The sequence below is a fragment of the Nitrospira sp. genome (assembly GCA_016873435.1).
GTDB lineage: Bacteria > Nitrospirota > Nitrospiria > Nitrospirales > Nitrospiraceae > VGXF01.
In genome coordinates, this window is record VGXF01000010.1 from 1 (window position 1) to 56,702 (window position 56,702).

Annotated in this window: 59 protein-coding genes and 2 tRNA genes (1 of these 61 running past the window's edge); 41 read left to right on the plus strand and 20 right to left on the minus strand. The window is 60.7% G+C overall.

Features of this window, described 5'->3' with window-relative positions; all coding sequences use genetic code 11:
- Positions 1-46: 46 nt before the first annotated feature.
- Positions 47-499 (minus strand): GatB/YqeY domain-containing protein, encoded by a 453-nt coding sequence (locus tag FJ248_06785; protein ID MBM4120587.1) that lies wholly within the window; start codon positions 497-499, stop codon positions 47-49.
- A 116-nt stretch (positions 500-615) separates the two neighbouring features.
- On the opposite strand from FJ248_06785, the gene FJ248_06790 reads away from it, so the two are divergent.
- Positions 616-852 (plus strand): hypothetical protein, encoded by a 237-nt coding sequence (locus FJ248_06790; protein ID MBM4120588.1) that lies wholly within the window; start codon positions 616-618, stop codon positions 850-852.
- On the opposite strand, the gene FJ248_06795 is transcribed toward FJ248_06790, so the two are convergent.
- Positions 817-2,349, minus strand: a complete 1,533-nt coding sequence (locus FJ248_06795; protein MBM4120589.1) for an MFS transporter — start codon at positions 2,347-2,349, stop codon at positions 817-819. The genes FJ248_06790 and FJ248_06795 overlap by 36 nt on opposite strands.
- Here FJ248_06795 and FJ248_06800 point away from each other — a divergent pair.
- The gene (locus FJ248_06800; GenBank protein MBM4120590.1) at positions 2,348-2,914 is read left to right on the plus strand and encodes a hypothetical protein; all 567 of its coding nucleotides are present in this window, start codon (positions 2,348-2,350) and stop codon (positions 2,912-2,914) included. The genes FJ248_06795 and FJ248_06800 overlap by 2 nt on opposite strands.
- A gap of 372 nt (positions 2,915-3,286) precedes the next feature.
- Entirely contained in the window at positions 3,287-3,562 is a 276-nt protein-coding gene (locus tag FJ248_06805; GenBank protein MBM4120591.1) for a hypothetical protein, read from the plus strand.
- Between the two features lie 68 nt (positions 3,563-3,630).
- Here FJ248_06805 and FJ248_06810 read toward each other — a convergent pair whose 3' ends face one another.
- Positions 3,631-4,125 carry a glutathione peroxidase gene (locus FJ248_06810; GenBank protein ID MBM4120592.1) on the minus strand — a complete coding sequence of 165 codons (495 nt, stop codon included), beginning with the start codon at positions 4,123-4,125 and terminating at the stop codon, positions 3,631-3,633.
- A gap of 98 nt (positions 4,126-4,223) precedes the next feature.
- A complete protein-coding gene (htpX, locus tag FJ248_06815; protein ID MBM4120593.1) occupies positions 4,224-5,111 on the minus strand; it encodes a protease HtpX in 888 nt (295 codons plus the stop codon).
- A 160-nt stretch (positions 5,112-5,271) separates the two neighbouring features.
- Between htpX and FJ248_06820 the strand changes: the two genes are divergently transcribed.
- Positions 5,272-5,697 (plus strand): quinol oxidase, encoded by a 426-nt coding sequence (locus tag FJ248_06820; protein ID MBM4120594.1) that lies wholly within the window; start codon positions 5,272-5,274, stop codon positions 5,695-5,697.
- Between the two features lie 16 nt (positions 5,698-5,713).
- Positions 5,714-6,739 (plus strand): squalene/phytoene synthase family protein, encoded by a 1,026-nt coding sequence (locus FJ248_06825; GenBank protein ID MBM4120595.1) that lies wholly within the window; start codon positions 5,714-5,716, stop codon positions 6,737-6,739.
- 264 nt (positions 6,740-7,003) lie between these two features.
- On the opposite strand, the gene FJ248_06830 is transcribed toward FJ248_06825, so the two are convergent.
- From FJ248_06830 to FJ248_06840, 3 genes are all read right to left on the minus strand, one after another.
- On the minus strand, positions 7,004-7,252 hold the full coding sequence (locus FJ248_06830) for a hypothetical protein (GenBank protein ID MBM4120596.1): 249 nt from the start codon (positions 7,250-7,252) through the stop codon (positions 7,004-7,006).
- A gap of 146 nt (positions 7,253-7,398) precedes the next feature.
- Positions 7,399-7,752: a (2Fe-2S) ferredoxin domain-containing protein gene (locus FJ248_06835; protein ID MBM4120597.1), complete on the minus strand. Its 354-nt coding sequence runs from the start codon at positions 7,750-7,752 to the stop codon at positions 7,399-7,401.
- Between the two features lie 11 nt (positions 7,753-7,763).
- Complete coding sequence (locus FJ248_06840) at positions 7,764-8,159, minus strand: hypothetical protein (protein ID MBM4120598.1); 396 nt, start codon at positions 8,157-8,159, stop codon at positions 7,764-7,766.
- Between the two features lie 99 nt (positions 8,160-8,258).
- On the opposite strand from FJ248_06840, the gene ald reads away from it, so the two are divergent.
- The 8 genes from ald to FJ248_06880 all read left to right on the plus strand — a co-directional run bounded on the left by ald (position 8,259) and on the right by FJ248_06880 (position 13,830).
- On the plus strand, positions 8,259-9,362 hold the full coding sequence (gene ald, locus FJ248_06845) for an alanine dehydrogenase (GenBank protein ID MBM4120599.1): 1,104 nt from the start codon (positions 8,259-8,261) through the stop codon (positions 9,360-9,362).
- Between the two features lie 40 nt (positions 9,363-9,402).
- Positions 9,403-9,479: transfer RNA gene (locus FJ248_06850), tRNA-Pro, on the plus strand.
- A 224-nt stretch (positions 9,480-9,703) separates the two neighbouring features.
- Positions 9,704-9,988: an acylphosphatase gene (locus FJ248_06855; protein MBM4120600.1), complete on the plus strand. Its 285-nt coding sequence runs from the start codon at positions 9,704-9,706 to the stop codon at positions 9,986-9,988.
- Between the two features lie 307 nt (positions 9,989-10,295).
- Complete coding sequence (locus FJ248_06860) at positions 10,296-10,874, plus strand: adenine phosphoribosyltransferase (protein MBM4120601.1); 579 nt, start codon at positions 10,296-10,298, stop codon at positions 10,872-10,874.
- Between the two features lie 51 nt (positions 10,875-10,925).
- Positions 10,926-11,525 (plus strand): TraR/DksA family transcriptional regulator, encoded by a 600-nt coding sequence (locus FJ248_06865; GenBank protein ID MBM4120602.1) that lies wholly within the window; start codon positions 10,926-10,928, stop codon positions 11,523-11,525.
- A gap of 39 nt (positions 11,526-11,564) precedes the next feature.
- Positions 11,565-12,263, plus strand: a complete 699-nt coding sequence (gene queC, locus FJ248_06870; GenBank protein MBM4120603.1) for a 7-cyano-7-deazaguanine synthase QueC — start codon at positions 11,565-11,567, stop codon at positions 12,261-12,263.
- A gap of 168 nt (positions 12,264-12,431) precedes the next feature.
- Positions 12,432-12,806, plus strand: a complete 375-nt coding sequence (locus FJ248_06875; protein ID MBM4120604.1) for a cytochrome c — start codon at positions 12,432-12,434, stop codon at positions 12,804-12,806.
- Between the two features lie 181 nt (positions 12,807-12,987).
- On the plus strand, positions 12,988-13,830 hold the full coding sequence (locus FJ248_06880; protein MBM4120605.1) for a hypothetical protein: 843 nt from the start codon (positions 12,988-12,990) through the stop codon (positions 13,828-13,830).
- A gap of 43 nt (positions 13,831-13,873) precedes the next feature.
- Here FJ248_06880 and FJ248_06885 read toward each other — a convergent pair whose 3' ends face one another.
- Positions 13,874-14,770: a DUF72 domain-containing protein gene (locus FJ248_06885; protein MBM4120606.1), complete on the minus strand. Its 897-nt coding sequence runs from the start codon at positions 14,768-14,770 to the stop codon at positions 13,874-13,876.
- Positions 14,771-14,972: 202 nt separating this feature from the next.
- Here FJ248_06885 and malQ point away from each other — a divergent pair, with 202 nt between their 5' ends.
- Genes malQ through FJ248_06900 form a run of 3 tightly spaced genes read left to right on the plus strand, consistent with a single transcriptional unit; the run spans position 14,973 to position 20,074 of the window.
- A complete protein-coding gene (gene malQ, locus FJ248_06890; GenBank protein MBM4120607.1) occupies positions 14,973-17,474 on the plus strand; it encodes a 4-alpha-glucanotransferase in 2,502 nt (833 codons plus the stop codon).
- A gap of 52 nt (positions 17,475-17,526) precedes the next feature.
- Positions 17,527-18,711, plus strand: a complete 1,185-nt coding sequence (locus FJ248_06895; GenBank protein ID MBM4120608.1) for a hypothetical protein — start codon at positions 17,527-17,529, stop codon at positions 18,709-18,711.
- Positions 18,698-20,074, plus strand: a complete 1,377-nt coding sequence (locus tag FJ248_06900) for a sigma-54-dependent Fis family transcriptional regulator (protein ID MBM4120609.1) — start codon at positions 18,698-18,700, stop codon at positions 20,072-20,074. The genes FJ248_06895 and FJ248_06900 overlap by 14 nt, the downstream gene beginning before the upstream one ends.
- A gap of 91 nt (positions 20,075-20,165) precedes the next feature.
- Here FJ248_06900 and FJ248_06905 read toward each other — a convergent pair whose 3' ends face one another.
- The 7 genes from FJ248_06905 to FJ248_06935 all read right to left on the minus strand — a co-directional run bounded on the left by FJ248_06905 (position 20,166) and on the right by FJ248_06935 (position 26,739).
- Entirely contained in the window at positions 20,166-20,627 is a 462-nt protein-coding gene (locus tag FJ248_06905; GenBank protein MBM4120610.1) for a hypothetical protein, read from the minus strand.
- 193 nt (positions 20,628-20,820) lie between these two features.
- Positions 20,821-21,435 carry a hypothetical protein gene (locus FJ248_06910; protein ID MBM4120611.1) on the minus strand — a complete coding sequence of 205 codons (615 nt, stop codon included), beginning with the start codon at positions 21,433-21,435 and terminating at the stop codon, positions 20,821-20,823.
- Between the two features lie 491 nt (positions 21,436-21,926).
- Positions 21,927-22,003: transfer RNA gene (locus FJ248_06915), tRNA-Arg, on the minus strand.
- Positions 22,004-22,038: 35 nt separating this feature from the next.
- Positions 22,039-23,457 carry a DUF4340 domain-containing protein gene (locus FJ248_06920; protein ID MBM4120612.1) on the minus strand — a complete coding sequence of 473 codons (1,419 nt, stop codon included), beginning with the start codon at positions 23,455-23,457 and terminating at the stop codon, positions 22,039-22,041.
- A gap of 62 nt (positions 23,458-23,519) precedes the next feature.
- Positions 23,520-25,040, minus strand: a complete 1,521-nt coding sequence (locus tag FJ248_06925; GenBank protein ID MBM4120613.1) for a hypothetical protein — start codon at positions 25,038-25,040, stop codon at positions 23,520-23,522.
- Positions 25,031-25,801 carry a hypothetical protein gene (locus FJ248_06930; GenBank protein MBM4120614.1) on the minus strand — a complete coding sequence of 257 codons (771 nt, stop codon included), beginning with the start codon at positions 25,799-25,801 and terminating at the stop codon, positions 25,031-25,033. Before FJ248_06930 ends, FJ248_06925 begins: the two co-directional genes overlap by 10 nt.
- Positions 25,798-26,739, minus strand: a complete 942-nt coding sequence (locus FJ248_06935) for an ATP-binding cassette domain-containing protein (GenBank protein MBM4120615.1) — start codon at positions 26,737-26,739, stop codon at positions 25,798-25,800. Before FJ248_06935 ends, FJ248_06930 begins: the two co-directional genes overlap by 4 nt.
- A 168-nt stretch (positions 26,740-26,907) precedes the next feature.
- Between FJ248_06935 and FJ248_06940 the strand changes: the two genes are divergently transcribed.
- The 5 genes from FJ248_06940 (at position 26,908) to FJ248_06960 (ending at position 32,245) form a co-directional block, all read left to right on the plus strand.
- Positions 26,908-27,546, plus strand: coding sequence for a hypothetical protein (locus FJ248_06940; protein MBM4120616.1), 639 nt, complete (start codon positions 26,908-26,910; stop codon positions 27,544-27,546).
- A 482-nt stretch (positions 27,547-28,028) separates the two neighbouring features.
- Positions 28,029-30,218, plus strand: coding sequence for a 1,4-alpha-glucan branching protein GlgB (gene glgB / locus FJ248_06945; protein ID MBM4120617.1), 2,190 nt, complete (start codon positions 28,029-28,031; stop codon positions 30,216-30,218).
- A 175-nt stretch (positions 30,219-30,393) separates the two neighbouring features.
- The gene (locus FJ248_06950) at positions 30,394-31,032 is read left to right on the plus strand and encodes a septal ring lytic transglycosylase RlpA family protein (GenBank protein ID MBM4120618.1); all 639 of its coding nucleotides are present in this window, start codon (positions 30,394-30,396) and stop codon (positions 31,030-31,032) included.
- Between the two features lie 132 nt (positions 31,033-31,164).
- On the plus strand, positions 31,165-31,401 hold the full coding sequence (locus FJ248_06955; GenBank protein MBM4120619.1) for a hypothetical protein: 237 nt from the start codon (positions 31,165-31,167) through the stop codon (positions 31,399-31,401).
- Complete coding sequence (locus FJ248_06960) at positions 31,340-32,245, plus strand: HEAT repeat domain-containing protein (protein ID MBM4120620.1); 906 nt, start codon at positions 31,340-31,342, stop codon at positions 32,243-32,245. Before FJ248_06955 ends, FJ248_06960 begins: the two co-directional genes overlap by 62 nt.
- Before the next feature lie 6 nt (positions 32,246-32,251).
- Here the strand turns inward: FJ248_06960 and FJ248_06965 are convergent, their stop codons facing one another.
- Genes FJ248_06965 through FJ248_06980 form a run of 4 tightly spaced genes read right to left on the minus strand, consistent with a single transcriptional unit; the run spans position 32,252 to position 37,041 of the window.
- The gene (locus FJ248_06965) at positions 32,252-32,713 is read right to left on the minus strand and encodes a hypothetical protein (protein ID MBM4120621.1); all 462 of its coding nucleotides are present in this window, start codon (positions 32,711-32,713) and stop codon (positions 32,252-32,254) included.
- Positions 32,714-32,747: 34 nt separating this feature from the next.
- A complete protein-coding gene (locus FJ248_06970) occupies positions 32,748-34,058 on the minus strand; it encodes a HEAT repeat domain-containing protein (protein ID MBM4120622.1) in 1,311 nt (436 codons plus the stop codon).
- The gene (locus FJ248_06975) at positions 34,058-36,211 is read right to left on the minus strand and encodes a glycosyltransferase family 1 protein (GenBank protein MBM4120623.1); all 2,154 of its coding nucleotides are present in this window, start codon (positions 36,209-36,211) and stop codon (positions 34,058-34,060) included. Before FJ248_06975 ends, FJ248_06970 begins: the two co-directional genes overlap by 1 nt.
- Positions 36,208-37,041 carry a hypothetical protein gene (locus tag FJ248_06980; protein ID MBM4120624.1) on the minus strand — a complete coding sequence of 278 codons (834 nt, stop codon included), beginning with the start codon at positions 37,039-37,041 and terminating at the stop codon, positions 36,208-36,210. Before FJ248_06980 ends, FJ248_06975 begins: the two co-directional genes overlap by 4 nt.
- Before the next feature lie 100 nt (positions 37,042-37,141).
- On the opposite strand from FJ248_06980, the gene FJ248_06985 reads away from it, so the two are divergent.
- The 12 genes from FJ248_06985 to FJ248_07040 all read left to right on the plus strand — a co-directional run bounded on the left by FJ248_06985 (position 37,142) and on the right by FJ248_07040 (position 48,753).
- On the plus strand, positions 37,142-39,211 hold the full coding sequence (locus tag FJ248_06985; protein MBM4120625.1) for an ATP-dependent helicase: 2,070 nt from the start codon (positions 37,142-37,144) through the stop codon (positions 39,209-39,211).
- A gap of 54 nt (positions 39,212-39,265) precedes the next feature.
- Positions 39,266-40,174, plus strand: coding sequence for a hypothetical protein (locus FJ248_06990; GenBank protein ID MBM4120626.1), 909 nt, complete (start codon positions 39,266-39,268; stop codon positions 40,172-40,174).
- Between the two features lie 109 nt (positions 40,175-40,283).
- Positions 40,284-41,633: a signal recognition particle protein gene (locus tag FJ248_06995; protein MBM4120627.1), complete on the plus strand. Its 1,350-nt coding sequence runs from the start codon at positions 40,284-40,286 to the stop codon at positions 41,631-41,633.
- 92 nt (positions 41,634-41,725) lie between these two features.
- Positions 41,726-41,995, plus strand: coding sequence for a 30S ribosomal protein S16 (rpsP, locus tag FJ248_07000; GenBank protein MBM4120628.1), 270 nt, complete (start codon positions 41,726-41,728; stop codon positions 41,993-41,995).
- A gap of 28 nt (positions 41,996-42,023) precedes the next feature.
- Complete coding sequence (rimM, locus tag FJ248_07005) at positions 42,024-42,557, plus strand: 16S rRNA processing protein RimM (protein MBM4120629.1); 534 nt, start codon at positions 42,024-42,026, stop codon at positions 42,555-42,557.
- The gene (gene trmD / locus FJ248_07010; GenBank protein ID MBM4120630.1) at positions 42,547-43,332 is read left to right on the plus strand and encodes a tRNA (guanosine(37)-N1)-methyltransferase TrmD; all 786 of its coding nucleotides are present in this window, start codon (positions 42,547-42,549) and stop codon (positions 43,330-43,332) included. The genes rimM and trmD overlap by 11 nt, the downstream gene beginning before the upstream one ends.
- 65 nt (positions 43,333-43,397) lie before the next feature.
- On the plus strand, positions 43,398-43,898 hold the full coding sequence (locus FJ248_07015) for a 50S ribosomal protein L19 (GenBank protein MBM4120631.1): 501 nt from the start codon (positions 43,398-43,400) through the stop codon (positions 43,896-43,898).
- A gap of 53 nt (positions 43,899-43,951) precedes the next feature.
- A complete protein-coding gene (locus FJ248_07020) occupies positions 43,952-44,617 on the plus strand; it encodes a ribonuclease HII (protein ID MBM4120632.1) in 666 nt (221 codons plus the stop codon).
- Positions 44,618-44,624: 7 nt separating this feature from the next.
- Entirely contained in the window at positions 44,625-45,293 is a 669-nt protein-coding gene (gene ftsE, locus FJ248_07025) for a cell division ATP-binding protein FtsE (protein MBM4120633.1), read from the plus strand.
- The gene (locus FJ248_07030; protein MBM4120634.1) at positions 45,290-46,186 is read left to right on the plus strand and encodes an ABC transporter permease; all 897 of its coding nucleotides are present in this window, start codon (positions 45,290-45,292) and stop codon (positions 46,184-46,186) included. Before ftsE ends, FJ248_07030 begins: the two co-directional genes overlap by 4 nt.
- Positions 46,183-47,373 (plus strand): hypothetical protein, encoded by a 1,191-nt coding sequence (locus FJ248_07035; protein ID MBM4120635.1) that lies wholly within the window; start codon positions 46,183-46,185, stop codon positions 47,371-47,373. The genes FJ248_07030 and FJ248_07035 overlap by 4 nt, the downstream gene beginning before the upstream one ends.
- Before the next feature lie 24 nt (positions 47,374-47,397).
- Complete coding sequence (locus FJ248_07040; GenBank protein ID MBM4120636.1) at positions 47,398-48,753, plus strand: S41 family peptidase; 1,356 nt, start codon at positions 47,398-47,400, stop codon at positions 48,751-48,753.
- Between the two features lie 184 nt (positions 48,754-48,937).
- On the opposite strand, the gene FJ248_07045 is transcribed toward FJ248_07040, so the two are convergent.
- Positions 48,938-49,408, minus strand: coding sequence for a histidinol-phosphatase (locus tag FJ248_07045; GenBank protein ID MBM4120637.1), 471 nt, complete (start codon positions 49,406-49,408; stop codon positions 48,938-48,940).
- 117 nt (positions 49,409-49,525) lie between these two features.
- Here FJ248_07045 and thiS point away from each other — a divergent pair, with 117 nt between their 5' ends.
- The 8 genes from thiS to pafA all read left to right on the plus strand — a co-directional run.
- Positions 49,526-49,732, plus strand: coding sequence for a sulfur carrier protein ThiS (gene thiS, locus FJ248_07050; GenBank protein ID MBM4120638.1), 207 nt, complete (start codon positions 49,526-49,528; stop codon positions 49,730-49,732).
- 1 nt (position 49,733) lies between these two features.
- On the plus strand, positions 49,734-50,507 hold the full coding sequence (locus tag FJ248_07055; GenBank protein MBM4120639.1) for a thiazole synthase: 774 nt from the start codon (positions 49,734-49,736) through the stop codon (positions 50,505-50,507).
- Positions 50,508-50,587: 80 nt separating this feature from the next.
- The gene (thiE, locus tag FJ248_07060; GenBank protein ID MBM4120640.1) at positions 50,588-51,217 is read left to right on the plus strand and encodes a thiamine phosphate synthase; all 630 of its coding nucleotides are present in this window, start codon (positions 50,588-50,590) and stop codon (positions 51,215-51,217) included.
- A gap of 196 nt (positions 51,218-51,413) precedes the next feature.
- Positions 51,414-53,090 carry a proteasome ATPase gene (gene arc / locus FJ248_07065; protein ID MBM4120641.1) on the plus strand — a complete coding sequence of 559 codons (1,677 nt, stop codon included), beginning with the start codon at positions 51,414-51,416 and terminating at the stop codon, positions 53,088-53,090.
- Positions 53,091-53,268: 178 nt separating this feature from the next.
- Positions 53,269-54,747 carry a proteasome accessory factor PafA2 gene (locus FJ248_07070; protein ID MBM4120642.1) on the plus strand — a complete coding sequence of 493 codons (1,479 nt, stop codon included), beginning with the start codon at positions 53,269-53,271 and terminating at the stop codon, positions 54,745-54,747.
- 18 nt (positions 54,748-54,765) lie between these two features.
- Positions 54,766-55,584 carry a proteasome subunit beta gene (prcB, locus tag FJ248_07075; protein MBM4120643.1) on the plus strand — a complete coding sequence of 273 codons (819 nt, stop codon included), beginning with the start codon at positions 54,766-54,768 and terminating at the stop codon, positions 55,582-55,584.
- A 100-nt stretch (positions 55,585-55,684) separates the two neighbouring features.
- Entirely contained in the window at positions 55,685-56,365 is a 681-nt protein-coding gene (gene prcA / locus FJ248_07080) for a proteasome subunit alpha (GenBank protein MBM4120644.1), read from the plus strand.
- 78 nt (positions 56,366-56,443) lie between these two features.
- Positions 56,444-56,702: the start of a Pup--protein ligase gene (gene pafA, locus FJ248_07085; protein MBM4120645.1), read on the plus strand. Its footprint extends 1,118 nt past the window's final position; 259 of the gene's 1,377 nt are visible here — the first part of the coding sequence; the start codon lies at positions 56,444-56,446; its stop codon lies off the right edge, out of view.

Below are 56,702 nucleotides of genomic sequence, written 5' to 3' on the forward strand. Positions count from 1 at the left end.
AATTCACGCAAGTTATACCCCAGAAGAGACCAATCAGTTTTTTAGTTCATCCCTTGCTCAGCTTCGATCTGACTAAGTCGCTGACCTGTTTACCGTCCACAGTTTTTCCCACCAGTTTGGCCATCGCGGCCTTCATCGCAGTACCCATGTCTTTCGTCCCTGTGGCACCGGTTTCCTTAATGGCGGCGTCCACAGCCTGGGCGACTTCATCCGCGGAGGCGGCTTGGGGCAGATAGCTCTCGATGATGGCAATCTCCTTGGTCTCCTTGGCGGCCAGGTCGTCGCGGTTGGCTTTCTGAAACTGTTCGATGGATTCACGCCGTTGTTTGACAAGGTTGGCCATGAGCTTGCTCATCTCCGCGTCATCAAGCGTCTTCTTCAGTTCGATTTCCTTGTTGAGCACGGCCGCTTTGATCATGCGGATGACGTCCATCCGAAGCTGATCCTTAGCCTTCATGGCGGTTTTGAGGTCGTCTGAGAGGCGGTCCTGAAGCGACATGGAATCCCTTTCCTTGTGCGTATGCGATTGCGATGTAGGCGAGAATAGTCCGCGGGGAGGACGGAGTCAAGAACGTCGGGGCCGCATGATGCTCAGTTGCTGGGAAGAAGGCCTGTATGAAAACCCTGTTGGCGTTTCTGGTATCGGTGGTCTGGCTAATAACGATTGGCTGTGCTGAGGAGAAGGCCACCCCGGCCCCATCGCAGCGAGCGATGCCGTCTCACTCCGGTCGGTTCTTCGACAAGATGAACCAGGACGAACACCATTACACGAAGGACGAGAACAAATCTCTCGACGGCGGGCACTTACCGTTGTTACTAGCGGCTTTCCCGCCCGGACAGGACGTCGGTTAGCGGCTTCACGAACGGTAATTCAGCCACGAGCCGACGGTGCGAGATCGGCTCCACCAGACGCGGTTCCCTGAATGTCCGCAGCAGGCTGAGCGAGACCATCAGCCGCAGGATGCCGGAAATAAAGAAGACCGCCTGTAAATTGGACGCGAGGCGCCAGTCGTGGCCAGCCAGCGAGAATTCAGCCGGCACCACCGTGGCCAGCCAACCGCCCAGCATCGCGCCTGCGAACCAGCCCATCGCATTAATCGTGTTCCACACAGCGACCCCCTTAGCCCGGTCTTCTGGACGCACGGCGTCAAAGACATAATTCTGCAGACCGAGTGCCAGCCCTGCCCAGATCGATCCACCGAAAAAATTCACGCCTAGTAGATAAACAAAATCCGTGCTGATGAGATAGAGCATCGGCAGAAACGGCACGGTCAGTCCGGTCGCCACGAGTAGTTTCTTGTTTCCAAAGCGGTCGCCGAGCCGTCCCCACGGCTTCAGCGTCAGAAACTGTCCCACCACGCCAGCGGCCAACCATGAGGCATACATCCAATAGGACCAATGCAGGTCCCGCAGCAGATAGATCACGAAGTAGGGGCCGGAAATCAGGACGCAGACGTGCATCAGGCCGGAAAACCAGAGAAAGCGCTGGTAATTCCTGCTCCGCTCGTGGCGGAGAAATTCGAACAGCCGGAATTTGGCCTCGCGCGTAGCGGGCGCGGCGGACTCGTCCATGCGGTTTAAATAGCGCACAGAGAGCAGCCGTGCGGTAGAGGCGGCTAGGAAGATCAGCGCGAAGCCCCCCCAGGCTCGTGTGCGCGTCTCCGCCCAGTGCAGCACAAGACCGGCGGCGCAGAGCGCGGAGAAGCTTAGGACCGTCATGACCTTCAGGCGACGTGCAAAATAGGCGCCCCGTTCATGGGGTTGGACGAGATCGGTGATCAGGCTGTTCCAGGCCGGTACGGCGAAGTGGCCAAGTCCGAAATAGGCTACCGTGCAGGCGATGAGAATCCAGGGGCCGTCGGCTGGAGCCAGTAGCGGCAGCGCGAGCAACGGCAGCCAGGAGAGTGCCTGACCGCTGGCGCCCACGAGCATAATCGTTTTGCGGTGCTGAAACCGGTTCAGGGCCTTGACGGAGAGCAGTTGCGTCCAGGTACCGACCAGTTGCGGGAGGGCGGAGAGCAGTCCGATCTGAAACGGCGACGCTTGGAGAAGAAGCGCAAAAGCGGACAGATACTGCTCGCCACTACCCTGCATGAGGGCCTGGCAGGCGCCGTCGCGGATGCCGGCGCGTCGGCTCTGTTCGCTGGCGGTTTCGTAAGAATCGGTGGAGGTGGACACGAGTGCATTATAGCCCACATTATACCTGAATGTGGGCAGGCAGAGTTCGGGGCGGGCTTCGGCGATTTGGTTGCATTCCTGAAAACCCATGCAGTAGGCTGAATCTATGCAGCACATCGGCCGCGACGGGGTAGGATTTCCGGCAGTTGTCCTCCTCGGCGCCCTTACCATGGCAAGCCTCGCGTATGCCAGCGATCCGCGGGCGCCAAAAGAACAGCGCAACACCGGTGATATCGATCCGTCCAAGCTGCCGTCCTTCGATCAACAGAAGCTGGGCATTCCGCAGTCGCTCTTCGTGTCCATCCACATGGCGCGCGGGTTTCAGGAGGAATGGGACAGTTTCGGACGCAAAGGCTGGTACACGCAGGATCCGCGGCTGAAACCAATCGACCCCGGCGCGACGCAGTTTGCACTGGACGCGCCGGCGGTTTATATCGTATTTGAGGTAGCGCCGCTGGAAGACCCCGCCCAGTTCAGCGCACAGTGGTTCTTGCTCGATAAGAATGGCCGGCCCTCAGCCGAGGCGGCTGGCAAGGACGTGCTTGAAGTCCCGGGTCACGAGCGCTACGGCTACCTGGAGTTGAAAAAGCCGGCCTCTGGCAACTGGTCACAGGGGGAGTATCTGGTCAAGCTGTTCATCACGCCGCTCGGCCAACAGCCGTTTCACGCAGCCAATCAGGTAGGGACGATGAAATTCACCATCACGGACCAGCCGTCGTCTACGCCAAAGAAATGATCCATCGCATCCGACAGCTCATCCGGCATCGTTTCTACTTCATTTAATTAATATGCCCATCTACGAATATCTCGCTGTGGAATGCCTCCGGAAGCCGGCCTGCTCCGGGCGCAAGGAGTATATTCAGAGTCTCTCGGAGCAGCCACTGACAAAGTGCCGGGAGTGCGAGGCGCCGATCCAGCGTGTATTCTCGTTGTTTGCTGCACGGTCAGGCGCAGTCGGGGTCTCAACGCCCGATCCGACAGGCTTGAACATGACCAATATCCCAGCGCCACCCAAGATGCCGTCTGACGGGGAAGGCTGCGGGCATGACCACTGAATTTATAAAGCGCGCAGGGCAACAGGTAGCAGGGTAAGGGGTAGGCCGACACGATGAAGGTAACAGATCCGGAAAAACTGGCGCTGCTTTATGAGCGATTTCGCGATGTGTGTCTCGTGGAAAAGGAAGTCTGGAAAGAAATTTTTCTCCAGCGGGACGCGGCACCGGGCGGGCCGGTGCTTACGAATCGGCAGGATCGCTATGAAGTAGTGATTGACGATACGGAGGTCGAGAACACGCTGGAGGCCAATATCCCGCGAGGCTCAAGCGCATTGGGGGCGGCAATTCAGGAGTACCGCCCCCACATTATTTTCATTAAGAAAGGCTAGGCATCAGTTAACAGTGTCAAATGGGCAGTTAGCCCAGAAACTGAGCACTGATCACCGAGAACTGACAACTATTTACCCAGCGCCGTTTCGATCCCCTGTACAATTTCACGCGACAGCGGTTTTGTCCGGTGATGGAAGCGGGCGATCACATTGCCAGACCGGTCCACCAGATATTTCTGAAAGTTCCATTCGACTTCGCCGGGGAAGGAGCTTCGCTCGGTGAGGTACTGATACAGCGGATGCTTGTCGGAGCCCGTGACGCTGATCTTGCTGAAGAGAGGAAAGCTGACGCTGTACTTGGTGAGACAGAAACCCTTGATATCCTGATTGGTGCCTGGCTCCTGCTGGCCAAAATTATTGGCTGGGAAGGCCAGTACCTCGAGCCCGCGCGCCTGATACTTCTCGTAGATCGTCTCCAGGTCCGTATACTGCGGGGTGTTCCCGCAGAAACTAGCCGTGTTCACCACCAGCAGCACCTTCCCCTTGAATTTGCTCAGCGGGGTCGGCTTACCGTCGATGTCGTCCATCGTAAAGTCGTAAATACTTCCGGTCTGTGCGGCCATCACCAGTGGTCCTTTCTCAGAGGCCTGCGCGCCCCCGGTGAGTACTGCCAGTACGATCAGGCCGACCAGTGCAAGTGTCTTCATAAGGCCCCCTCAGGTTAGAGTCTCTGCAGTGCTGCGATGCGGGCTTCGATCGGCGGATGCGTGGCGAAGAGGCTCATCAGCCCCCCCGACTTGCCGGCAATCTTCATCGTCGCCAGCGCATCCTGCGGTGCGTATTCCATCTGCGCGCGATTCATCCAGCGGTCAATGCCCTGCAATGCCGCGATCATCGAATCCTTGCCATAGACTTTAGCCGAGAAAGCGTCGGCCTGGAATTCCCGCTTCCGCGAGTACCAGTTGATCACGAGCATCGCCAGAATGCCCAACGCGATCTCTAGCACGATGGAGACCACAAAGCCCAGCATGGCCTGGTCACGTTCGGCGAAAAGCCGGCGGACCCACATGGCGATGAAGTACACGAAGGTATTCATCAGGCCGGCCAACACGGTGGTGGTGAACATGTCGCCGTTGAACACGTGGCCCATCTCGTGGGCCAGCACGGCGCGGACTTCTTTTTCGTTCAGATTGTTCAGAAGGCCAGTCGAGACGGCAACCATGGCATTGTTTTTCGAAGGGCCGGTTGCGAAGGCGTTGGGGTCAGGCGAATCGTAGACCCAAATTTCTGGCATCTTAATCTCAAGCCGGCGGGCAATTTCCTGGATAGAGCCATAGATGACCTGTTCAGCGTGGGTGCGCGGCTGGGTGATCTGTGTGCAGTGCAGCATGGCGCGGGCCATCTGCTTTGAAAACGCCAGGCTGAGGAAGGCGCCCCCCATGCCGAGCACGAAGGCATAGAGCAGCATCATGTCGTTAATCGAGCCGCGGATATCGATCCCAAAGGCCGGTAGCACGACGTAAGCGAGCACGTTGAAGACGACGAACAAGGCGACGCCGATCAACAGATTCGAAATCAGCAGCAACCCAATTCCTTTCATCCACTTCATGGAATCCTCCTTAGCCCTTGCTGGATGCCAGCCTGTCGACTGCGTACGTATTATACAAGACCAATAACGAAAAATCAGCAGGCAGAGTAGAGATAAAGCCTCACCGTGTGCCGTCAAGCCCTTTATTGACGGGTTTTTCAGCTTCTGTTAGAAGGAAAACATGCACTTGGCAGTTCTGCGAATGCTGATGGCCGTATGCCTGCTGTGGCCGGCCAGCTCCATGATTCATGCCGACACGACGACTTCCGCCGCGCCCGTGACGGCCGAACTTGGCGTAGATGGTATCCAGCGCGCCACCATCACGCTCGACAGCTATTCCTATGCGCCGAGCCACCTCATTGTCCACTCGGGTATACCTGTTGAATTAATGTTGATCCGAGCCACTGTGTTTGTCCCGCACAATTTCCTGTTGAAAGAGCCGGATGCCGATATCGTCATCGAAGAGGATGTCGGTCATAGCGAGCCGACCCGGGTGAAATTTACGCCGACCAAGCCCGGTCTATACCGCTACTACTGCGACCGAAAGTTTCCCTTTCGCCCCAGTCACAAAGAACAGGGGATGGAAGGTAAGCTAGAAGTCAAATAATGGAGTGGTTACGGATATCAATTCCGCTAAACGCGCGCCGCTGCGCGACCTCCTCAAGCAAGTCTCGCGGCTGTTCTATACGACGCTGACCGTGGTGCCTGGTTCGGTGCGGGACCAGGTCGGCCTGGCCTATCTGTTTGCCCGCGCTGCGGACACAATCGCCGATACAGAGGTCATTGAGCGCGCACGCCGAACGCAGTTCCTCACCAAGTTCCGAGGTCAGTTCGCCGGCCCGCAGATCAACTGGGACGCGATTCGCAGCATTCAATCCGCGCTGGCTCCGCACCAGGCCGATTCCGCCGAGCGCGTGCTGATCCAGCGGCTCGAGGACTGTTTCCATCTCTATCAGAACTGTACGGACGACGACCGTCTGAGGATTCGTCGCCTAATGACTACGCTGACCAACGGCATGGACATGGACCTCTGGCTCTTCCCGGGCGACAAGCTGGTCGCGCTGAAGACGCCGGAGGAGTTGGATCAGTACGCGTATTTCGTGGCCGGCTGCGTTGGCGAGTTCTGGACTGATCTCATGTGTGGGCATCTGCCGCCGCTGGCGGCGTGGAACGTGAGAGAAATGTCCGCGCTTGGCGTCCAGTTCGGCAAGGGCCTGCAGTTGACGAACATCGTGAAGGATCTGTCGAGGGACCTGCGGCGCGGGCGGTGCTATGTGCCGGAACCGTGGCTCACGGAGGTAGGGCTCACACCGGCCGATCTGCTCAATTCCGAATCGCTTCCGAAGTTTCGTCCGATTCTCAGACGGCTTGCTGAAATGGCGCGGGCCCATCTGGACCAGGGCTGGATCTACACGATGGCGCTTCCGCGGCAGGAGATCCGGTTGCGGCTCTCCTGCATGTGGCCGATCCTGTCGGCAGGCGAAACGCTGCGGCTGGTGCTGGCGTCGCCCGAGCTGCTGAATCCGGCGGTCACCGTGAAGATTTCGCGTGGAACCGTCTATCGGATGATGGCGTTGACGATCCTCACCGGCGCCTGCGGCTACGTCGGCACGGCCTACTGGGGCTGGCTAAGGAAACAGATCGGCTGACAAAGGGCGAACTCTCCGGCGCCGGCATGATGCGGTAAACTCTCCTGGCTATTGACGTCGTTCATTTGGCCGCTCGCCTCATCGGTCTACCGGAGCCAGCTTACGGCTGAAGGCATGCCCGAACGGTTCTCCGAGCAAAAGCCTGGAATGGTGCGCGGTGCGGCGAATAAGAAGGGCCACGTGTGTGCGCGCCGCCAAGTCGGTGCAGCGGCCGGGACTGTTCCAGGCGGTGGGTAAGCGAGCGGCATCGCGGCCCGTCCTGCGCTACTTGTGTCCCCCAGCCGGGGGGGCCTTTGTCGGCTCCAGCAGCTTCTCGCCCTTGCGATACACCGCGTAGATTGCCTGCGACGGGCAGGCATCCAGGCACAGGCGGCAGGTTTCCATGCACCGCGAGGCGTCAAACTTGAGCGGCGGCGTCGAGAGCCAGGCGCCGGTCGGGCAGACGGGAATGCAAACGCCGTTGTGCGTACAGCGGTCGGGATGGCGAACGAGGTGATCGCGAACGAGCATCATGGGTTCAACTCCTTCGAAAAGGCCTTGCGAGAAAATCTCCAGCATGTTCTTTTTCGGCACAGGGTCCTCACTGTCACGGTGTTCTTAGCTCGTATTTCGTAACGCGCCGGAATTTCCAAAACCAGATACGCTGCACGAGGCACGCGTCACACGTTTCCAAGCGGCTCCAGTTTCTTCGGTACGGGATGATCCGGCATCAGCAGCCGCTCGACGATCTCGCCCTTGACGACGTGGCGCTCGACGATTTCCGTCACGTCCGCCTCGGTGCCCACCCAGTACCACACACCTTCCGGATAAATTACGGCGCTGGGGCCGAGGTCACAGTGGTCCAGGCAGCCGGCCTTGTTGGCCCGCACCACGCCCTTGAGATTAAGCCGCTTTACTTCTTTTTTGAAGCATTCCTGAAGATGTTCGGAGCCGCGCGCCGCACAGCACCCGCGCGGATCGTCCGCAGGGCGTTTGTTGGTACAGACGAAGATGTGACGTTTGAAGGCCGGCATGGCCGTGCGGGTCAGGCGGAGGCCGGAGCCTTGTGGTTCTGCACCCGCTGCAGGAGCGAGGAGACATCGGCCGGTTCAACCAGGCGCGCTCCTGATTGGGCCCCGAGCAGAGCCTGGATTTCCCGCAGCCGTAACTGTGCGCGTTGAAAGGGCTCAGCTGTGCTCATCACGGAGGATTGGCCGACATTGAGTTTGTCGAACTCTGCTTTGATGTCGCGAAAATCGCGCTGGAGATTTTTTTGCATCGAGCACCCTTCGCAATACCATTTGGGGCTGGCATCTGACGACGGCGAGAGGCGGTCGTAGGTCCGTCCGAAGAAATCCTTACCAAGCGAGAGTTTCATCAACGGGTTACGGTCGGCGCCGCAAGCATCGCAGCGTCCAGCGGAGGGGTTTGTCTCGGCCATGGCGCGTCTCCAAAATCAACGGGCGCATCTTACATGAGCGGTCTTGAACCTGTCCAGCGAGAGGATTCTGCAGGGAACGTGCGGTATAATGGGGCCATGCTGATTGTCGGTGTGCCCAAAGAGATCAAGGATCACGAGTTTCGCGTTGGCCTGACACCGGATGGAGCTGCGGCACTGTGTCAGGCTGGGCACACGGTGTGGGTCGAGCCGTCAGCCGGTGAGGGCAGCGGGTTTTCAGACGATGAGTACCGAAAAGCTGGCGCGCACCTCGCCTCATCGAAGGCGCAGGTGTTTCGCGAGGCGGAGCTCATCGTGAAGGTGAAGGAGCCGCTGCTCTCCGAGGTGGCGCTGTTCCGTCAGGGACAGACGCTCTTCACCTATTTGCATCTGGCGGCGCTGCCCGAACTGACGAAGGCGCTCGTGGAGGCAAAGATCACGGCCATTGCCCGTGAAACGGTGGAGGCGCCCGATGGGAGCCTGCCGCTACTGACGCCTATGAGCGAGATTGCCGGGCGCATGTCCGTGCAGGTCGGCGCGCACTACCTGGAACGGACACGCGGCGGGCGGGGCGTGCTGCTGAGCGGCGTACCCGGCGTGGCGCCGGGCCGGGTCGTGGTATTGGGCTCCGGCGTGGTCGGCAGCGCGGCGACACGGATTGCCGTAGGATTGGGCGCGCAGGTAACGGTGATCGGAGCCGACCTGGGCCAATTGCGTCGGCTGGACGATCTGTACCAGGGGCGGATCGTGACGCTGGCGGCGAGTCAGGCGTCGATCGCCCGGGAAGTCGAACGGGCCGATCTCGTGATCGGCGCGGTGCTGGTGCGCGGTGCGAAGACGCCGACGCTGGTGTCGCGGGCTGTGGTCGGCCGTATGCAGAAAGGTGCCGTGATCGTGGACGTATCAGTGGATCAGGCTGGCTGCGTCGAAACCATGAGGCCGACGACCCATTCCGATCCGGTGTTCGAAGTGGACGGCGTCCTGCACTATGGTGTGACGAACATGCCCGGCATCGTGCCGCACACGTCGACTTTAGCCTTGACCAATGCGACGCTACCCTTTATAGTCCGGCTTGCTTCTGCTGGCGTGGAACGAGCGATCCGATACGATACGGGGCTGGCCCGGGGCGTGAACGTGAAGGACGGGCGGATCACCTGTCAGGGAGTCGCCGACGCGCACGGTCTTCGGTTCGACCCGCTCAACTGACGGCAAGCAGACCGCAAGCGAAAACCTCACCAGGATCGATCGGGGCGTAGCGCAGCCTGGTAGCGCACTGCGTTCGGGACGCAGGAGTCGGAGGTTCAAATCCTCTCGCCCCGACCACCGGTCGCTCGCGAAACCCGCGTCGCGTGTTTCGCGAGCCTCGGGTAGTCAGCCACCTTGTAAAAATCTGTCCTGTTTACGTCACGTTCCGTGCCCGGGTTCTTGGCGCCTGAGCAACTACTGTAAGCCGGGCCCTCTTTTCGCGTCCCCTCTTGCATTGTCTTTTCCTGGTCACTTCTCTATCCTAGTGTCGTTCATTTTAATACGAGTGGCCTCATGTGATGATGTCCCCGGCTATTGTGCGCGCACATATCTGGGTCAGCGGTGGGGTACAGGGCGTCGGCTACCGGGCCTTTACCCAGCGGGTGGCCGTTCAAAAAGGGTTGTGCGGAGGCGTACGTAATCTCGATGACGGACGGGTGGAGGTGGACGTAGAGGGAAGCCGTCCGGCGATTGAGAGCCTGATCAAGTCGCTGTGGATGGGAACACCGATGGCTCGCGTTCGAAACGTGCAGGTACAATGGGAGACGGCCATCAGCGGTGAACGTGAGTTTCATATTCTCGGGTGAGTGCTCGTGCGAATGTTAACGGAAAAACACCCGACCAAAAAATCGTCCAGTTCATCGTGCAAGGCGCTCGTGAAGCCGTCGGTTCGCAAGGGGCTGCGACGGCCTAGCCGCAGCGGCTTTCGGAGCGGGAGGAGCGGATGAGCACTCTGTGAGACGGCCTGGACGGCCAGGCCGGAGGAGCAGACGCTGAGAGTGATCGGGGAGGCCTTGAGCCGGCCCCGCGAGAGGTTTGGTAGATCGAGAACGAAGCGGTTGGCAAGATGCTAGCCATGATCGCAGGTCCATCCATGACGGCGAGGGATTGATGATGACAGTGAAGAAACGCACGGCGAGCAGGCGCTCGGGACGACAGGCTGGCCGCGCCGCAACGGATTACAAGGCGCTGATCCGGGAAGTGCCGGATTTCCCAAAGCCCGGCATTTTGTTCTATGACATCACGACACTGCTGAAGGATGGGCGTGCGTTCCGCGCGGTGTTGGGCGAACTGACGGCCCGGTATCGCGGAAAAAAAATCGACAAAATCGTCGGGATTGAATCGCGCGGATTCATTCTCGGCGGTCCGCTGGCGGACCGGCTCGGCGCCGGGTTCGTGCCCGTGCGCAAGCCGGGGAAGCTGCCGGCTGAGAGTTTTGAGGTGCGATACAACCTGGAATACGGGTCTAACTCGCTGGCGATCCACCGCGATGCTGTGCAACGGGACGAGCGCGTGCTGATCGTGGACGATTTACTGGCGACGGGCGGCACCGCAGCGGCCACAGTGCATCTGCTGCGCCAGTTGGGTGCGGACATCGTCGGTGTCGCGTTTCTGGTCGAACTGACGTTTCTCAAGGGGCGGGACAAACTCGACGGCTGCCCCATACATTCGCTGATCACGTACTCCTCATAAACGTCTCCATCCCGCACGGTTCAGGGCTTGTCAACGTAGGGGGGGCATGGTATGAATGTCCCCCTTTTTCAAAGGCCAAGGAGCATTGAGTTTATGCCAGGCAAGTCGAAATCCAAGAAGGCATCTGCGAGTAAACCGGTCCGCAAGTCTACTGCCAAGCCCGCGGCCAAGCGGCCGGCTGTGCCGGTCCTGAAATTGCTTGAAGCCCAGCCGGTGGTGTCGGCGGCGCCTGTGGCCGTGAAGAAGCCGACAAAGCCTATGGCAGTTGAGCGGCGCGATGCACTGCACCGAATGCTGACGCACAAGCGCCAGGAGCTGATGAAGGAAATCACTGGCAATCTAGGTGCGTCCCTGACGGAGGACCAGCGCCGTCGGCTGGAATCCGCAATGGACGTCGGAGATCAGTCGTTGATGGATCTGGATCGCGAGTTGGGCATCTCGCTGATGGAGATGCGCAACAAGCGGCGCCAGTTGATCGATCAGGCGCTGAGCCGCCTTGGGGATGGCACCTACGGGCTCTGCGACGAGTGCAGTGTCGAGATCAACGAGAAGCGCCTGGCGGCGGTGCCCTTCGCCAAGCTGTGCGTGGCGTGCCAGACCAAGCAGGAACTCATCGAAAAGATCGAGCAGGGCGAAGAACGTGAGCAGTGACCTGCGGTGCGTTCTCCGCGCATCCCTATGTCCTCTGGCATCTCTAGGGCGGTTGTACTAGCGAGCGGTGGCCTAGACTCCACCGTGGCGTCCGCCGTCGCGGCGCGTGACGGCTACCGGCTGCATCTCCTGACCGTTTTCTACGGCCAACGGCATCGCATCGAAGTGGAGCGAGCGAAACAGGTGGCCCGTGCGCTCGGCGCTGAGGACCATCGCGTACTGGAGATCGATTTGCGGGCGATCGGTGGGTCCACGCTCACGACAGACGAGGTCGTACCGAAGGATCGCACGACAGCCGAACGGCACCACGGCGTCCCCTCCACCTACGTGCCGGCCCGCAACACGATCTTTCTGTCGTTGGCGCTGGCCTATGCCGAAACCGTGCAGGCCTCGGCCATCTACATCGGCGCCAATGTGGTAGACTACTCCGGCTATCCCGACTGTCGCCCTGAATATCTGCAAGCCTTCGAACGGGTTGCCCGTCTGGGGACGAAAGCCGGCGTCGAGGGAAGCGGGATTGCCATCAAGGCGCCGTTGGTAACACTCTCCAAGATGGAGATTATCAACTTAGGCCTGTCGCTGGGCGTGCCGTTCCATCTGACGCACAGTTGTTACGACCCCGCGCCGAACGGGGATGCGTGCGGGCGGTGTGACAGTTGCCAGATCCGGCTGAAGGGATTCAAGGAAGCCGGCATCGCTGATCCGATTGCCTATGTGAAGGATGTGGTACGCACATGAGCGTCTCGCCGGAAGAATTTTTCATGTATCTCATCATCGTGCTGGTGATCGCCATCCCGGTCTCCGCGCGGCTCTACCGGTATGTGACGGCCAAACGGACGGCCCGGATGATCGCGGACCAATTTGGCGGATCGTCATCAGGCGATCCCTCTGCAAAGAAGTGAATACATGACACGCGGCGTACTGTTCATGACCGTGCTGCTGGCGATGGCTGCTCCCGTAATTGGATCGGCGGCTTCGAAACCGGACGTGCCAGCCACACCGGCCGAATTCAAAGCGGGCGAAACCAAGTTCAAAGCCCACTGTCAAGTGTGCCATGGCGAGCGTGGAATGGGCACCCAGCAGGGGCCGCCGTTCGTCCATAAAATCTATGAACCAAATCATCATGGCGATGCTGCTTTCCAGCGGGCTGCCGCGCTGGGCGTCCGGGCCCATCACTGGCAGTTCGGCAACATGCCAAAAATCTCCTCTGTGACACCGGCCGATGTGGATGAGATCATCAAGTATGTCCGATGGTTGCAGCGCCAGGCCGGCATTTATTAATCACACCGTTCGTTCCGTTTTTATTCCTTGTCATTTTCACGCGGGGCAGGCCTGTTGACTTGCTGCCGGGTGCCTTATAAGCTCGTAATCAGTCGAAATGGTTGTGATCCGCGAAGAGTCCGCTGACATGTTCGATTGAACCACGCGATCTATTCGAGGCGCAACGAAGTAGGAGGAAACCATGAGCTGTCTAAGGGGAAATTGGTTGCGGTTGGCAATGGCCGGATTCCTGCTGTTCCCGCTATCAGGGTGCATCTACGCCACGGTGGACGCCGGCCACGAGGGCGTGCTGGTCGAGAAACCATTTTTACTGGGGCATGGCGGCGTGGATCCAGTGCCCATCACGACCGGCCGGCAGGTCGTCGCGATTACGACCGAGGTCGTGGATGTGGACATCCGCCCCATCCAGTACTCGGAGCATTTCGACATCATCTCGTCTGAAAACGCGCCGGTGTCGTTCGACGCATTTTTTATCGCCAACGTGATGGCGGGCCGGTCGCCTGACCTCGTCACCCGTTTCGGCCCACACTGGTACGTGAACAATGTGAAAGAGGCCTTCCGGACAATCGTCCGCGAGGAGGTGCAGAAGTATCCGCTGTTCGAATTGACGACGAAGCCAGCGACTAGAACGAAACTGCAAGATGCCATTGACCAGGAAGTGCGGAGCAGGATTGTCGAGAAAAATAAAATGCCGATCGTGCTCAATCGTGTTGTGGTCGGCAGCATTCTGCCTCCCAGGGGGGTGCTGGATCAGACGGCGGAGACGATCAAGCAGGAGCAGCGGCGGATCACGATGGTCGAATTTCAGAAGGCGGAAGAGGCACGCGAGAAGGCCGAAAAGCAGCGCGGCATCGCCGATAGGGCTTACCGTGAGTCGCTGGGCCTGACGGCGCTGGAGTTCGTGGATCTGCGGCGGATCGAAGTGCAGAAGGAAATCGTGCAGCATTCGCCGACGGCCCTGACTGTGATCATGGGGCTGGAACGGATCGGCATCAATATCCCACCGGTGTCTGCCGGCAAGTAGAGGGTGATGGCGGCGGCGGGATCTGCGTCCCGTCGCCGGCCGATTAATTCTTCGCGGGGGAGTCCATCCCATCCACCAGCGCCTGAATTGTCGCAGGTGCGTTGCCTTCCGCGCGATTGTTCGCCAGGACATAGATCGGTGTTTGCTCGTCCAGTGCCTGCCGGATGAGCGCCAGCACATCCGCCCGCATCTTTGGCTGGGGCACTGCGAGCGCACGATACGGTGCGAACCGCTCAACGGCCCTGGCGTGAGTCAGTCCAAGCGGCGTCAGCAGCCGCACGACGGCAAGTGGCGTCGTGAAGCGCCCGCCCAGTTTCTCGTGTTGTGTGGCGAGCGGCGGCATGGCGGTCCAGTGGTTGTAGACGTGGGCGACACCGTGCGCGCGCAGGATGCCCGCATAGCGAGGTCCCAGGATGAACGGATTTCTGATTTCCACAGCGTATCGACCTTGTGGCAGCTGCGAGAAAAACCGGTCCAGCGCCGGCAGAAAGGTTGCCGGTTCTCCACCGTATCGTTGAAACTCGAAAATTAGCGGACCGGCGTGCAGGCCGAGTCCTTCGCGCAAAGGGCGCAGCACCATCTCATCGCACCAGGCGGCGTCAAGAAAGTGCGGGTTGGCCTTGCCGGCCCTGTCGCCGTAGCGGGGGTGGTCAGCGTAGGCCGGAATCGTGATGTCCTCCCAGACCTTTGGGCAGATGTGGAAATCGTCCGGTACCTGCGCTGCGTAATGCGCAAGCTGCGACACGGAGGGTGGCCGATAAAAACTGTGATCGAGGCCAACGGCGCGAAACAGCGGGACGCGGCGATACGTATAGACGGCATACTCGCCGAGGCAGTCTTTCGAGAAGCGATGCTTGGCATACGACCGGTGATAGACCTGCCCCTGCCAGCCTTCATAGGCCCACGAACTGGTTCCCAATCGGACGGACTCCGGCAGCACGCGATTACCTCACCAGCAGACCGGACATGGCGGCTAGGGCTCTGACGAGCCAGCGCGCGAAGCCGATTCCGCCGGTCGTGAACCAGGGCCACAGGCGCGCGAGTTCCGATTCCGTCAAATGAAAATGTAGATCCTCTGGACTCCACCACCACTTTGACGGGAGTGCCATGCGCGCCGACAGCACCCCTGAAAGAAGCACGAGGTGCCAGAAACCAGTGGGGACGCCGATCAGAAGACCCCCAGCGAGGGGCACAAGCCCAAGAACCGTTATGCGCTGGGGTGTATCAATGATGGTGAGAAGGCCCACGAAGCTGACGGCTACCATGGTGCCCAGGACGCGACCTTGAGCATGGTCGGAATTGTACCTGAACTCTTCGCAGGGAGCCATCCGGGAATTGCTGTTTCCTTGACTTGCCCGCGGGCTTTTCCGACACTCGCACCTATGGACCATCAGGCAGGCGAGCTGTTATTTCGGCTGGCGGAGCGGTACGGCATTGCGTCGGACTACCACGACATTTGGGGGCGTCGGCACGAGACGTCCGACGACACCCGGCGGGTCATTCTCTCCGCCATGGGTGTGCACGCGGATACGACAGACGCGGTGCGGCGCGCGCTGGGTGAACTTGATGACGCCCCATGGCGGCGCGTCTGCGAGCCGGCCATGGTCGTGCGTAGCGACGCGCAGTCGGGTGTCTGGTCGGTACGCCTGCCGTCACAGGAGGCGGAGGATCGCACCGTCTCCGCTTCGTGGACATTGCGCGATGAACAGGGGGCAGTGGTTCAACAGCGAGACGTCGGGTCGGGCCTGACCTTGGTGGAGACCCGTACAGTGGACGGGCTGCGCCACGTGCGCTTCGATCTGCCGGTTCCTGCCGGCCTGCCCATTGGCTATTACGAGGTGGTGGTCAAAGTCGTGTCCGAATCGCGTCAGGTCGAGGGCCGGATGCGTCTGATCATCGTGCCGCCGGCCTGTTACACCTCGCCAGAATTCGAACGGCATCGCCGCCTGTGGGGACTTTCGGTTCAGCTCTACGCGCTCCGCTCGGCCCGCAATTGGGGCGTGGGAGACTTCGGCGATCTGGCCACGCTGGTCGAGTGGGCGGGTAAGGATCTGGGCACGGGGTTGATCGGCCTCAATCCGCTGCACGCGCTCAACAACTGCCGTCCCTATGAGATCAGCCCCTATTCGCCGACCAGTCGGCTTTTCCTTAATTTGTTGTATCTGGATATCCAGGCGGTGCCTGATTTCGAAAGCTGTCTGCCGGCCCAGCGTATGGTGGGGGACGAGGGCTTTCAACGGGGATTGGCGGCACTCCGTGCGGGCGAGAACGTGGACTATGAGCAGGTGGCAGCGGCCAAGTGCACCGCCTTGGAATTTCTCTTCGCCACCTTTCACGAGCGGCATCTGGGCGGGCAGGATCTAAATGCGCCGGACCTCGCTCCCGTGACGGACCGGGGACGGGCTTTTGCCCGGTATGTACAGGAGGAGGGGAAGCCGCTGGAGCAGTTCGCCCTGTTCCACGCACTGGCCGAAGACATTCGCCGCCAGCATCCGCTGCTACGCACGTGGCGGGAATGGCCGGAGCCGTACCGCCTGCCCGATTCCGCGAGCGTGGCCGCGTTTCGCGTCACGCATCGCGCGCGCATCCGCTATCACCAATACGTGCAATGGCTGGCCGCTGACCAGTTAGGCGCGGCGGCGATGCGGGCGTGCGCATGCGACATGCCGGTCGGTCTCTATCACGATCTGGCGCTCGGCAGCGATCGGAACGGCAGCGACGCCTGGGCCTATCAAAAAGTGTTCGCGTTGGAGGCAGAGTGCGGCTGTCCGCCGGACGATTTTTCACCGCGGGGGCAGAACTGGGGGCTGCCGCCCCTCAATCCGGTTCGGCTGCGCGAAACGGGCTACGAATTTTTTGTCGAATTGCTCCAGCGAAATTTGCGGTATGGCGGTGCGCTCCGCCTTGACCACGTGATGAGTCTGTTCCGGCTGTTCTGGATTCCTAGCGGCATGCCGGCTTCCGCCGGTGCCTACGTCCGGTATCCGGCCGACGATTTATTGGGCATTCTGGCGCTGGAGAGTGTCCGAAACCGGGCAGTCATCATCGGTGAGGATCTCGGCACGGTTTCGGATGAGGTCCGCGACAGGTTAGCCGCGGCGAGGGTCCTGTCGTATCGGGTCTTCTATTTCGAACGGGCCGATCCAAATCGTTGGAAGGGGCCGGATGCGTATCCCTATCAAGCGATGGCGGTGGTGACGACGCACGATCTGCCCACACTCGCTGGATTCTGGGCGGGACGCGATATCGAGATGCGCGTGCGGCTGGGGCTTTATTGTGATGAGGACGCCGCGCACCGTGCGCGCGAAGGCCGGGCGCAGGATAAGCGGCGCATGGCGCAGGCACTGGCGGAGGCCGGTCTGCTGCCGCTGGGTTTGACAGCCGATGCGGCAGCACAGCAGCCGATGACGACGGATCTGTGCCAAGCGATCCACGATTTTCTCGGCCGCACGCCGTCGTGGATCATGCTGGTCAGTCTGGAGGATCTGCTTGGCGAAACGGAGCAGATGAATGTGCCGGGCACGGTCGAGAGTTACACCAACTGGTCCCGCAAGGTGGCGCTTGCGTTGGAACAGGTGCGGGACGATGTCCGCGTGCGTCGCGTGACGGCCTCCCTGCGCGCTGGGCGACCGCTGCCAGACTGACTGACGCCCGTTGCGGGCGGCCTCGGTTTCGCGTACCTTTACTGCACAATCCATGACCAATCCGCTGCGCGTACTTCGACAACTGACACAGGCCAAGAATGCCGTTGTCATCGGCCTAGCGCTCGCCGTCTTTGCCGGCATCGCCATTTTTGAATCCGTCGCGCCGCTCACTGTCGTCGGGGCCTACGCCTTGATCGTCCCCATCCTCCTGATCGCCACGGTCCGCAACCGCAAATTGATGTATCTGACGGTCGCGCTGTGTGTCGCTGTGACGTACATGGGCCTGTTGCAGCCGACGAAGAAACGCGAGCGGTTCACGGCGGTCTTGATCAACCGGACGCTGGTTGTCGGCATTCTGACTGGCGTGGCCTATTTTGCGATGACACGCGAAGAGCGGAAGGCGCGGGAAGAAGAGGCTCGGGCCGCGCTTCTTGCAGTAAATGCGCAGCTCGTGGAACTCAAAGACAAGCTCAACCGGTCTGACCGCATCGCGGCGCTCGGCTTGCTGGCGTCGTCAGTGGCGCACGAAGTGGGGACTCCGCTGCATTCTATCGCCTGGCAGGTGCAGACGCTGGCGGAGGATCCGCTGGCGACGGCGGAGATGAAAAAAACGATCGCCATTATTGACTCGGAGCTCAACCGCGTCGTGCGTATCATCAAGGATAAGCTGTCCCTCACGCGGCAGCCCAAGCCGGCCCGTGCGCTGGTGCGGGCGGATGAGCTAGCCGCCTCAGTCGTGGCCCTGATGGAGCCAGCCTATCTCGGCAAGGGGGTCGGCTTGCAAACGGAACTCGGTTTCACGCCGGCCGTGATTCTCGGCGATGCGGAGCAACTCCGGCAGGTCTTGGTGAATCTGCTCACCAATGCGCTGGCGGCGACGAACCGGGGCGACAAAGTCGTGCTGGTGGTGGGGCGGCGGGCGGCCACGCTCGCCGAGCTGGAGGAGCGTCAGCGCGAAGGCGAATCGCCCTGCGATACGATGGTGACGCTCACCGTGCACGATACGGGATGCGGGATGCCGGAGGAACATGTGACGCGGACCCGCGAGCCATTTTTTACCACCAAGGCGATCGGAGACGGGACGGGCTTAGGCCTGTTTATCAGCCGAGAAATTGTCGCCTCGCACCGCGGCTCGCTGACTATCGACAGCGTGGTCGGCAGGGGCACCCGGGTCGAGATCGCTCTGCCAGCAACCGGCGCCCCGAGCGCATCGAAGGAGATCCATGAGCGGGTCTAGCGGTATGATTCTCGTCGTGGACGACGATGCCGTCGCGCGCAAGTTGCTGGCCGACGCGCTGGAAAAGGACGGCTATGAGGTCGAGATCGCGGGCGGTGGTGCGGAAGCCATCGCGCTGGGACGGACCAGGCAATTTGACGTCGTGCTGACGGACATCAAAATGGGCACGGTGGACGGACTTGCCGTTTTGCGGGAATTCCGGCAGCGCAGTCCGGAGACTGCCATCGTTCTACTCACGGCATTTGGGTCCATGGACGGGGCCATCGAGGCGATCAAACAGGGCGCCTACGATTATCTGGCCAAGCCCTTCAAAAAGAAAGAAATCAAACTGGTCGTCAAGCGGAGCCTGGAGCACAGCCGGTTGGTGCGGGAGAATACGCGGTTCCGCGAAGTACTCCGCGGCCGTGACGAATGGGCACACTTGATTGGTAGCAGCCCGGCCATGCTGGAGGTCTACAAGCTGGTCGCGCGCGTGTCGTCGGGCAAGAGCACCGTGTTGCTGGAGGGCGAGAGCGGCACGGGTAAGGAGCTGGTGGCGCGCGCCATTCATGCAAACAGCTTGAGGAAAAACTGCCCCTTCGTGCCTGTCAACTGCGCGGCGTTGATGGAGCCGTTGCTGGAATCCGAGTTGTTCGGCCATGAGAAGGGCGCCTTCACCGGCGCCGTGACGGCCAAGCGCGGGCTGTTCGAAACGGCCGATCAGGGCACGCTCTTTCTCGATGAGATCGGGGACATTAGCCCGGCGTTGCAGGTGAAATTGTTGCGCGTGATTCAGGAACAGGAAGTCCGGCACGTCGGCGGCACCGCACCCATTAAGGTGGACGTCCGAATCGTGGCAGCGACCAATCGCGATCTGGCGCGGATGGTCAAGGACGGCCAATTCCGGGAAGATCTCTTTTACCGGCTCAATGTCGTGCGCATCGTCCTGCCGCCGCTGCGCGAGCGGCGAGAAGACATTCCCATGCTGGCGCATCATTTTCTTCACAAAGTGTCGACAGACAGCAATCAGCCGGTGCGCGGCTTTGTGCCGGAGACCATAGCGCTGCTCGAGCGCTATCACTGGCCGGGGAATGTGCGGGAATTGGAAAATCTCATCGAGCGGACGGTCTCGCTCGCGCCGGGCCCGCTGATAATGGTGGACGATCTGCCGGAGGCGGTCCGCAAGGTGGCGGCGCGGTCGGAGGCCAACGGCGACGCGCTGCTCTCACTGGACGAAGTCGAGAAGCGGCATCTAAGCCGAGTGCTCAAGGAAACCGGCGGCAACAAGGTCCGCGCCGCCAAAATTCTCGGCATCGACCGCCGGACGCTTTATCGGATGGCCAAACGGTTCGAGATCGATTTGGGGGAGGAGAACGCGGAGTAGGAATGGTTCAGGGGACATAGTTTATGGTTGATGCACGAGCGGCGGACAACCCGCGCCGTCCCTATAACCATCAACCATGAGCCCTGTGCTTTTACAGTAGCCCCAGTTCGTTTTTAACCAATTGAATGGTATTGGCCGCGCTCTGTGGGACGGCTGCATCATAGGGAACCCAAGAGCTTGTCAGTGGCATCCAGTCGCCGGACTTGCCTTCGTACCAGACCTGAACAGTGATGCGCGTGGACGTCTCGTCTTCAGCGGCGAGCGTGACCGTGACCTTGCTGCGCATGATGCCGAACCGCGACGTATAGAGCCAGTTGTAGTTGGAGATTTCCTTCCGATAGCCCGTCCGGATCTCCGAGTCGCTGTTGGCGTCCCGCTCAACCTCGTAGCCGCCCTGCGTCAGTACCTCCACGAGGGCGTGGCGGACAGCTGAAGCGGGGGCTTCCAGAATGACATCGGCGGTGCTGGCGGACGGTTGGGCTGGTGTGGCGGAGCAACTGCCCAGCAGTGTGCCGGTGAGGATCATGAGCAAGGCGTAAGGGGAAGCCGACATAGGCGCTCCATGCGATTACTTCAATGAGACGCGCATTTTGACGCGCTGGCCATCCACTTAGCGGGTCAGGTTCTTTCCCGGCCCAGTGGGATCGCCCCCGCAGGCTTCTGGATCGTACACGCAACAGAAGTGCGTCTGGCCGCTCGGGTATATCCAGTAAAAGAGGATATCCTGATCCGTCCGTGTTTCCGTGTCATGGGCGCTCTCTGGCTACACGCAGGCGGTTCTCGCCCACGATAGTCCGGGGGGCGTCTTTGAACAGGTCGGGAAACTGTTCCGCCACCTGCGGGTAAAAGTTCGGATACCACGTTTGCAGACAATCCGGGCAGATGCCCTGCGTCAGCCTGGTGCCGGTCTGTCTTTCCAGATATTGTTCCACCTGGTTCCAGTGACCCGTGTGGTCGTGGACTTTGCGGCAGGAGGCGCATATCGGCAGCAGATCGCGCAGCCAATCCGCCTGCGCGCGGGCCTGCGTCCGCTGCCAGGCCAGGGCAAAAACGATCCAGATGGCGGTGATGGCCAATGCCCGGTTGCTGACGGCTATCCAGCCCGGGATGCCCGGTGAAGAAAAGAAATAGCCCAGGAGAGTCAGTCCCGTACAGGCGACCACAACCGCTACTCGGAACCAGTGCTGGCGGCAGTCCGTGGAGATCAGGATTGGAACGATGTACAGCATTGGAATGGCGACTCCGCGCGGAAGCATCAGATCCACCCCGAAAATCAACACTGTCAGTCCAGCGGTGAGTGCCAGCTGTGCCTGCGCCAACTTCTCCTGAGGGTGTCGGTTGGGCATGAAGCGGTTGTCCACGTGGTTATTCTCCGGACAGAAAGGCGGTCATGAGTTTTTCACATTCGTCAACTTTAAAACTTTCGTCACACGTCCCATTTTAACCCATTCAGCTCAATCCGAGCAAAGACTTATGCGGTAAAACTATTTGGTCTGAAAATGAAAAGAGCGGCAGGGCGAGGCTTCGAATTCAAACCAGCCTGGCATGCAGATCCGTACAAACCAGCCTGCCCACTAGAGTCAATGATCTTCATCCTACTTTCTAGAACCCAAGTTGTAGTATTCCCCCGATTGTAATTTAAAAGCTGAGGACGAAAAGTTTTTGGATGCATGTCAGCGTACAATCACGATGGGTAAAGTATGCGCATTATAGTTCTCGGAGTGATTGAAAGATGGTGGCCCGATACGAATTAAACAAACGAAAAGCGGCTAACGAAAAACTTTTTGACAACAAAATCAATTATTTAGAACCGATAAGTATACAAAATGTACAACTTTTTCAGTGTCGAATTTGGTGCCCCCGACCCGAATTGAACGGGTGACCTGCGGTTTAGGAAACCGACGCTCTATCCAACTGAGCTACGGGGGCGTGGTAAGCACGATACTCGCCCAGGCGGAGAAAGTCTAGCGAGTGGGGGGTACGGTGGGGACGGTGGGTTTGACGTAGAGCGCGTCAGGCGTGGGGATTTGGTCGAGTAGGTCGGCCCGGCCCTGGTGGATGCCGGGCAGGCCGGTGCCCATCGCATAGACCAGCCCACCGGTTCGTTTGCCTAGGACGAGACGAGCCTTGGCGCCGTTCTTGGCGGTGGCGATGAGTTCCGCAGCCGGCGACGAAAGGCCGTAGGGGGCCAGCGGCCCCGCGTCCTTCACGACCCGAAACTCTGAAGGAAAACTACTGACCCGTCCGAGTAGCACAATGACTTCGTTACGGTCGATTTCCTTTGTCGGATCGTCTTCCAGCACCCATCCGGTCACGTCGATCTTGATGGTGTACTGCTGGTCGCGTGTCTTTATGGACAGGGCGACGATATCCTCCGCCTCAAGTCCGAGCAGGCGCTTGTCTTGTAGGGCCAGCACATCCTTCGTGAAATCATGGAGGGCGGTCTGGCTGATCTTATAAATCGGCGCGGCGGGCGTCGTTACAGCGAAGGCCTCGCCGCTGGAGGGAACCGGCTGGTAGAGCTTCAGCGTGTAATCCACGCCGCCCATGGTGGCGGTCAGCCTGATGAGCGGGGTCCCCAGTGTGGCGGCCAGGTTGTCCCGTTCCGGTCCTGGGTCCACAAACGCAAGGGCTTTAAGGTCTTCGAGTTTGATTAACAGATTGCGTACCTCAGGCTGGTCAGCCCGGGCGTCGATGGGGAAGCGAAGTTGCCAGCGCTGTTTTTGTTTGTCGTCCAGGAGGCGCTCCAGTAACACTTCCGTTCTGGGATTCTGCAGCCGCAGCCGGTCGATTTTGGCCTGCTGCACCGGCAGGACTTCTTTCTTTCTCAGATTGGCCAGGGTCTTGTTCAGCACCAGTTTTGGCGGAAGATCGGTGAGCAACACGTTCTGGTCCGTGCCACGTCGCACGTAGAGTGTGGAGGAGAGCGGTCCGATGTCTCCCAGCGCGAGCATTTCCATTCGGTCGCCTGCCGTGAGTGTGAAGGTCACGGCGGGGGTCGCCAGTCCATACGGCTCGAGCGATGCGGCCTGCTCCTCGACGACCCGGCTGACCGTGCCCAGCGCCAGCTCCCGAAGGATGGCACCGACTGCCTGTGCGTCGGCCTCGGTCTTGATAGGGGCGGTGATGGTCCAAGTCCGGTTGTCGTCCAGCGCAAGTACGACAGCAGGGCCCGCTTCCGAACGGACCGTCAGGCCGATCACCTCCTGATCGGTGAAGGGCAAGAGTTTTTTGGCCTCGGCCTCAGTGCGCGTCTTGATCTGTTCGGACGGCATCTCGACGAAGTAAAGATGGGTGCCGAGCCCTGCCAGCAGCGCCGCTAAGGCAATGGTCGGACCGTATTGCTTCATACGTGGGCCAGTGGAGAATGAACAGGTGGGCATTGAGGGGAGACGATCCTGAGAGGGGGCGAGCAAATCATCGCGTTATACGCTCAACTCTGCGCTCACAAGCGTTTCCGCCGGCGCCAGGTCGTCAGTCCCCAGATGACCGTCACGATGGGCAGCAACAGCACCTGGACATAGAGAAGCGTCCGTTCCTGCAGGGGATTCGGAATGAAGGGACGCAGAGCTGGCTCCTTGGGCATGATCGAGATCAACTCGCGCTCCTCGGCCAGCCACCCCATAATGTGCAGCAGGAAGTCTGTGTTGCCGGGGAAATTCATGTAGGCATTGCTGGCGAACGACGAGTTGCCGACAACGACGACCGCGGGCTGGCGCTGACCGTCCTCCGCGAGCTTTTTCGGCACGCCGGCTACCGCTAGGCTCAGCGGGCCCTTGATGTCGTCCCGGTCATTCAATTGGAACGCGCCACCTTTCGCGTGCATGACGGCCCGGCTCTGCGGCGATGTCTGCGCCAGCGGCGTGACCGTCCAGGTCTTCTCGTCAAAATTGAGGTGGTGCGAGTCAGGAAACAGCACGACGGACGTCAAGTCGTGGGTGATTTCATGTTCAACGAACCGCCGGACCAGGAGGAAATTAATACCGCCCTGCGCCAGCTTATCTTGAAAATCCACCAGGACGCCCTTGCCCGTGGTCACATCCCAGCGTGCGAGTAGCGGATCGAGGCCGGCCTGCGACTCCGGATCCAGTAGCACCAGCAGACGGCCGCCGCGGTCCACGTAACGCGCGATCCGTTCCTGCTCCTCCCCCGTGACGGGCCGCCGCGGACCGGGCAGGACAAGCACGGCGGTGTTGGCGGGCACGGCGGATTCCTGCACGAGGGTCAGCGTGCCGACCTCGTAGCCCTGCTTCTCCAGCGACGCTTTGACGGTCGAGATGCCGTCCTTGTTCGGATTGTCCACGCCCCGCTCGCCGTGCCCTTCAAGGAAGACGATCCGTTTTTTCTGGTCCCGTGTCACGCGGATCAACGCGCCGGTGAGCTCCGCCTCGGAAGCGGCGGCCACGCGGGTGGTCTGCCCACCGCTCTCGACAACGGCCATGTCCGCCCGGGTCACGCTGTACTGGCGGGCGACGCCAGGCTTCCGGTCCGGATCCACGTAGTCGACGCGCAGCTTGTTACTGTGAGAACGGTAACTGTCGAGCAGGTCGCGATACGTATTAAAGGCCGCGCTGCGCTCCTGAGTGAAGACCGTGATCCGGACCTCGCGTGTCAGCCCGCGTAGCACGCGATGCGTTTGCGGTGCGAGCGTGAAGTGCTGGGTCTCAGAGACATCCCATTGGATGACGTGGTGAGCCGCCAGAAAATTCACGATGACCAGGATGCCCGCCAAGAGCGCGACCATCAGCACACTGTGGGCGCCCAGGCGCGTCGAGCGCCGCGTGGAGAAGGCCTTGAGTGTTTCAAAATGCAGGACGAAAAACGCGATCAAGGCGATGAGCGCGAGCCCCTCGCACAGAGAAACGAGCCAGAGTGCGTCGGGCGTGAGGCTGTAAGCGATAAAGCCACCTACGCCAAGCGAGGCGCCGACGATGCCGAGGATGGACGCGAGCCGGTTCATGCCCATCGCTGCGAGTCCACGACCCGGTGCGTCAGGAAGAGCATGAACACAATGCCGGAGACATAATACACGAGATCTTTCGTGTCGATCAGGCCACGAACCAGTCGGTCGTAATGCTCAATAAAGGAGAGATAGGCGATTGCATTGCCGGCGGGCGTGTCGCCCAGAATGGAGCCCATGGCGCCCAGTAGCCAGACGAGCAGGAGCAAGCCGAAGCTCAGGAACGCCGCCACGATCTGGTTTTCCGTCATGGCCGAGGCGAAGAGGCCGACGGCGAGAAACAGCGCGCCCATGAGGAGCAGGCCAAGATAACCGGTGAACACCGGCGCCCAGTCGAAACTGTTGAAGACCGCCAGCACGACGGGGACGACCCCGGTTAAGGCTAGCATGCTCAGGTAGATCAGGAGCACGGCGGCGAATTTTCCAGCGACGATCTCGCTGATGCTGACCGGCGAGGTCATCAGTAGTTCAAAGGTCCGCAGCTTCCGCTCCTCCGAGAAGACGCGCATGGTCAGCAGCGGCAAGACGAGTAGCAGGATGATGGCCGCGCTGTAGAACGTGGGACGGAAGACCAGATCATTCAGATTGATGTTCGCCGCCATTCCCTGGATTTGCATGAGTCGAATGGACTGTGCGCTGGCGTTCACGACGGCGATATAGGACAGCATGCCAAAAATCAGGACGAAGACGGCGGCGACGACGTAGATGATCGGCGAGGTGAAGGCCGAGCGCAGCTCGCGTCTGGCGATGGCTTGTGCGGCGGTCATGCCTGCACCTCCGGCGCATCGTGTTGCGTCAGCCGGAGGAAGACGTCCTCGAGTGTCATCGAGATCGTGGTCAGTTCCTGGAGCCCCCAGCCGTTCGTGACGACGACGCGGGCCAGTTCGTCCCTGAGGTCGTGGCCCAGGGCGCAGTCGACCAGCCAGGCCCTGCTGGTGGCCTGCGAGAACACGCTGACCACGCCGGGCAGGCCGCGCAACTTGTCGGCGAAATCCGGCGGCGGGTTTTTCACGGTCAGGCTGATTGTTTCTGAGCGGCGCAGCCGCGCCGACAGATGTTCCGGCGTGTCCACCGCGACGATCCGGCCCTCGTTGATGATGACAACGCGCTGGCAGACTGCGGTCGCCTCCGGCAGAATGTGAGTGCTAAGAATGATCGTATGCGAACCGGCCAGGCTCTTAATGAGCTGCCGAATTTCGATGATCTGCTTGGGGTCGAGGCCGGTGGTCGGCTCATCGAGGATCAGCACGGGCGGATCGTGCAGGAGTGCCTGGGCCAGCCCGACACGCTGACGATAGCCGCGTGACAGGTTGCCGATTAAGCGGTGCCGTACGTCGCCAAGGGACGTCTGCTCGATCACCAGCGGCAGCCGTTGACGGAGTGCCGCGGCTGGCATGTGTTTGAGACGGCCCGTGAAGGTCAGATATTCCGTGACAGTCAATTCCTGGTAAACCGGCGGGGTTTCCGGCAGATAGCCGATGCGGCGCTTCACCTCCATCGGCTGCGCGAAGCAGTCGAATCCGTCCACCGTCGCCGTGCCCTCAGTGGCCGGCATGAAGCCGGTCAGGATGCGCATGGTGGTGGTTTTGCCGGCGCCGTTCGGTCCGAGAAAGGCGAGGACCTCGCCGTTGCTCACGGAAAAGCTGACCCGCTCGATCGCGGTGCGGTCGCCGTAACGTTTGGTGATCTGTTGAACGTCGATCATGCAGAGAACATTGACCGGCTGGATATTAGCGACCGGATAGGGGTCCGTCAAGAGTGCCCACTGCTGTTTTGATAAGATGAGTAAATCTGTTACAGTCGGGCTCGTGGTCGGAGCGGACCGCCAATGGCACAACACTAAATTTCTATCAGGCCGGAGATGGGGGGTATTGTGAGTAAGGGCACGGGAATTGTAGCGGTCGGATTGTGGTGTTTGGCGCTCATGGGGTGCGTGGGCAAGGGGGAGGTTGTGCAGTTGAATCTGCATGCGGTTCTGCCGGCCGACACCCGAAAAGTCTCCCTGCCCGCGGACACCATCGTGGTGGTGGCCGAGTTTGAGGACGGCCGGTCTAACAGACAGCGCGTGGGCGCGCGCGTCCATCAGGGCGGCGGCGAAACGGTGTTCAATGTCTGGAACGGACGGGCCGGATTGGTGGTGGCCCAGGTGATCACCGACTATCTCAAGAAGCGGGGCTGGCAGGTGGAGCTGGGCACGACGAGGACGGGCACGGCGCCGGATAGCGGGCCGCACGTGATGATCTCTGGACGCGTAGTGGAGCTGGCCGTCGACGCAAAGAGCGCCTTCGGGTCCACGCAGATCGCCGCTTCTTCACGGATTATCGTCGAGGCAATGAACGCCGAGGACGGCAGTCTTGCTCGAATGACGCTCAAGGGGGCTGCCTCTCAGACTGTGGTCGTGTTCGATCAAGACGCTGCGGAACATCTGCTCAGCGCCGCTCTGTCGGAGAGTTTGGAGAAATTCGTCTTGGAGACGACGGTCGAGAAAAAAATCTTGAAACTGAAGCCCTAACTACCACCTGCCGGTCCCCGGCAGGTCGGACCCACCTGTTTTTCCCATCCAGCAAATGTCCAGCACCTCGCCCTACTGGGCCGGCGCCAGGCTCGCCTTGTACGTGTGGACCAGCGCTTTGCCGGTGAGCGCCAAAAAATAGAGCCGCGGTAGGATGAGGGCGATCGTGACGGCTCCGTACATGAGGACGGCGCGTAGCGTCTTCTATCCGCCGGTCGGACACACGAGCCGTCGGGGAGAGCGGGTACAGCGCCTAAGCCTGGACGGCGTCCCAGGCGATGGCCGGGAAGAAATGGACGGAAGGTCTGAAACAGCAGATAGGCGACCCCGGCCGCGAGGCCGAGCCGCACCAGCCGCGACGCCTGATGGAATCTCATGAAGCGAGGTCGCGCATGCGTCACGATCCTTAGGTAGGCGATCGGAAATGGTCACGGAGCGTGCATTTTGCCTTTTCCCCCGTCGCCGCGATAGCATGCGGGTCGATGGGAGCACCGGCGGAAGAGATCGAACGGCTTGTGCGGGCAGAACATTGGGATCCCCGCGCCGTGCTGGGGCTGCATCCAGACGGCGATCAACCGGGTCGGATGGTCGTCCGTGCCTTTCTGCCTGAAGCGGCGGAGGCCACGCTGCTGGTGGACGGCCATGCGATATCCATGACTGTCGTGCACCGGGAGGGTCTCTACGAAGCCCCACTGCCGGGCAAGCCATCGATGGCGTACCACCTGCGCGTGACCGACCGGTGGGGGAATGTCACGGAACGCCACGACCCCTATGCCTTTCCTCCACTCCTGTCTGATTTTGATATGCATCTCTTCACGGAGGGCACTCTCTACCGGGCCTATGAACAATTAGGCGCACATCTGCGCACGGTCGAGAGCGTGGGCGGCGTGCACTTCGCCCTCTGGGCGCCGAACGCACGGCGCGTCAGCGTCGTCGGCGATTTCAACGGCTGGGATGGCCGCCGCCATGCGATGTGCAGCCGGGGCGTCTCGGGTTTATGGGAATTGTTTGTCCCCGATCTGCCGGCCGGTACGCTCTATAAATATGAAATCCACCCGCGGGATGGCGATACGCCGTTTCTGAAGGCGGACCCGTATGCCTTCGCCGCTGAGCTTCGGCCCAAGACGGCTTCGGTGGTCTGTGATCTATCCACGCATCAGTGGTGCGACCAGGCCTGGATGGAGGCGCGCAGCCGGCGGGATCTGCTCGCGGCGCCGATCTCGATTTATGAAGTCCATCTCGGTTCTTGGGCGCGCGTCCCGGAGGAGGGGAACCGCTGGCTGACCTATGGCGAGCTGACGGCCAAGCTGATCCCCTATGTCAAGGACCTGGGCTACACCCATATCGAGTTAATGCCGGTCACTGAGCATCCCTTTGATGGGTCCTGGGGCTATCAGACGACCGGCTACTTCGCGCCGACCAGCCGCTTCGGCACGCCAAAGGAGTTCATGGCTTTCGTGGATGCCTGTCACCGGGCGGACATCGGCGTAATCATGGATTGGGCCCCGTCGCATTTTCCAGACGACCCACACGGTCTGGCCTCCTTCGACGGCACACATCTCTACGATCACCACGATCCGCGCCTTGGCTATCACCCGGAATGGCACAGCCGTATTTTCAATTTCGGGCGCGTGGAGGTCTGCAACTTCCTGATAAACAGCGCGCTATTCTGGCTGGACCGGTATCACATCGATGGTCTGCGGGTTGACGCGGTCGCGTCCATGCTCTATCTGGATTACTCGCGCCAGCCCGGCGAGTGGATTCCCAATTCAGTCGGCGGACACGAAAACTTGGCGGCAATCGAATTTCTCAAGCAGCTCAACATCGCGGTGCACCGGGAGCATCCGGGCGTGTTGACGATCGCCGAAGAATCCACGGCGTGGCCCGACGTCTCGCACCCGACCTATACAGGCGGGCTCGGCTTCAGCCTTAAATGGAACATGGGCTGGATGCATGACATGCTGCGGTACTTCAGTCTCGATCCCGTCTACCGAAAGCATGAGCACAACCACATCACGTTCGGGCTGCTGTATGCGTTCACTGAGAATTTTGTGTTGGTGCTGTCACATGACGAGGTGGTGCACGGCAAGCGCGCTCTGCTCGACAAGATGCCGGGGGATCTTTGGCAGAAGTTCGCTAACCTGCGCGCGCTCTACGGGTACATGGTCGGGCATCCGGGCAAGAAGATGCTCTTCATGGGCGGCGAATTTGGCCAGTGGCACGAGTGGAATCATGACGCGAGTCTGCAATGGCATCTGCTGGACTGCGACTTGCATCAGGGGCTCCAGTGCTGGGTGCGGGATCTGAACTGGCTGTACCAGCAGGAGCCGGCACTCCATCAGGTGGATTTCGAAGGGGCTGGATTTCAGTGGATTGAGTTCAACGACTCGGAGCAGTCCGTCGTGGCTTTTTCCCGAAAGGCCAGGTGTGAGGACGAGAGTATTGTCTGTGCCTGCAACTTCACACCGGTGCCGCGTTACGGCTATCGGATTGGCGTGCCGATGTCCGGACGTTACAAGGAGCTCCTCAACAGCGATGCTGCAGCCTACGGGGGTGGAAACGCAGGCAACCTCGGCGGGGTGGATGCCGAGCCGGTCCCCTGGCAGGGCTACCCCTGTTCGGTCGTACTCATGCTGCCGCCTCTTGCCGTGGTATTTTTGAAACGGCAATAGCTGCCTGGTCCATCCGACCTTGACTTGCGTGTCCAGTTTCCTTTATGATCGCCTCACTCCATATATATCGAGCCGCATTCCATTCTGCGGTTCTTTAATCCATCTTTTACAATGTAGAGGGATTCAAGCAGACTGACCGGTCTAGCCTAAAGGGCTAGACAAAGGCAAGTGAGCAATGACAAGCAGAATAAAAAGCGAACGACGGGCCCTGAATGCATGGAGCATGCTTTTCGTGTGCGGCATGGCACTGGGAGGCTGTACGGTATTGCCGAAGGGGCAGGCCGATCTGGATGTCGGCAGCCAGGAGCTGGGTATGGCCTCGTGGTATGGCGAGGATTTTCATGGCTGGGTGACGGCCAACGGGGAAATCTATGACATGGAGGCGCTTACTGCCGCCCATCGCACCTTACCGCTCGGGACGTGGCTGCTCGTAACGAACGTGGAAAATGGCAGGCAAGTGCGCGTACGCATCAACGACCGCGGTCCCTTTGTACATGGGCGCGTTGCGGATCTGTCGCTCGCCGCTGCCCGGGAACTGGACATGGTCGAGAGCGGCGTGGCCGCCGTGCATCTCGAAGTGGTGGGGGAGCCCCAAGGCGGCCGCCTCTCCACGGTTGATCTGCTGCCGATGCCCCGCACCACAAAAGCCGCGGGATTCTCAGAAGGCTCACGGTCCCTGACGCCTCCGCGCGCCGTCCGCGCCGTGCGGGCGCTGCCCAACGATCTGCTGAACCAGCGGCGCCTCCGCCGCGCAGCGGACTTTCAGGCGGCGGAACGGCGCGCCTATGCGGTCGCTGCGTTGCAAATTCCCTAGTCACGCCGTTCACGCTCTCCTCGCGATCCGCGGCTCCGGTAATTGACAGGCCAGAGGACAGTCGACTAGACTGCACCGGCAAGTGTACTCCGTCCAATGGACGGCAGGCGTTACCACCAGGAGCATTGGGGAATGGCAAAAAAGAAAAAAATGTCACTGGCCGAGGATGAAACCCGGCTGAAGACGAAAGTCTCTGAGAAGCGCACCGCGCTGAAGAACCCGGAAGGCGACGAAAAGTTCCGCAAGCTGCACAAGCGGCTGAAGCGGCTGCAACGCCTGCGCCGGAAGTTCGTGGAGCGCAAGAAGAATGCGATGGGCAAAGCCAAGGGTGAGGCCACCGCCGACAAGCCTGCGGCCCCGGCCGCCTAAGCACGTTCCGTCTCGTACGCACACCAGCATGGCCGAATCATCAGACCGCGACGACGAATTCTCCCTGTCCGACGCACCGCCGGCGAGCGACGCTCAGGTCGATGCCATGTCGGCGGCGCTTGCGCAGCCGGCCGAGGCATCCGCCGGGGATCGGCCCGCCGAGACCATCCTTGAAGAGGAGAAGGTTAAGGACGAGATCGACATTCAGATCGATCTCCTCAAGGACTCCGATTGGACCGTCCGGCGCGAAGCGGTCGTCACGCTTGGCGAAATGGGCGACGAACGCTGCGTCGTTCCGCTCGTCAATGCGCTGCGCGACGGCGACTGGCAGGTTCGCGACGCCGCCGTCGAGGCGCTGGCGCAGGTCGGCTCGCTTGCTGTTGAGTATCTCATCAAAATGCTGCGGGACTGGGATATCCGCAAGACGGCGATCCGCTGCCTCGGTAAGATCAAGGACGAGCGGGTGCTCGATCCGCTCATGCAGCAGCTGCACTCCGACGAATTCAAGGACGATGCGACCGAGGCGTTGGTGGAGCTAGGCTCACCAGCAGTGGAGCGGCTGGTGCCGGCGCTCAAGGACAGGGATGAGATGGTCCGCAAGCAGGCGATTCTGGCCCTGGGGCGGATCAAGGATCCGGCCGCCATCGATCCGCTGATCGAGATGTTGAAGGATGCCGACTGGTTCTCCCGCCTGACCGCGGCCCGCGCATTGGAGAAGATCGGGGATGAGCGCGGCCGGCTAGCGATCAAGCCGATGATGAAGGATCCGGACCTGGTCGTGAAGATGGCAGTCGAGCGGATGCTCGCGTCCTGGAAGAAGAACAAGGAAACGACGAACGCGTAATCCGCACTACCGATCCAAGAGCGTGTCGAGTTCCTTCTGCACTCCCGCCAGCGTGCCCTTGTCGACGGCGTTTCCCTTTGCCAGCTCCCGTTCAATGCCTGTGATCGTGGCGGCCAGTGCCCTGGTCTTGGCGGCCGTGCCTTCGTCACCGGCCAGTGCCGCTTCCTCCAGATGCGTCACGGCCCCGGTCAGCTCCTTCGCGGCATCGCCGAAGTTTTTCTCATTAAGGTCGGTTCTGGCTTCAAGAAGTTTTTCCTTCGCGTCTACCACGCCCTGGCGGTAACGTAGCGTGCGCTCTAGGCTCTGCGAAGTGTTGATGGCGGTGTGGGAGAGTTCCTTTGTCGTGGCCACGACCTCAGAGCTGATTTCCTTAACGGCTTTCTTGACCGCGGCCGGGTGAGAACCGGAGTAGTAGCCCAGCGCAAAGACCCCGCCGAGCAGCACGATCGCACCAATGATTTTCAGCATGGGGCGTCCTTTCTATTCAGTTCCCAGGGCGGTCTTATTTTGTCGACAGCAACTGCAGCACGCTGCCGGCGGCTGCCAGGCTCACCGCCGGATCGGGATCGCGCATCGCCGGCTTCAGTATAGTCAGTCCCTCGTGCCCGCCCAGTCGGCCGAGTGCGCGGGCGGCCATCAGGCGGGGCTGCGGCTGCTGATCCTTAAGCAGCGTCTCGAGCACCTGCCGCGCTTTCCGGTTGCCCGATAACCCGACGGCCTGCGCCGTTGCACCACGGACCGACGGGTCCGGGTGTTTCGCCAGATCGGCCGCCAGCAGCACCGCCTCGTCGTCGCCCATGCGCAGCAATCCTTCGACGGCCCCAATGCGGACCCATTCGATCGGGTCCCGTGCGGCCTGTTTGAGCACGGGTCGGCTCTGCGGCAGCTTCAGCCGGCCTAGGCTGGCGGCGGCGATGCTCCGGACGCGGGGATGATCGTCCTGCAGCGTGTGCAAGAGCGCCGCGTGGCTGTTCGGATCACCGAAATCACCCAACGCGCCGGCGGCAAAGGCGCGCACGGACGGATCGGGATCGTACACGGCCTGGTTGAGCAGAGACAGACTGGACGGGCGTTTCAGCCGGCCCAGCGCGCCCAGTGCCGCCATGCGGACGTCGGCGTTAGGCAGCGTCGCTTCGACCGCGATATCGTCTGCCGCGTCTGCCTGACCCATGCGGGCCAGTGCCGTGAGCGCAAAGATATGCACGACGCCTTCTTCGGATTTCGAGAGACGTGTGATTGCCGGGCGCAGGCCCGGATCAATGTGCGGGCCTAGTGCGTTGAGGGCGGCGATGCGGACGGACGGCATCTCATCGTCGAGCGCTCGCGCGATCATCGACGCGGGGGCACCCGCCCTCGCGAGTCCCTCCGCGGCCCGGGCCCGCACCATGATGGAGACGTCCAGCAGACCATCCTTCAAGATCGGCAGTGTGTCTTTGGCGGCGACATCGGCTAAGACCATGTAGGCGGCAATGCGTAGATGCTCCTGCGTGTCGCGTACGCGGGCGGTGAGGACGGCGAGGGCCGTGTCGCGCAGCAAGGGGGTCTCGTCCGACGCGTTGGGTGGGACGAGGCGTGCGTAGAACGCGAGTGCGGTATCGGGCCGTCCGATGCGTAACGCGCTGTTCACTCCGGTCCTCAATGTGTCGGACGTCAGTTTATAATCAGGCGGCGCGCTTTCCAACAGGCGGATGACCTCCTCGAATCGATGTTGCCGGAACGCCTTCTGCGCGTCTTCCTGCAACGAGGCGTGGGCTGCAACGGCAAGCACGAATTCGAAACCGGCGACGATGATTAGCACTCTGAGCGCGCGCATCAATCCTGCCAGCGAGCGTCTTTTGGGGAGGCGGCTGAAGCGTAGAGAAGGTCCATGTACTCCTTCACCATTCGGCGGGTGCAGAACCGCGGCGCGACGGTGCGGACGGCGTCCTTGACGATGTGGAGCCAGCCGCGGGGAATGCCGTCTCGGTCCCGCTCGTAATAGAGCGGGACGATGTCGTGCTCAAGCAGGCGGTAGAGCTGTTCGGCGTCGTGTTGATCCTGGCTGTGCGTGTCGCCCAAATGGGCTGACGAGGGAATCGCCCAGCCGTTGGCGCCGTCGTACCCCTCCTGCCACCAGCCGTCCAGTACGCTCAGATGTGGGACGCCGTTGAGCGCAGCCTTCTGGCCGCTTGTACCGCTCGCTTCCATCGGCGGGCGCGGCGTGTTCATCCAAACGTCCACGCCCCAGACCAAATACTTGGCCATATGCATGTCGTAGTCTTCAAGAAAGGCGACGTGTCCACCGATGTCGTGGTCCTTGCAGTACGCGTAGACCTGGTGAATGAATTGTCGGCCCGGCTCGTCGGCCGGATGCGCCTTGCCCGCGAAGATAAGTTGCACGGGCCGCCAGCGGTCCTGCATCATCTGCTGCAGCCGCGTCAGCGTGCTGAAAACAAGCGTGGCCCGCTTGTAAGTGGCGAAGCGCCGTGCGAAGCCGATCGTGAGCGCCTCCGGATCGAGCAGGGTGCCGCTGGCCAGCACCTGATGCGGCTGCAGATGTCCGTGCATCCATGCCGCGCGTGCGCGTTCGCGGATGAAGCTCATCAGCTTGCGCTTAAGCAGCTGCCGCGCTGCCCAGAGTTCGCCGTCGGGAATATCCGGCACGCGGTGCCAGATGGCCGGATCGTCCGCCCGCTCGGCCCAGTCGGGGCCGAGATGCCTGACGTAGAGCTGGTTCATCTCCGGCGAAATCCAGCTCGGGGCGTGCACGCCGTTCGTGATACTGCGGATCGGCACGCGATCCTCTTCTTCTATCCCGGGCCAGAGGCAGCGCCACATGACGCGGGAGACGCGGCCATGTTCGCGGCTGACGCCGTTGACATGGCCGGCCAGCCGCATGGCCAATGCCGTCATATTGAAGCCGGCGCCCGGATTCTCTGGATGCGCGCCCAACTGCAACAAGGCCTCGCGCGTTATGCCGAGCTCATCCCAGTAGCCAGCGAGGTGGTGTTCAATGTGATGGAAGGGGAAGACGTCGTGGCCGGCCGGTACCGGCGTGTGCGTGGTGAACACGGTACTCTGGCGGACGCGTTCCACCGCCTCGGCATGCGGCCGACCGGCCTGCACGAACTCGCGCACGCGTTCGAGTGTCATGAAGGCCGAGTGGCCCTCGTTGGCATGCCAGACGGACGGGGACAGGCCGAGCGTGCGGAAGACCCGCACGCCGCCGATGCCAAGCAGAATTTCTTGGCGCAGGCGGACGTTCTGATCGCCGCCGTAGAGCCGCGCCGACAGTTCACGGTCCCACGGCTGGTTCTCTGGCACATCGGTGTCGATGAGATATAAAGTGACGCGTCCGACACGCACCTGCCAGACGACGGCAGAGATGGTGCGATGGTCGATCTGGACGCCGATCTGGCAGGGCTGGCCGTTCGGCATCAATGCCCGCTGGATGGGCGACTCCAGCCGGTTGAACGGCTCATATTCGGCTTCCTGCCAGCCGTCCACGGACATCCGCTGGTGAAAATAGCCCTGCGGGTACATGAATCCGAGGCCGAGAAGTGGAATGCCGAGATCGCTGGCTTCCTTGCAATGGTCACCGGCCAGGATGCCCAGCCCGCCGCTGTAGATCGGGATAGAATTGTGCAGGCCGAACTCGGCCGAGAAGTAGGCGATCGTGTGGTTCGCGAGGTGCGGATAGCGCCCGGCAAACCAGGTATCGGAGGCGCCCATGTAGTCGTCGTAGGTCTTAAGGACGGATGAATAGAGGCGGATGAACACGGGATCGCCACTAAGTTCTATGAGCCGGGCCGGTTTGAGATCCTGCAACAGCTTGACGGGATTATGATGCGAAAGGCGCCAGAGTGTCGGATCGATCGTTTCAAAGAGACGGCGGGCATCCGGTTTCCAGCTCCACCACAGATTATGGGCCAGTTCGTCCAGGCGGGCGAGGCCGCCTGGCAGGCTGTTTGCGGATGGCGCGCTCACGCGGTGCCTCCCTGCTGGTGCCACGCCGTCCAGACGGGCGTCGTGGCGACGGAGGCATAGCGGGTGCCAACGATCTGCGCCACGCGGTTCATCAATCTATTCAGTTCTTGCAGTTGTTCCGCTTTCAGATCCTGTCGAAACCGCGGATGGAGGCCCCAGCGCGTTTCGATCTCCTCGCCTTGGATGGTGGACATGACGCTGATGAGCTTGATCTCGTTGCCGGCCGGAAGCAGCACGGAAGGCGGCGGCGACGGGGCGGTAGTAGCCGTCTGCGGGGCCGCGCCTGTTGTCGCGGATTCGAGCAGGGACTTCATCGCTGGGATGGCGGCGCTGGCGCATAGGACGGCGGACGAGGCAACCATGCCGTTGTCGGGCGCGTTGATCATCCGGGCCACGTTCTCGCCGAAGGTTTTGAAGTACGCGTTCTTTTGCGTACTCTCCTCTGTGACGAGAAACTTGAACGGTTCGTACTGCTGGCGACTCTGGGCCACGGTGGCGCCGATCGTCATGATGACTTCCATCTCATCGGAGTTCGGTCCCAGCACCGGCGCGAGCACATCCTTGAGCCGTTCTGTAACGGCGTCTTCGAGCCCGTCCATGAACAGCGGTTGGTCCTTGAGGGCAATGTAGAGGGCTGAGAGACGGTCGGCCAGATTGAATTGCAGCTTGAGAAACTCTAAATAAATCTCCCACTCGGAGGTTTTCTTGAGCTTCAACGCCTGCTCGGGTGCACTGCGCTTGACCATGGTGACGGATTCGCCCGCGACGGCGACCATCATGGTCGCCAGGTCCTGCAGCATTTTGGTGTGGGGGTCTTTTGAGGCCGGCATGTGCCCTCTTTAATCGAAACCAATTATATACAAGTCCGTTCGGCACTTTCTAGCGAATCCGCAACCAATAGTGGGGTGTTCATCTCATTGCTCCAAGGGAATGGGTATGCTATATCCGCCTGCGCTGAAGCGTTGGCGGATGGGTAATCTTGTGGGACGGTTCCAAATGGACCGCGAAAGCAAACCCTACATCCTGAAAAAAGCGGCGGAGGATTTGCAGTCGGCGAGGCTGTCGCTGGACTATGCGGCCGAACTGAACAAACAACAGCTGGCGGCGGTGACGGCAGTGGATGGGCCTGCGCTGGTCATCGCCGGAGCAGGCAGCGGTAAGACGCGGACACTCGTCTATCGCGTGGCCTATCTGATTGACCGGGGCGTGGACCCGACGACGATCCTTTTGCTGACCTTCACGCGTAAGGCATCACAGGAGATGCTCCAGCGGGCGGGCGTACTGATCGGGGCGCGCAGCGAGCGCGTGGCTGGGGGGACGTTCCATTCGGTAGCGAACACGTTGCTACGCCGCCATGGGCGACCGGTTGGCTTGGAGCCGGGCTTCACGATCCTCGATCGCGGTGATGCCGAGGATCTGATCGGCCTGCTGCGCAATCAGATGGGGCTCAACGAAAAGGACAAGCGGTTTCCTCGCAAAGGCACGATCGCAGAAATTTTCAGTAAGTGCGAGAACACGCTGTCCAACCTCGAAGACGTGCTGCTTGGAGAGTTCGCGCACTTTACGGAGCAGCTGGGCGACCTGCAACAACTCAAGAAGGCTTACACGGATGCCAAGCGGCAGAAGCAACTGCTGGACTACGACGACTTACTCATGAAACTGCGCGAACTGCTGACCGACCATGAAGCCGAGCGACAGGCGATCTCGCGGCAGTTTCGCTACATCCTCGTGGACGAGTACCAGGACACGAACCGCCTCCAGGCCGATCTGGTCCGTAAGCTCGCCGCAACGCATGAAAATGTGATGGCCGTCGGGGACGACGCGCAGTCCATCTATGCGTTCAGGGGGGCCACGTTCCGCAATATCATGGACTTTCCCAAGTTATTTCCCGGGACGATGGTCTACAAGCTGGAAGAGAACTACCGCAGCACGCAGCCGATCCTGAATCTGGCCAATGCGATCATCGGCAGCGCGACGGAAAAATATGCGAAGCACTTATTCACGAGAAAACTTGATGGGCCGCTGCCCGCGCTGGTGCAGGCAGGGGGCGAGCACGCCCAATCGCGGTTCATCGCGCAACGGATTCTTGAATTGCGCGAAGAAGGCGTTCCGCTGGACGAGATCGCCGTCTTGTTCCGGTCCAGTTTCCATTCGTTCGACTTGGAAGTCGAACTGTCTCGGCGCAATCTGCCATTCATCAAGCGCGGCGGGTTCAAGTTTATTGAGACAGCGCACGTAAAAGACTTATTGGCGCATCTGCGCGTGGTCGAGAATCCGCTGGATGCCGTGAGTTGGAACCGCCTGCTGTTACTGGTGGACGGCGTCGGGCCAAAAAAAGCGCAGGACCTGATCGTGTCGTTATCCCGAAGCAGCCAGCCAGTCAGCGTGCTGCGCGATATCAGCGGACGGCTGGCCCGGCCCCTGAAGGATCTGGCGATCATGCTGGATGAGGCGGGACGTTCAGGTTCACTCACGCCGGCGGAGCAGGTCAACGAGGTCTATCGCTACTACCTGCCGATTCTCAAGGAGCATTACGACGATTACCCCAAGCGGATGCGCGATCTGGAGCATCTCTACACGATGGCCGAGCGATACACAACGCTCAACAGTTTTCTGGCCGACCTTGCGCTGGAGCCGCCGGATGAGAGCATGGCGGACGTGGAGGCAGGCGACCGTGACGAGGAGCGGCTGGTGCTGTCCACGATCCATTCGGCCAAGGGACTTGAATGGCAGTGTGTCTTCGTCATCTGGACCGTGGACGGACGATTTCCCTCGGCCTATTCCTTTACGTCTGATGACGAATTGGAAGAGGAGCGGCGGCTCTTTTATGTGGCGGCGACGCGGGCCAAAAAGCACCTCTATCTGACTTATCCCATCAATATCTATGACAAGGCAACGGGCGCGGTCCTGTCCAAGCCGTCGCGATTCCTCGACGACGTGCCCTCATCCATGATAGATTCATGGGCATTAGTTGAGGAAAGCGGGCATCACTGGGATTGATTGACCGGTTGAGTTGGCATCCTCTCGCTGCCTGGTAACACCAGTCTCCAACACATGAGATACGTCAGTTGTACAGGGAAGATGGTGGGGCCCTGGGCCATGCGGCTGTGGTGTGCCGGGCTGCTGCTGGCGGCCGCTCCGGTCCAGGCAGAGGTGCCGGCGGGGGGCTCCGATCTGGCGCGGCTGCCGCTGCCCGCGCTGATCAGTCAGGCGGAGGAACTCGGGCTCCCGACAAAATTTCTCAAAGAGCTACCATTAAATTTCGTGAAGGTGACCTTCGAAGATCTCCATCGTTGGGCCGCGGAGTACCATCCGGATGAGCACCACATGATTTTGAACCGGGCGCTGTCGTTTAATCAGGCGGCCGGTTCGTTGCGCCCGCTGACGAGCATGACGACGGCCGAGGTCGGCAATTTCTATCACGAGCTGTTCCATGCCTATCTCGACTATCTGGAAACGACGCCACCCGGTCCGGACACGGACGGGGCAAAGCTGCTGGCCTTCGCGCAGCAGTTGCGGAAGTGCCGCTATACGGAAGTGAAGATCACACCGGTGCTGCAGAAGCGGACGGCCACCGAGACGCGGTATCTCTCCGAGCATGAAGCCTGGGAGGCGCAGCACGAAACCTGGGGCGTCTTCGTCGGCTGGGCGATCTGGACGAAACTCGAACTGGTCGCCTCAAGGGGCAAGCCCAGCATGGTCACGGACGGGTGGGTCAAACGGCTCAAGCAGGCCGACCACGACGGCATTCTCATCGGCTACTACGAACCGGAAGATCAGCAGGAGCGCAAGCAGGCGCAGAAGCGTTATCTGGCGCCGGCTTACCGGATCACACCGCAAGAAGTTGATACGATCATGCAGTTGTTGTTTGGCGAATCGGCCAACTCATCCGCCCGCGCCGCTGCCGCGCTCCCACCTGCGGTGACCAAGGGCGCCGCCGTCTCGCCCGCCTGTAAAAACTGACCGAACGTCGCGAAAAATCTCCTGAATTCACCTTGACTTAAGCGACCTCTCGAAAGTACACTGTAGAAAAATTTTTCAGTCTTTTTGAAGGGATGGGAGCGTTTTAGGAATGCTCGATACGCTCAGTCGGAAGTTTGACCAAATTCTGAAGGCACTCCGCGGACAGGGGGTGTTGACGGAACAGAACATCGCCGACGCGCTGAAAGAAGTGCGACTGGCGCTGCTCGAAGCTGACGTCAACTTCAAGTTAGTCAAGGATTTTATTGAGCGCGTCCGCGTGAAGGCGGTTGGGCAGGAAGTCCTGACGAGTCTTGCGCCCGGGCAGCAGGTCGTCAAAGTTGTCTGGGACGAGTTACGCGAACTGATGGGCCGCGAGTCGTCTGGCCTGAAGCTGGCCTCCGAGCCGCCCACGGTCATCATGATGGTCGGCTTGCAGGGCGCGGGCAAGACGACGACCTGCGGCAAGCTGGCCCGGCTGTTTAAGCAGCAGAATAAACGCGTGCTGTTGGTGGCGGCAGATCCGCGGCGGCCAGCGGCGGTCGAACAATTGGCGAGTCTTGGGGCCGCACTAGACGTCCCGGTGCACAAGGCGAGCGGGACGACGTTGGCGGATGTGGTGCAGACCTGTGTCGATGGCGTGACGCGCGGCCACGCGCAGGGCTTCGACGTGGTTGTGCTGGACACGGGTGGCCGCCTGCACGTTGACGATGAGTTGATGGCTGAACTGACGGCGGTCAAGCAGGCCGTGACGCCGCATGAAGTGTTGCTGGTGGCGGATGCCATGACAGGGCAGGACGCGGTCACCATGGCCGAGCAGTTCGAGCAGAAAGTTGGACTGACCGGTGTGATTCTAACCAAGGTCGAAGGCGACGCGCGTGGTGGCGCGATGCTGTCCATCCGGGCAGTAACCGGCAAGCCGGTGAAGTTCCTGGGGGTCGGTGAGAAGTCGGACGCACTGGAAGTGTTCCATCCGGACCGGATGGCCTCGCGCATTCTCGGCATGGGCGATGTGCTCTCGCTGGTCGAAAAAGCGCAGCAAGCCTTCTCAGCAGAACAGGCGGACTCGCTCAAGAAGACACTCACGTCGAAGACCTTCACGTTGGAGGATTTTCGCGAGCAGATCGGGCAGGTCAACAAGCTGGGCTCCATGGACCAGATTCTCGGTATGCTGCCCGGCGGGCAGCGGTTGAAGGAACTGGCGGGTAACGGTGGCGTGTCGGAAAAAGAAATTGCGCGCACCGTGGGGATCATCAATTCGATGACAGCCCGCGAGCGGCGGGATCATGCGGTCATCAGCGGAAGCCGCAAGAAGCGGATTGCCCGCGGCAGCGGCACGACCGTGCAGGACGTGAACCGGTTGATCAAGCAGTATCTTTCCGCACGAACGATGATGAAGGCCATGTCGGGCGGAGGCGGGCGGAGACAGCAGCAGCAACTGGCGCAGATGCTGAGAGGCTAAGGCTGAGGTTGAGGCTCAGTGTAACAAAAAATCTTCGGTCGGGTTTCCCTCAACCGTAACCTCGACCTAACCTGTTTGTAAGGAGGAACGACGTGGCAGTTCATCTACGGTTGGCTCGGGGAGGGCGCAAGAACCTCCCGTTCTATCGGCTGGTCGCGGCGGATTCACGCAAGCCACGCGACGGACGGTATCTGGAAATTTTGGGCACGCACGATCCGGCCAAGCATCCGCCGGTCACGGTGCTCAATCAGGAGCGGATTCTCGACTGGATGAGCAAGGGGGCGCAGCCCTCAGTGACGGTCCGGACGCTGCTGAAGCGCGCGGGCGTCATCAAGAAACCGGCGGCTGCGGTGAAGAAGTAACAGGTTCGGACGGCGCAGAGATTTCCGCATGGGCGATCTGGTGGTCATCGGTACGATCGAGAAGTCCTTTGGAGTGCGCGGCGAGATGCGCGTGCGCTCCCTGAGCGACGTGCCGGGCCGTTTCGAAGGGTTGACGAAAGTCACGCTGGAATCGCTCTCTGGCAAGACGGTCGAGGCCACGGTTGAGCGGGTACGGCCGGTTTCGGGCGCCTATCTGGTTAAGATGGACGTCTGTGCAACCCCGGAAGCCGTAGCGGCCTTCCGCGGCTGGGCAGTCAAGATTCCGCAGGGGTCGGCGCCGCCGCTGCCGCAGGGGCAGTATTACGAATACGAGTTGATCGGCCTGTTGGTACAGGATGAGCAGGGGCGGGCAATCGGCAGACTGGCAGAGATTCTGGAGACGCCCGGCACCCACGTGTTTGTAGTGAAGGACGCGCGCGGTGAGACGCTGATCCCCGCAACGAAGTCAATGGTGGCATCCGTAGATGTGGCGCGTGGCACGATGACGATTCGGCAGATGGACGAATTGACGGTGGAGGAGCCGGCCCGTGTTGCGTTGTGATGTGGTGACGCTGTTTCCCGATCTGGTCCAGCCTGTGCTGAACCAGAGCATGTTAAAGCGGGCTCAGGAGAAGGGCCTGCTGGAGGCGCGCGTGCACAACCTGCGCCACTTTGCGCTGGACAAGCACCAGGTAGCGGACGATGCGCCCTATGGCGGCGGCGCTGGCATGGTCATGAAGGCGGAACCGGTATTCCTTGCCGTTGAGGTGCTGCGAAAACAGTATGGTGAGGCCGTGCCCGGCACGCAGCTGCGGCTACTGATGCCGTCGCCTCAGGGGAGACCGTTCACGCAGCGGTTTGCCGAAGAACTGCGCGACGAGCCCCGCCGGATTGTGTTTCTCTGCGGGCATTACGAAGGTATCGACGAGCGGGTACGTGTGGGGCTGCCGATCGAGGAAGTCTCCAGCGGCGATTATGTACTGACCGGCGGCGAACTGCCGGCCCTGGTGATGATCGACGCGGCGGTGCGCCTGATTCCCGGTGTGCTCGGCGATCCGGAATCGGCGGAGCGGGATTCGTTCGCGGACTCGCTGCTGGATTACCCCCACTACACGCGGCCGGCCGAGTGGCGCGGGATGCCGGTGCCGGAGGTGCTGCTCTCGGGCCATCACGAGACCATTCGCCTGTGGCGGCGAAAGGAAGCGTTGCGGAACACATACCGGAAACGACCGGACCTGTTGCGCGACCGGGAGTTGTCGGTCGAAGACAAGCGATTGCTAGCGGAAGTCGAACAGGAAGAAACTCGTGAAACACCATTCGTGAAGCGTATTGCCTGACGGCGTTCGTGCTTCACGAGCAACGAGGTACGAGGCATGCGTTTGAAGGAGGAGGGGGGAGAGAGATGAATCAGCTAGAACGAATCCAGCGGACGCTGGTAAAGAAGACCATTCCGAAGTTCGAGATCGGTGATACCGTGCGGGTTCACGCGAAGGTCGTCGAAGGCGACAAGGAGCGGATCCAGGTATTCGAGGGCGTCGTGATCGCGCGCAAGGGCGGGCGAAACAGCGAAACGTTCACCGTAAGAAAAATTTCGTACGGCGTGGGCGTCGAGCGCATTTTCCCGGTCCACTCGCCGATTGTGACGCGAGTGGAGGTGGTGCGCCAGGGCAAGGTGCGGCGCGCCAAGCTCTACTTCCTGCGCGCCAAGAAGGGCCGTACGGCGAAACTTGAAGAGCGCGAGTTCAACCAGGCCGAGTTGGCGGCCAATGCGGCAGCGCAGGCAGCCGAAGCGAAAGCGGCCGAAGCCGCAGCACCGGTCAAGGCGAAGAGAGCAGAGTCGGCCGAGAAGCCGAAGAAGGCCCAGGCCAAGCCGGCGAAACCGGCACCCGCAAAGAAAAAGTAATTCGGGCTATTCTTTGTTCGATGGGGCCAGTCCACAAGGAAGCACGGACCTGAGTGGAGCCGACAGACCTCTTTGAGGCGGAAGCGCAGCGATGCGGGTACCGTCTCGTGGCGGGACTGGATGAAGCCGGCCGGGGGCCGCTAGCCGGTCCCGTGGTCGCAGCGGCCGTGGTGTTGCCGCGCCGCTGCAGTCTGCCGGGCCTCAACGATTCCAAACAACTGACGGCGGCGAAGCGGGAGCGGCTGTACGGCGAAATCCAGCAGCGAGCCGTGGGGGTTGGAGTCGGCGTGGCCAGCGAGCGCGAGGTCGACGCAATCAATATTCTGGAAGCGACACGCCTCGCCATGGGACGCGCGCTCGACGCGCTGCCGGAGACTCCGGATTATCTGCTGCTCGACGCCATCAATTTGCCTGCCGTGCACATTGCTCAACGGTCCATCGTCAAGGGGGATGCCCTGTCGCTGTCCATTGCGGCAGCATCGATCATCGCGAAGGTTACGCGCGATCGCCTGATGGACGACTATCACCGCCAGTATCCCCAGTATAATTTTCAGGCGCACAAGGGCTATGGGACGGCCGAGCATCTGAAGATGCTCGCTGAGCATGGGCCCTGCGCGATTCACCGGCGCAGTTTCCATCCGGTGAGCGTTGCGGTCTCGGCTGGGGGCGAGCACATCGAGCATGCCTTTGAGGTGCCAGGGAACGATCTGCGATCGTGAACCACGCATGATTCAGATCTTTCACGCCACCAAATATTACGAACGGCGTCCCGCGATCACTGATATCTGTCTCCAGATCGAGAAGGGCGAGTTCGTGGTGCTGAGGGGGCCCAGCGGCGCAGGCAAGACGACACTGCTGAAGCTGATCTACTGCGCCGCACCGCTTGACGAGGGGCAGGTGTTAATTCAGGGACGCACCGTGACCCATCTCAAGGCCTCTGCCGTGCCCTATCTGCGCCGGACGATGGGCGTCGTGTTCCAGGATTGCAAGCTGCTGCCGAAAAAGAGTGTCTACGACAACGTCGCATTGCCGCTGCTGATCGAGGGCGCGTCGGCGCCCGAGATACGTCGCATGGTGATGGAGGCGCTGAAAGCGGTCGGCGTTGAGCACCGGAAAGAAAGCCGTCCGGCCATGCTGTCGGCGGGTGAGCAGCAGCGAGTCTGCATCGCGCGGGCGATCGTGAACCAGCCGATCATCCTGCTGGCAGATGAGCCGACAGGCAATATGGACGCCGAACTGGCGCACGAAATCGTCGAGCTGTTCAAGACGATCAACTCGCGGGGCACCACGGTACTGGTGGCCACGCACAACAAGCAGGTCATCGAGCAGGTCGGCCGCCGCGTAGTGACGCTTGATCAGGGGAAGATTCTGGCAGACGAAGGGCAGGGACTGTGAGGCGGTTGGCACATTTCATACGGGAAGCGCTGGTGAACATCCGGCTGAACTGGACGACGACTGTGATCGCCGTCGCCACGACCGCGTTTACGCTGGCCTGCTTCGGCGTGTTTCTCCTGCTCTATTTGAACCTGCGCGCGGTTGCGACCTCGCTGCAAAGCGATTTCAAAGTGGTGGTCTATGTGCAGGAAAGCGTGCCGGCGCAAGGGGTTGCCCAACTGCAGAGTCTGCTCAAGGCCGATCCAGGCGTGCAAGTGGTGTCGTACGTTTCGAAGGAGCAGGCGCTTGCTGATTTTCGCGCGCAGTTCCCCGCAGATTCGCATCTTTTGCAGGGGCTGGGGGAGAATCCGTTGCCCGCGTCCTTTGTCGTGTCGCTAAGCCCCTCGTTGCGCTCGCCTGACGCGGTGCGGCGCTGGGCTGAGCGCGTGAAGTCCGTGCCGGGGGTGGAGCAAGTGCAATACAGCCGCGACTGGATCGACAATCTGACGGCGATCGTCGGTTATCTAGAGCTCGTGGCGGTGGGTATCGGTACGGTCCTGTCGGCGGCGTCGGCGACAATCATCGCGAGCACGATCCGGCTCACGCTCTATGCCCGGCGCGAGGAAATCGAGATCATGCGCCTCATCGGTGCGACCAGCAGCTTCATCAGGATTCCCTATCTGATTGAAGGAACCATGCTGGGTATGATGGGAAGCGCCGTGGCGCTGGCGATTTTGAAAGGTGGCTTCGAGCTGTTCAAGGTCCGGCTCGGCATGCCGGGACGGTTTCTCGGCATCGATTCGGGCGTGCAGTTTTTCTCTGGCCAGGTTGTGGGGCTGATTGCCGCGGCTGGGCTGATCCTTGGATTTATTGGCAGCTTGGTGTCGGCGTTGGATTTGGAGAAGGCCAAGTGAGGACAGCGGTCTGCTGGGGCGTCATAGCCGGTCTGCTGTGGAGTGCACCAGCGTGGGCGGCCAACGAAAAGACCGATCCGCTGACGCTGAAAATCGAGCGGCAGAAACAGGCGCGCGCGAAGATCCAGAAGGAGATTGAGGACAAAAAGAAATCGTCAGGGCGGGCTGAAAAGAAAATGGAGTCGTTGCTGGAGTCAATTCAAGCGCTGGACGTCCAGTTGATGCAGAGCCGCCTGGATCGGCAGGAGATCGGCCGCAAGCTCAAACTGAAGGACAAGGAGTTAGAGGAAATCAGCGGGCAGCTCTCGCAGTTGCAGATGCAGATAAGTGAGCGGAAACGCTCGCTCCTGGCCCGGCTGCGGGTCCAGTACATGGAAGGACGGACCGGAGCCCTAAAAGTCCTGCTCGCGGCGGACAACTACGCGGATCTGCACCGGCGGTTCCAGTATTTGTCGGCAGTTTCGCAACGCGAATACGAGCTACTGCAGGACTACAAGCACAACACGGAACGGCTGGAGCAGGCTGAAAAGCAGCAAGCCGTGACCCGTGACGCGATGCTGTCGCTCAAGGCGCAGACCGAGCACAAGCTGAGCGAGGTGCAGGAGGGCAAGCGCCGCAAGAATCTCTTTCTCGCGAAGATCACAAGCGAGAAGGAGTCCTACGATCGCATGGTCGGCGAGTTGGAGCGGTCCGCCTTGCGCGTGGACAGCCTTCTCAAGGAATTGCTGGAGCAGCGGGCCAAGATGGCGACGGCCCAGGTCAGGCAGAAGGCCGGCAAGGCGCACACGTTGCTCGGGCAGTTTCTCTGGCCCACGGACGGGGACGTCATTGGGCACTTTGGACGACAGAAGCACCCGCAGTTCAACACTTATGTCTATCGCAAGGGGATCGACATTCGCGCCCCGGAGGGCAGCGGCATCAAGGCGGTTATGGCCGGCTCGGTGGCCTTTGCCGACTGGCTCAAGGGATATGGGCTGGTCGTCATTTTGGATCATGCAAACGGATTCTTTTCGTTGTATGCTCATGCGTCGGCTCTGGTCGTTAAATCAGGCGAACACGTGCAATCGGGACAGGTTATCGGCACGACGGGTGATACGGGGATGACGAAAGACGACACCCTTTATTTCGAGTTGCGGGAAGGCGCCGAGCCGGTGGATCCGCTGATCTGGCTCGCAAAGCGCAAGTAAGTTCGACGGAAAGGAACCGGTTACATGGAACAGGGGCAATCGCGGCGCACTTGGTGGTTGATCGCAGTCATGACGCTGTGTCTCGGCGTGCTTATTGGCAAGGGGTGGGAGCGGACGGGCCACGCGACTGAGACCTACGAAGAGCTCAAAACCTTCGCTGAAGTGCTGAGCCAAATCCAGAAACACTATGTGGACGAGGTGAAGATCAAGAGTCTTGTCCAGGGCGCGATGCGCGGCATGCTCTCCACGCTGGATCCGCACTCCGCGTATATGACGCCGGAGATGTACAAGGAGATTCAGGTCGAGACCAAAGGCGAGTTCGGCGGTGTGGGCATCCAGATCGGCGTGAAGGAGAATCGCCTCGCGGTGATCGCGCCGATTGAGGGCACGCCGGCCTACAAGGCGGGTATCAAGGCCGGTGACTTCATCATCAAGGTGGATGACGAACCGACTAAGGACATGACGCTGCTGGACGCCGTACAGCGTATGCGAGGGCTGAAGGGGACGAGTGTCACGCTGACCGTGCAGCGGGAAGGTACACTCGATCCGCTCGTGTTTCCGCTCGTCCGCGCCACCATCAAGATCGAGAGTGTGCGGTTTAAGGCCATCGACAACACGATTGGCTACATCCGGCTGACGCAATTCCAGGAGGCCTCTGGGCGGGATCTCGCTAAGGCGCTCAAGCAGTTTCACGAGCAAAAGTTGCAGTCGCTGGTGCTGGATCTGCGCAATAATCCTGGCGGGCTCCTGACGGCGGCGGTGGAAGTCTCGGAGCAGTTTGTCGGCAACAGCAAGCTGATCGTCTACATCAAGGGACGAGACGGACGGAAGGATGAGTATTTCTCCAAGACAAAGGATGCGCTCGATGACTATCCGATGATCGTGATGGTTAACGAGGGCTCAGCCAGCGCATCGGAAATCGTCGCCGGCGCGCTGCAAGACTGGGGACGGGCGGTGGTGCTCGGGACAACCTCCTTCGGGAAGGGGTCCGTGCAGACGATCCTTCCCCTATCAGACGGATCAGGTCTCCGGCTGACGACGGCCAAATACTACACGCCTAAGGGGCGATCCATTCAATCTACGGGCATTACGCCGGACATCACGGTCAAGTCGCAACCGGCCGTCACAGCTAAGGTGGGCGACAAGGATGCCAAGGACGGTGAGGCCAAGGCAAAGGTGCCAGCTTCAAAAGACGTGCCGCCAGCCAAGTCGGACAAGGATGTCGCGCCGAAGAGCACCGGCGCGCCGGCCGATTTCGGTGAGGTCCCGATCGAGGAAGATGCCCAGCTTCAAAAAGCGGTCGAGCTGCTCAAGACGTGGAAGATCTTTAAGGAGCTCAAGCCGACGGGTGCGTCAGCGCCCACACAGGCACAATCCTGACGGAGACGTCGTATCGTCTGAATTGGAGGGGGGCGCGAAACCGCTCATCATGCGAACGCCGGCCCTAGTCATTAGCACGCCCATGCTGCTTTCGCCGCCAGCCTCTTCCAGCAAGCCGTAGCGGGGCGGTACCGTGACACCGGCAGGCTCCGTGCCGCTTGCGGACGAGCGCTGAAAATCCTCGTCACTCGAGTTCATGCTGGCGCAAGGCCTTAATCGCCGCTAACAGCGACGGCTCTGTGATTGTGGCCCCGGGCAGGGTGCGGAGCAGGTGTGAGCGCACCAGTGTTTCCAGGTCGTCGAGCGTGCGAATGCCCAGCCCTCCGTAGAGATACTGGACAAGACTTTCGGACAGGCCTGGCAGCTTGGCCCAGGCAGCCACCTCAGGTGGCAGTGGTACGGCCGGCGCGCTCTGGCTTAGGATGGTGCCCGTTGCCAGAAACTCTTCGATTTTGGCCGACAAGTCCCGTCCGATTCCGGGCAGTGATTGCAGTTCACCCCGCCTCGCCACAGCGGCCACATCCTCGGTGAGACTGAGTAGGGTCACTGCCGCACGCCGATAGGCACGGACACGGTGTGGGTTGGCATTCTCTGCCGCCAGCGTATCCGCGAAAGCGTGAAATAGGTCGGCAACTTGGCGATTTCGTTCCAACATCACCCTATATATAGTCAGGATGGAGCAGCACAGTCCAGTCCGTCTGGCCCAGGCCGACAGGCCAGAAGGCCAATTGACAAGGCGTTTGAGCGTCTCGTACGATGCCCGCGTGATTCTATGCACGTCCAGGTAAACGGAGAATCGCGTACGCTGGCAGCCGGCCTGACGGTGGCGGGCCTGCTCAAGGAACTCGACATCACATCGGACCGCGTAGCGGTAGAGTTGAATCGGAATATTCTGGATCGTGGCGAGTTCGAACGGCGCAGCCTACAGGAGGGCGACCACATCGAAATCATCAGTTTTATCGGGGGAGGCGGTCACTAACATGGCGGACGATCAGCTGGTCATCGGCGGGCGCGCATTCAAGTCTCGCCTGTGGGTGGGGACGGGCAAGTACAAAAACTTCGTCGAAACAAAGAAGGCCATCGAGGCCTCTGGCGCCGACGTGGTCACGGTAGCCGTCCGGCGCGTGAATATCACCGACCGGTCGCAAGAAAACCTGCTGGATTACATCGATCCGAAGAAGTACACCATTCTGCCGAACACGGCCGGCTGCTATACAGTGGAAGACGCGGTACGATATGCGCGGCTGGGGCGAGCAGCCGGCGTGTCCGACCTAGTCAAGCTGGAAGTAATTGGAGACGAGAAAACGCTTTTCCCGGACACAGCGGGTTTGATCGAAGCCGCGACGATTTTGATCAAGGAAGGTTTCATTGTCCTGCCTTACACGAACGACGATCCGATCGTCGCAAAAAAACTGGTGGATATCGGATGCCCGGCGGTCATGCCGTTGGCGGCGCCGATCGGTTCCGGTCTCGGCATCCGCAATCCCTACAATCTCAAGATCATCTTGGAAACGGTGAAGGTGCCGATCATTGTGGATGCGGGCGTGGGCACCGCGTCCGACGCCGCGCTGGCGATGGAATACGGTGCTGACGCGGTGCTAATGAACACAGCCATTGCCGGCGCCAAGGACCCCATCATGATGGCCGAGGCGATGAAGTATGCCGTGGACGCCGGCCGTCTGGCCTATCGTGCTGGCCGCATTCCGCGTAAGCTCTACGCAACGGCCAGCAGTCCGATCGAAGGCATGCTGTAGGCGGGAATTGCAATGTTCACTTTTGAAGTGTGAATTTTATCCGACATTCATAACTCACCATTCATCCTTCTGCTTCCCCCATGCCCCGCGTTGATGTTTCCCTCTATCTCGTCACCGACCGGCATCAAACCAACGGGCGTCCGCTGGTTCCGCTCATCGAGCAGGCCGTTGCCGGCGGGCTGCGCGTCGTCCAGCTGCGCGAGCGAGACCTCGATGCGCCTGCGCTCCTCACGCTTGCACGGGACGTGCAAGTGGCGATCAAGTCAAGCAAGGCCTTGCTGTTGATCAATGATCGCGTGGACGTGGCGCTGGCCTGCGGCGCCGCAGGTGTCCATTTGCGTTCGGACAGCCTGCCTGTGGGGGTGGCGCGAAAACTGCTGGGCGCGGCACGAATCATCGGCGTATCGACCCATTCGGTCGACGAGGCCGTACGAGCAGAAGCCGAGGGAGCGGACTTTGTCGTAGTCGGCCCGATTTATGACACGCCGTCGAAACGCGAGTATGGCGCGCCCCTTGGCGTGCAGTCATTGGAGGAGGCCGCACGCCGCTGCCGGATTCCGGTGTTGGCGATTGGTGGCATCACACCAGCGCGCTTGCCGGAAGTCAAACGCGCCGGCGCGAGCGGCGCAGCGGTCGTGTCATCCATTTTGTCCGCCTCCTCGATCGAAGCCGCGACCAAGCAATTCATCGCGTTGTGGGCAAGCCTCTAAGGCGAACCGGCGTTTCGGTTGACCGTCTCCGGGGTCGGTGTTAGTATTTTAGGGGCGTGATTTTAACAACAGTTCCACGGTGCGCGCTTGGGGAAATGATGCGGTGTCTGAGTGGAAGGGAAGCCCGGGCCGGCTCCATTCCCTCGGCGATTCCGTCAAGCACATCACCGAACGTCTGGTGGACAGGAACGCAGACATGATCAAGCGCGGCGACGATGCCAACCGGGAAGTTGAGAGGTTGCGCCTTCAGATTCAAACGATGGAGGAGGAGCTACGCCAACTTCCGCACTCCCGCTACCAGCTCGATCAGGCGACCAAGCACAACGAAAAACTCGCGGCCACCCTCCAGGAAGCCAAGGCGCAGATCCAGGCGCTCCGCACGGAAGTCGAGAAACTGACCGCCCCCCCCTCGACCTATGCCATCTTTTCCCGGTTGGAAGACGACACAACGGCCACGGTCTACGTCGCGGGTCGCAAAATGAAGGTCAACGTCCACCCCTCGATCAAGGCCAAAGATCTCCGCAAGGGGCAGGAGGTCATTCTTAATGAGGCTTTCAATGTTATTGAGGCACGGGGATTCGACGGGCAGGGCGAGGTCGTCCGCTTGAAGGATATGCTCGAGGGGGGGCGTGCGCTGGTCACGTTACATTTTGACGAGGAGAAGGTGGCGGACCTCGGCGAGCCCTTAGTGACCGAGCGGCTTAGCGTGGGCGACCACCTGCTCTACGATGTGCGCTCCGGCTACGTGATTGAGAAGCTCCCGAAATCCGAAGCCGAGGAACTGGTTCTCGAAGAGGTGCCGGATGTCAATTACGACCACATCGGCGGTCTCGCACAGGAGATCGAGCATGTGCGCGACGCGGTCGAGCTGCCGTTCCTGCATCCGGAACTGTTTGTCGAGCATCGCCTGAGCCCGCCGAAGGGCGTGCTACTCTACGGTCCGCCCGGCTGCGGCAAGACGATGATTGCCAAGGCGGTGGCCCATTCAATCGCCAAGCGGCTGGGCCATCTCAAGGGCAAGGAGGTCCGCAGCTTCTTCCTGCACGTCAAGGGGCCCGAGCTGCTGAACAAATATGTGGGCGAGTCTGAGCGCCAGGTCCGTGAGGTGTTTAAGAAGGCCAAGGAGAAGGCCGCCAGCGGCAACCCGGTGATCGTGTTCTTCGATGAAATGGACGCGTTGTTTCGCACGCGCGGCAGCGGCATCTCCTCCGACATCGAGTCCACCATCGTGCCGCAGTTCCTGTCCGAAATCGACGGCATGGAGCGGCTGCAGAACGTCATTGTCATCGGTGCCAGTAACCGGCAGGATCTCATCGACCCGGCGGTGCTGCGGCCGGGTCGATTGGATGTGAAGATCAAGATCTCACGTCCCGACTGCACCGCCGCGAAGGAAATTTTCGCGAAGTATGTCAGCGCAGACCTGCCGTTCTCCCACGATGAGCTGGGTCGTCACAACGGCGATCGCCGTGCACTGGTGGAGGCGTTGATTGCCTCAACGGTGGCATCCATGTACGCGACTTCTGACGAGAATAAGTTCCTCGAAGTCACCTACGCCAACGGTGAGAAGGAGACGCTCTATTTCAAAGATTTCGCCAGCGGCGCCCTGATCGAGGGTATCGCCGCGCGGGCCAAGAAATACGCAATCAAGCGCGCGATCGCGACAAACGAAAAGGGAATCAGGGCCGAGGATCTTTTGAAAGCAATCCGTGAAGAGTTCAAGGAGCACGAGGATCTGCCGAATACAACGAATCCGGATGACTGGGCCAAGATTGCTGGCAAGAAGGGCGAGAAGATCATCCATATCCGTACGGTCACGGCCGGCTCGACGGAATCCCGCCAGATCGAGACGATCACTACCGGACATTATTTCTAGGGGAGAGGATGCTGCAAAAAGCTCCTGGCGGCGTGCTCGCATTGCTCGAAGGCTTCTACGTACGAGAAGCAGGACGGCTCGTCTTCTCGCTCGCGGCGGCCTTGCCGGATAGACCGTCTGAGCGCCCTGCGCACAAAGCGTGAATTCATTTTGAACGGGTAACGTCGGAGGAAGTGGCATGGTACGGGTTCTTGGAACCGAGACGGAATTCGGCATTGCCGCGAAGAACGTGGAATCGTTCGATCCGGTGGCGCATTCCCTCCAGTTCATCAGACATTATCCGGGCCTTCCGGCCCCGCAGGCCATCTGGGACTACGAAAATGAGAATCCACTGCTCGATGCGCGGGGATTTGAGGTCGAAGGCGAGCGCGAGCGGCCTGAACCGGAGTACAACCGGCTGTTGAATAAACCGCTGGCTAACGGTGGAAGGCTCTACGTGGATGGAGCGCATCCGGAATATTCCACACCGGAATGTACCAACCCGCGCCAGATCGTGGCCTTCGAACGGGCCGGAGAGCGTGTCATGGGAGCCTGCCTGCATGCCATGGCCCGTGCGCGGGGCGCGGAGCAATTTCTCCTCTATAAGAACAATTCCGACGGCAAGGGCAACAGCTACGGCTATCACGAGAACTATCTGCTTTCCCGATCGGTGCCTTTCGAGCGCATAATCCAGGTCTTGCTGCCGTTCCTCGTGACCCGCCCGATCTACGCCGGCGCTGGCAAGGTCGGCTCGGAGAACCAGACCGAGCGGGCCGACTATCAGATGTCCCAGCGCGCGGATTTCTTTGAATGCCTCGTGGACCTCAACACGATGGTGAAGCGGCCGATCATCAACACGCGCGATGAGCCGCACGCCGACTTTCACAAATATCGCCGCCTGCACGTCATCGTTGGCGATGCCAACATGGCGGAGCTGTCCACCTATCTGAAGGTCGGCACGCTGGCGGTGGTGCTGGGGATGATCGAGGCCGGGGCGGAGTTTCCGTCCATGCAGCTCGACGACCCCGTGTGGGCGTTGAAGCAGGTCTCACGCGACCTGGAGTTGAAAGGCACGCTGAAGCGGGCCGACGGGCGGGCGACCTCCGCCCTCGAGATTCAACGCGCTTATTTAAAGGCCGCCATGGATTTTTACGCCTGCCACGAGTTGAACCAGATCACCAAGGACGTGCTGGTGCGCTGGGAGGAAGTGCTCGACAAGCTGGAGCAGGACCCGGTGCTGCTGGTGCGCGAGCTGGACTGGGTGGCAAAGCGGGAGATGATCCGGTCGTATATGGACCGTAAGGGATGTGGATGGGACGATCCCCGCCTAGCGATGCTTGATCTCCAATACCACGACGTCCGTCCTGAGAAGGGTTTGTACTACATGCTGGAGCGCGGTAACCATATCGACCGGCTGTTGTCGGAGGGCGAGATCGAGAAGGCCGAGCAGGTGCCACCGCCGGACACGCGGGCCTATTTCCGCGGCCAGTGTCTGAAGAAATTTTCTCAGGCTATCTATGCCGCGAGCTGGACGTCGGTGCTTTTCGACGTCGGCAATACGACGATCAAGCGGATTCCGTTGATGGATCCGCTGCGCGGGACCGAATCGCTGACCCGCGAGCTCATCGAGGAATCGGATTCGGCCGGCTCGTTGCTGGCCAAGCTGACGGCTTCATAGGGAGAGGATCGCGTGCCTCTGTTCAGCGATGATTACCATTCGAGTTTTTTCGATTACCTGGCCCAGTGCCGGCCCGATCTGACGCCAGCCGGACGGGGCTGGCATGCGCCGGGTGCTTCGAACGCGTCTGCCGATGAACATCGTGGGGCGACCGTGCCGCCGGTGGCGCACGGCACGACCGTGCTGGCCATCAAATATCGCGGCGGCGTGATCATCGCCGGGGATCGCCGCGCGACGGAAGGCTTCCAGATTGCGGATCGGCGCATCGAGAAGGTGTTCAAGATCGACGAGCATTCGGCGATGGCAATCGCCGGCGCAGCCGGGCCCTGCATCGAGATGGCCAGGCTCTTCCAGACGGAGCTGGAACATTACGAAAAGCTCGAGGGTCTGCCGCTGTCGTGCGAAGGCAAGGCCAACAAGCTGGGCCAGATGGTCAAGGCCAACCTGCCGATGGTGTTTCAGGGGCTGGTCGTCTTGCCATTGTATGTTGGGTTCGACGTCAAGCGGAACGAAGGCCGGATCTTCAAATATGACGTGACGGGCGGACGGTACGAGGAATCGGACTATCACGCGATCGGGTCAGGCGGAAAGGACGCGCGCAACGCCATGCGCGAGCATTTCAAAAAGGATCTGTCTGAGGGGGATGCGCTGAACATCGCGCTGCGGGCTCTTTACATGGCGTCCGACGAGGACGTCGGGACCGGGGGGCCGGATTTCGTGCGGGGTATCTATCCGACGGCCAAGCTGGTGGCCTCCGGAGGCATCTCCGATGTCGAGGAGCCCCGCATCCGTTCCGTGTACACCGCGTTGCTTGATGGGAAAAAAAGGGAAGGCTGACCAGGCCTATGCCGTCTTACGTGTCGCCTGAACAGGTGGGGAAGAAAAGCCGGAATATTCCGGCCGCCTGTTCGTCACAAGCGGTTCGGGAGATCTGACCATGCCAATGCCCTATTACGTGTCGCCCGAACAGGTGATGCAGGACAAGGCGGAATACGCCAAGAAAGGCATCGCCAAGGGCCGGTCGCTCATTGTGATGGAATATCAGGACGGGGTGCTGCTGGTGGCGGACAATCCAAGCGCGTCCCTCTATAAGATTTCAGAGGTCTACGACACGATCGCCTTCTCCGGCGCCGGTAAGTACAGCGAATTCGAAAATCTGCGCAAAGCCGGCATCCGCCACGCCGACCTCAAGGGCTTCATGTATAGCCGCGAGGACGTAACCGCGCGGGCGCTCGCCAATGCCTACTCGCAGACACTAGGCACAGTCTTCAGCCAGGAGCTCAAGCCGCTGGAGGTGGAGCTGCTGGTCGTCCAGGTGGGTGACAACGGGAAGTCCAACGAAATCTATCGCATTTCTTTCGACGGCAGTATCTTCGACGAGCGCGGCTATGCTGTGATCGGCGGTCGGTCTGACGCCGTGCAGATCTATCTCAAGGAGCGGTACAAACAGGCGCCGCCATTGAAGGAGGCCCTGTCCTTGTGCCTCAACGCGCTGGAAAGCGTCACTACTCAGAAGCTCCCACATGAGGGGCTCGAAATCGCCCTGCTTGCTCGCGAGCGCGTCGGGCGCAAGTTCCGTCGCCTCTCTCCCGCCGACACCACAAAACTTCTCGGCTGAGCGCGCGCTTTGGATCGGTCGTTCTGTTGAAGAACCCACAGGGCGGGTGTATGCTGAGACGTCGAGTTGGAGCGCCGTATGAAACCGAGAATTTTCGGCCTCGAAAATGAATACGGGCTGATCTTTTCTCCCAACGGGCGCATCTATCTCCCAATGGAGAAGGTGCTGGGCTACATCTTCGAGGGGCTGATTCCCAACAGCTGGCCTTCCAACGCCTTCCTCGTCAACGGCGCGCGGTTCTACCAGGACACCGGCTGCCATCCCGAATACTCTACCCCGGAGTGCGACAACATCCTGGACCTCGTCGTCCACGACAAGGCCGGTGAGCGTTTGCTGG

Coding starts and splice junctions, on each gene's coding strand:
- FJ248_06950 (MBM4120618.1), top strand. CDS start 30,394: ATGACAAGCAGAATAAAAAGCGAACGACGGGCCCTGAATGCATGGAGC.
- FJ248_06790 (MBM4120588.1), top strand. CDS start 616: ATGAAAACCCTGTTGGCGTTTCTGGTATCGGTGGTCTGGCTAATAACG.
- FJ248_06860 (MBM4120601.1), top strand. CDS start 10,296: ATGACAGTGAAGAAACGCACGGCGAGCAGGCGCTCGGGACGACAGGCT.
- FJ248_06995 (MBM4120627.1), top strand. CDS start 40,284: ATGCTCGATACGCTCAGTCGGAAGTTTGACCAAATTCTGAAGGCACTC.
- FJ248_06935 (MBM4120615.1), bottom strand. CDS start 26,739: ATGATCGACGTTCAACAGATCACCAAACGTTACGGCGACCGCACCGCG.
- FJ248_07055 (MBM4120639.1), top strand. CDS start 49,734: ATGGCGGACGATCAGCTGGTCATCGGCGGGCGCGCATTCAAGTCTCGC.
- FJ248_06980 (MBM4120624.1), bottom strand. CDS start 37,041: ATGCCGGCCTCAAAAGACCCCCACACCAAAATGCTGCAGGACCTGGCG.
- FJ248_07040 (MBM4120636.1), top strand. CDS start 47,398: ATGGAACAGGGGCAATCGCGGCGCACTTGGTGGTTGATCGCAGTCATG.
- FJ248_06920 (MBM4120612.1), bottom strand. CDS start 23,457: ATGCCCACCTGTTCATTCTCCACTGGCCCACGTATGAAGCAATACGGT.
- htpX (MBM4120593.1), bottom strand. CDS start 5,111: ATGAAGTGGATGAAAGGAATTGGGTTGCTGCTGATTTCGAATCTGTTG.
- FJ248_06900 (MBM4120609.1), top strand. CDS start 18,698: ATGAGCGGGTCTAGCGGTATGATTCTCGTCGTGGACGACGATGCCGTC.
- FJ248_06785 (MBM4120587.1), bottom strand. CDS start 499: ATGTCGCTTCAGGACCGCCTCTCAGACGACCTCAAAACCGCCATGAAG.
- FJ248_07045 (MBM4120637.1), bottom strand. CDS start 49,408: ATGTTGGAACGAAATCGCCAAGTTGCCGACCTATTTCACGCTTTCGCG.
- FJ248_06810 (MBM4120592.1), bottom strand. CDS start 4,125: ATGGCCGCACAGACCGGAAGTATTTACGACTTTACGATGGACGACATC.
- thiS (MBM4120638.1), top strand. CDS start 49,526: ATGCACGTCCAGGTAAACGGAGAATCGCGTACGCTGGCAGCCGGCCTG.
- FJ248_06955 (MBM4120619.1), top strand. CDS start 31,165: ATGGCAAAAAAGAAAAAAATGTCACTGGCCGAGGATGAAACCCGGCTG.
- FJ248_06895 (MBM4120608.1), top strand. CDS start 17,527: ATGACCAATCCGCTGCGCGTACTTCGACAACTGACACAGGCCAAGAAT.
- FJ248_06875 (MBM4120604.1), top strand. CDS start 12,432: ATGACACGCGGCGTACTGTTCATGACCGTGCTGCTGGCGATGGCTGCT.
- FJ248_06965 (MBM4120621.1), bottom strand. CDS start 32,713: ATGCTGAAAATCATTGGTGCGATCGTGCTGCTCGGCGGGGTCTTTGCG.
- FJ248_07070 (MBM4120642.1), top strand. CDS start 53,269: ATGGTACGGGTTCTTGGAACCGAGACGGAATTCGGCATTGCCGCGAAG.
- FJ248_06925 (MBM4120613.1), bottom strand. CDS start 25,040: ATGGGCATGAACCGGCTCGCGTCCATCCTCGGCATCGTCGGCGCCTCG.
- FJ248_06990 (MBM4120626.1), top strand. CDS start 39,266: ATGAGATACGTCAGTTGTACAGGGAAGATGGTGGGGCCCTGGGCCATG.
- FJ248_06835 (MBM4120597.1), bottom strand. CDS start 7,752: ATGCCGGCCTTCAAACGTCACATCTTCGTCTGTACCAACAAACGCCCT.
- FJ248_06905 (MBM4120610.1), bottom strand. CDS start 20,627: ATGTCGGCTTCCCCTTACGCCTTGCTCATGATCCTCACCGGCACACTG.
- prcA (MBM4120644.1), top strand. CDS start 55,685: ATGCCAATGCCCTATTACGTGTCGCCCGAACAGGTGATGCAGGACAAG.
- FJ248_06800 (MBM4120590.1), top strand. CDS start 2,348: ATGGCAAGCCTCGCGTATGCCAGCGATCCGCGGGCGCCAAAAGAACAG.
- thiE (MBM4120640.1), top strand. CDS start 50,588: ATGCCCCGCGTTGATGTTTCCCTCTATCTCGTCACCGACCGGCATCAA.
- FJ248_06805 (MBM4120591.1), top strand. CDS start 3,287: ATGAAGGTAACAGATCCGGAAAAACTGGCGCTGCTTTATGAGCGATTT.
- FJ248_06830 (MBM4120596.1), bottom strand. CDS start 7,252: ATGATGCTCGTTCGCGATCACCTCGTTCGCCATCCCGACCGCTGTACG.
- rimM (MBM4120629.1), top strand. CDS start 42,024: ATGGGCGATCTGGTGGTCATCGGTACGATCGAGAAGTCCTTTGGAGTG.
- glgB (MBM4120617.1), top strand. CDS start 28,029: ATGGGAGCACCGGCGGAAGAGATCGAACGGCTTGTGCGGGCAGAACAT.
- FJ248_06880 (MBM4120605.1), top strand. CDS start 12,988: ATGAGCTGTCTAAGGGGAAATTGGTTGCGGTTGGCAATGGCCGGATTC.
- ftsE (MBM4120633.1), top strand. CDS start 44,625: ATGATTCAGATCTTTCACGCCACCAAATATTACGAACGGCGTCCCGCG.
- FJ248_06855 (MBM4120600.1), top strand. CDS start 9,704: ATGTCCCCGGCTATTGTGCGCGCACATATCTGGGTCAGCGGTGGGGTA.
- FJ248_06930 (MBM4120614.1), bottom strand. CDS start 25,801: ATGACCGCCGCACAAGCCATCGCCAGACGCGAGCTGCGCTCGGCCTTC.
- FJ248_07015 (MBM4120631.1), top strand. CDS start 43,398: ATGAATCAGCTAGAACGAATCCAGCGGACGCTGGTAAAGAAGACCATT.
- FJ248_06820 (MBM4120594.1), top strand. CDS start 5,272: ATGCACTTGGCAGTTCTGCGAATGCTGATGGCCGTATGCCTGCTGTGG.
- FJ248_06795 (MBM4120589.1), bottom strand. CDS start 2,349: ATGGTAAGGGCGCCGAGGAGGACAACTGCCGGAAATCCTACCCCGTCG.
- FJ248_06840 (MBM4120598.1), bottom strand. CDS start 8,159: ATGGCCGAGACAAACCCCTCCGCTGGACGCTGCGATGCTTGCGGCGCC.
- FJ248_06865 (MBM4120602.1), top strand. CDS start 10,926: ATGAATGTCCCCCTTTTTCAAAGGCCAAGGAGCATTGAGTTTATGCCA.
- FJ248_06970 (MBM4120622.1), bottom strand. CDS start 34,058: ATGCGCGCGCTCAGAGTGCTAATCATCGTCGCCGGTTTCGAATTCGTG.
- arc (MBM4120641.1), top strand. CDS start 51,414: ATGATCAAGCGCGGCGACGATGCCAACCGGGAAGTTGAGAGGTTGCGC.
- FJ248_06960 (MBM4120620.1), top strand. CDS start 31,340: ATGCGATGGGCAAAGCCAAGGGTGAGGCCACCGCCGACAAGCCTGCGG.
- FJ248_06985 (MBM4120625.1), top strand. CDS start 37,142: ATGGGTATGCTATATCCGCCTGCGCTGAAGCGTTGGCGGATGGGTAAT.